The organism is Aliirhizobium wenxiniae (assembly GCF_014201355.1).
In the GTDB taxonomy this organism is placed as follows: domain Bacteria; phylum Pseudomonadota; class Alphaproteobacteria; order Rhizobiales; family Rhizobiaceae; genus Neorhizobium; species Neorhizobium wenxiniae.
Window position 1 is genome coordinate 960,726 of record NZ_JACHEG010000001.1, and the last position, 56,617, is coordinate 1,017,342.

Here is a 56,617-nt window from a genome sequence, read left to right on the forward strand (position 1 = left end):
CGCGCGCACTTCCATCCATTTCCAAATCCAGACCATCGCCAGCATCGTGAAAAGCCAGGCGAAGACGACATCTGAAAGGAAATGTGCACCGAAAAGAACGCGATTAAACGCTATAAACAAAAGACACGGCGTCAAAGCGATCGCCGCGATCCGGCGCAGCTTTGCAGGAACGAGCACCAGAAGGGAAAGCGCCGCCGCAGCAGCAGACGCCTCTCCGGATGGGAAGGAGCAGTTACGAACACATGCGGCGGAAAACTGTAATACTGGTGTAAAGTCCGCGTACCCACCGAATTCGACCAAATCGCGAGGACGCGCTCGACCGATTAAGACTTTCAGGACTTCAACAACGATGATCGGGCCAACGAAAAAGCTCAGGAGAACGAAGAGTGGTTTGTGGGGTTGGCAGAACCGGCATCGTCTTGGCAGGAAGATGTGCAAGCCGATAAGTAGCAGCATTGCACCGATAATGCAGATTAGGCTCTGGCGGCTGAAATCCCTCAGCCCTTTCAAAAGCGGTTGCTCCGTCAGAACGAAGACCGCGCCATTGGCAAACCAACGCGACACAACCAGATCGATCGTCGGAAACATCATGAAAACAAAGCTGATGCAGATTATCGACCTGGCGATGACGGTCAACGCTCGGTTGACGCCTGTTCGGGTGTCGTACCGCCACAGGTCATCGGACGCTACGGGCAAGTAGCTGTTTTCTGTTCTTCGCATGCCGGTCTCTCCTGACTGTGGGACAGCGGCTAGTTGGAACCCGAGTGTCAAGAAACGGCGAAGATCGGATCAAGGACTTGTCCGGAATCGGTTACCCGTCTGTCTGAGGATTGTCCGCAATTGCGGAAGCCCATATTGTCCGACGTATTGGCGGCGCGATGGAAGATAGATGAATGGCCGCAAGGCATTTTAAATGGATAACAATCTTGTTCTCATCGTCGAGGATGAGCCGGCAATAGCTAAGATAATTGAAGGATATCTGCTGCGTGATGGCTTCAGAACCGTGCAGGCCGCAGACGGTGAAACCGCCCTGCAGCATCACGCAGTTCTGAAGCCGGACATTGTACTGCTAGACGCACGCATTCCCAGAATAGACGGGTTTGGTGTGCTGGCCCGCCTTCGACAGACGAGTTCGACGCCGGTCATCATGGTGACAGCTCTTGCAGACGACATTGATCGCTTGAGCGGACTACATTTGGGTGCCGACGATTACATTGTGAAACCGTTCAACCCGCAGGAAGTCGTTGCGCGGGTCAAGGCTGTTCTGCGACGAGTTTTGGGAGAGCGGCAGGACGCCATTCGCCGTTTCCGCACGATAGAGGTAGATTTCGGCAGCTACGCAGTCTTCATCGACCGGGGCGGGCAGCGTGTTCCGTTATCCCTGACGCTCAGCGAATTCCGGATTCTCGCACACATGATCCGTCACCCGACCCAGGTATTCGGACGCGCCGATATCCTTGACGCATGCTTGCCTGAAAGCGACGCGCTTGTGCGGACTGTAGACACCCATATTTCCAATCTTCGACGCAAGCTGGAAGAGATCGGAGAAACTGGTTTCTTCCCTGCCGTGCGCGGCGTCGGCTATCGTTTATGCGATCCCCAATGAATATAAGAGAATGCCGCGCCCTGCCGCTCGCCACCCTCACCGCAATTGTGATTGCAACAATGCTCATGCTGAGCGTCGGCATCGCCTATCTCGGTGTCACGTCGTATTCCAAATACCTGGACGAGAGCATTAACGACGGCCTTCCGCCGGAAGCTGCGGCCGCATACAGAATATTGAATGAGGGTCAGGTTCCGGATGAGGCCTCCCTCAAGACCCTTGTTGAATATTTTGACGCGCAGGCAGCTCCGACGGATTTCAAAATTCAGATTGCAGCTCTGATATGCGGTCTGCTTTCGGCCCTGATCTGCGCCATCATCGGTATCTTTCTGGCTAAACGGATCGCACGCCCGCTGGAAGATCTGACGATTGCGGCCGAAGCCCTCAAGTCTGGCGATTTTTCAGCTCGTGTCCCTGCGTCATCGAGCGGGACTTCCGAAGTCTCAAGCCTTGTCGAGACATTTAACGCGCTGGCGACAAGCCTCGAAAGGATGGAAGAAAGGCTGCATTTCAACAACATGGCGGTTGCGCACGAGCTGCGCACACCGCTTACCATCCTGCAAGGCGCGTTGCAGGGCATGCTCGACGGCGTTTTTCCGTTGGATCGAAAAATCTTGTCCGATCTTTTGCTTCAGGTGGAAGGTCTGGGGAAGATTGTGGAAGACTTGCGCACCCTGTCGCTGGCTATCGGTCAGCAACTCGTGATGCAGCGCCAGATTCTCGACGTGGCGGAGATCGTGGAGAGCGTTCTCTCGGCGGCCAAACCCATGCTTGATGCCAGCAGGTTGGAGGTCGAAACAGGCCTGCACCCCGCCCGCATATCCGCAGACCCCTCACGGCTTCGTCAGGCCGTTCTGGCACTGATGGAAAACGCAAGCCGCTATGCTGAAACCGGCGGCTGGCTGCGTTGTGAGACAGAGCGACTGCCGGACGAAAGCGTAGTCATCCGCGTGCTTGATCGCGGCCCCGGTTTTCCCGAGGATATGGAAGCGGTTGCCTTCAATCCATTTTGGAGAGGTGATCCGTCCCGGTCACGCGAAACGGGCGGCACGGGGCTAGGCCTTTCAGTTGTAAAAGCCATTGCAGTCGCTCACGGCGGGCATCTGGAACTCGAAAATCGGCAAGGCGGAGGAGCTATGGTTACCATCCACCTGCGTCCTGAATAGAGAGCGGATGGTGGGCCTGTACCGTTCAACGATCGAGCGCAGGTTTCAACGAAACTAATTTCGTCAGCTCTGTGTGACGGTAAAAATCTCGGCTAGACGGACCGGGCCGCCGGCATGTTCAACCTGTCCAGCTGCTGGCGGATATGGGCGCATTCGGCTGGCGAATTGGCGAGCGTGATGGCGCGATCAAAGGCAATTCGGGCCTCCCCGCTCCTGCCGGCCTGCATCAGAAGTGCACCGCGCACGCCGTGAAAGTAGAAATAGCCGTCGAGCTTCTCCGCAAGCGGGTCGATCAGTTCCAGCGCCGCATCCGGCCCCTTGAGCTTCGACAGCGCAACGGCCCGGTTGAGCGTCACGACAGGTGATGGCGCGAGCTTTTCGAGCAGCTCGTAAAGCAGCGTGATCTCGCCCCAGTCGGTCTCATCCGGGTGGCTTGCACGCGCATGCAGCGCCGAGATCGCCGCCTGCACCTGATAGGGTCCCGGCTTGCAGTGGCGGATCGCCTTGTCGAGCATGGCGAGCGCTTCCGTGATCAATCGCCTGTCCCAGCGGCTGCGGTCCTGATCTTCAAGCAACACGATCTGGCCCTCGCCGTCGAACCGGGCACCGGCACGTGAATGCTGCAGCAGCATCAGTGCCGTCAGCCCCATGATCTCCGGCTCGGCCGGAAAAATGCGTAGCAGCAGCCGGACAAGCCTTAGCGCTTCATCACAGAAGGTAGCGCTTTCAGGATTGGTGATGCCCGACGAATACCCCTCGTTGAACACGAGGTAGATCATCGACGTGACGGTCTTCAACCGCTCGGCGCGCTCATGCACATCCGGCGTCTCGAACGCAACGCCGGCTTTCGCCACACGCCCCTTGGCACGCGTGATCCGCTGCTCCATGGCGCTTTCCGAAACGAGAAAGGCGCGGGCGATCTGCGGCACCGTCAGCCCCGAGACGATCCGAAGCGCCAGCGCGATCTGCTGTGTATTCGGCAGGTCCGGATGGCAGCAGATGAACATCAGCCGCAGGATATCGTCGCGGTAATGCGCATTGTCGAGCCGGTCGGCGATATCCTCCTCCGCATCGGAGAGATCGGAAAACGCCGCCTCTTCCGGCAACGGCTCGTTCTTGGCCCGTTTGCGGATCTGGTCAACGCCGCTATTGCGCCCGACAAAGATCAGCCATGCAGCGGGATCGCGCGGCGCCCCCTTGTCGGGCCATGTGCGGATCGCGCGAAGGCAGGCCTCCTGAAACGCTTCCTCCGCCATGTCTAGATCACGGAAATAGCGCAGAAGAGCACCAAGCGCCTGCGGCCGCGCCGCCGTCAACGCCAGTTCGATATAGGCCAGATCCGTCATGACGATCCGCCTTCCGCCGCTTTGATCTCATTGGGATGGAATACATAGAAGGGTCGAATCTCATAGGAACTAGAGCCGGGATTGACTGCCGACAGGTCTTTCGAGAACGCAACGGCCTCATCGAGGCTGTCGAACTCGGCGGTATAAAAGCCGAGCAACACTTCCTTCGTTTCGGCAAACGGCCCGTCGAGCACCAGCGCCTCGTCCTTGCCCTTCCGGACCGTCGTCGCAGCCGTGGTCGGCATCAACCGCCCGACTGGGCCAAGCTTGCCGGCCTTGGCCAGCGGCTCCTGAACCGCATGAAGCCTCTCCATGACGGAGGCCTCCTCTTCCTTCGACCAGGCAAAGACGGTTTCCTCATGGGCGTAACACAGGATGGCGTACAGCATCTTTCTCTCCTTCTCCCTTGGAAGACGAGAAGGTAACCGCCGATCCGACACAGTGCATCAGAAAATCGTCTCTTCTCCAGAAGCCTATGACATCCTAGCTATAGGGCGCAGCATTCAATTCGAGGAATCCCCATGACCGATCTTTCCGCCTTCCCCATCACCTCCAAATGGCCGCCAAAGGAACCGGGCGTCCTGCAGCTCTATTCGACCCCGACGCCGAACGGCGTGAAAGTGTCGATCATGCTGGAGGAAACGGGGCTGGCCTATGAGCCGCATTTCATCAATATCGGTGCCGACGAGACTTGGGAGCCGGAATATCTGTCGCTAAACCCCAACGGCAAGATCCCGGCCATCCTCGACCCGAACGGACCGGGCGATAAACCACTCGCCCTTTTTGAATCCGGCGCGATCCTGATCTATCTGGCGGAAAAGACCGGCAAGCTTCTGCCCGCAGATCCGGCGAAACGCTATGAGACCATCCAGTGGGTGATGTTCCAGATGGGCGGCATCGGCCCGATGTTCGGCCAGCTCGGCTTCTTCCACAAATTCGCCGGCAAGGACATCGAGGACAAGCGCCCACGCGACCGCTACGCCAAGGAAAGCGCCCGGCTGATCCGTGTGCTGGAAACAAGGCTGGAAGGTCGCGACTGGATCATGGGTGACGAATACACGATTGCCGATATTTCCATGCTCGGCTGGGTGCGCAACCTGATCGGTTTCTACGGCGCCGGCGAGCTTATCGCCTATGACGAGCTGAAGAACGTGCCGAAATGGCTGGAACGCGGGCTTTCTCGTCCGGCAGTACAGCGTGGCCTGGAAATCCCGAAACGGCCCGCCTGATATCCTCTGAGAACGGCTGACTTCACAACCGCTCTGCGCTATCTCCTTCACCCAAGATGGAGGAGATAGCCATGCCACAGATGAAACTGCCCGCCGAAGGCTCCTGCCGCTGCGGCGAGGTGCGCGTGAAGATCACTGCCCCGCCAATGATCACCATGGCCTGCCATTGCAGGGGCTGCCAGAAGATGAGCGCCAGTGCCTTCTCGTGCTCGGCAGCCATCCCCACCGCTGGTTTCGAAGTGACCGCCGGCGAACCTGTGATCGGCGGCGTCCATGGCGATGACATCCACCACTACCACTGCCCGCGATGCAAGAGCTGGATCTTCACCCGCATGGTCGGCATGGACTTTTTCGTCAACCTGCGCCCAACCATGCTCGACGATGCCTCATGGTTCGCCCCCTTCGTCGAAACCTACACATCGACGAAACTCCCCTGGGCACACACCGGCGCGGTGCATGGCTATCCGGAATTCCCCCCGCTCGAGGCATTCGAAGGGCTGATGAAGGAATTCGCACAATGGGACAGTGCGGATGGCAACAACACAAAAATATGACAGTGCTTATGGATATATATTAAGGCTAATATTCAGTAACTCGTCAGAAACCAAACTCTAATGTTTGCCTGTCTGGCAGGCACGCTATTCACGAGATCGTAAATTATCGGACGCGAATATCCCCTTCGATTTGATGGGGGCATTCATGATCTGGCGTCGGTTACAGGCTTTCCATGCGGATGCGCGTGGAAACGTGGGCATGGTGTTCGGCTTGCTGATGGTGCCGCTGATCGCGCTCGGTGGCGCGGGCGTCGATATCGCACGTTATGAGACGATCCGCGTCGAACTCCAAGACGGGCTCGACCGCGGCGTACTTGCGGCCGCCTCGCTGACCCAGACCCGGGAGGCTAAGGCCGTGCTTCAGGATTACCTGAAGAACCTGAGCTATGCCAATGAAGTTGAGATCGATTTCGAGCGGCAGAACAGCCTCAACCAGCGCATCGTCAAGGCCTCCGCCAGCTATACGATCGACACGTCCTTCATCAAGCTCGTCGGCGTCGACAAGCTGACGGTGAGTGCCGTCTCGACCGCCCAGGAAGCCAAGCAGAATATCGAGATGTCCCTGATGCTCGATATGTCCGGCTCGATGATCAACAACAACCGGATCAAGAACCTGAGAACGGCGGCCAAGGCCTTCATCGACCAGATGCTGACCGATGATACCAAGGACTATACCACGATCAGCATCGTGCCTTACGCCGGCCATGTGAATGTCGGTGCAGCGGTGTTCGACAAGCTGGGCGGCAAGCGCGACCACTCCAACTCCTCCTGCTTCGAGCTCGGCGAGACGAATGCCGCCTATGGCGCCGACCCGATGGTCTTCAAGGGTGCCGCCCAGGTGCCACATTTTACCCACTGGAATTTCGGCAGAACCGACATGCGGCCCTGGTGGTGCCCGATGGAAAGCACCTCGATCACCTATCTCTCCAATGATGCTACCGCTTTGAAGGCCAAGATCGATGCACTCGAAATGCATGACGGCACCGGCACTCAGAATGCCATGCAATGGGGCTATACGCTGCTCAACCCCTCAGCCAAGACCGTCTTCGCAGCGGTGCTGGCGGCCGGAAAAATGGACAGCAAATTTGCCAACCGTCCCGCGGCCTTCAACGATGGCGATACGATGAAAGTCATCGTTCTGATGACCGATGGAGCGATTACCGAACAGTTTCGGCCGAAGGATTACAGCCGCCCGGTAACCCAGAAGCCGGACAACAAGGAAATATCCTCCTCCTCCACCAACGCGACGCGCCTTGCCAATGTCTGCACCACGGCCAAGTCGAAAGGTGTCACCATCTTCACCATCGGTTTCGAAGTGTCAGGCAATGCGACAACGCAGATGACCAACTGCGCCACCAGCCCCGCGCACTACTACCCGACATCCGGCTCAAACATCACCGATGCCTTCAAATCGATCTCCATTTCGATCAAGAAGCTGAGACTGACCCAGTGACCCGCCGGCTTCGTCTTCACCTTGCCGACCAGAGCGGCAGTGCCGCCGTCGAATTTGCGCTGCTGGTACCGCTCGTTCTCGCTCTCCTGTTTTCCGTGCTTGAGGCCGGCTGGATCATGACGCAGTCGATCATGCTCGACCGTGGTCTCAGCCGCGCATCACGCGCCGTGCAGATCGGCACGACCTCGATGAGCTACACCCAGTACAAGCAAAAGGTCTGTGCCGAAGCCTTCATCCTGGCCAATTGCGAGAAAGCGCTGCGGCTGGAACTGACACCGATCGATACAGCCGCGGACTTCCCCACCTCGGACACGCCTTGCGTCGACCGAAGCGTGGCGATCGATCCGGTCACCACCTATCATGCGGGGCAGACCTCGCAGCTTGTCTTCGCCCGCGCCTGTTTTGTCGTCGATCCGATGATTCCAGGTATCGGCTACGGGCTTTCCGTGCCGAAAGACAATACCGGCGCCATGCGCCTCACCTCCAGCTTCGCCTTCGTCAACGAGCCGATATGACCAGACAGTTTTACGCAAAGCGCCTCCTGTCGAACGAGGCCGGCACGTCCGGTATCGAATTCGCCCTGACCGCTCCGGTCATTATCCTGCTGTTTCTCGGCGCAACGACACTCTATGACCTGCTGCGCTCCTATAACCGGATCGTCGAGGCGAATGGCATCGTGGCGGATATTGTTGCGCGACAGATGACGATGGACGATGCCTTCTTCACCAAGACCTATGGCGCCTTTGCTGCGTTACAGGCGGACAAGTCCATGCCGAACGCGCTGCGCATCACCAGCGTCATCTGGAAGGATGGAAAATACACCGCTGACTGGACGAAAAAGGCAGGAACGACAGCTCTGCTGCCCACGCAGACGCTGGACACGACCACGTTGCCGACTATTCCTTCCGGTGACTCGGTCATTCTCGTCGAGGGTGTGACGCAATATACCGCGCTCTCCGCCCTGTTCGGCTTCGGAACCGTCACCTATTCGGAAAACGCCTTCACCCGGCCTCGCTTCACTGCAGTCGTCAAAGGCTCCTGATCGGCATCACAATCGCTGGCAGCGACTGCGCGAAAACGTTTGCCGCAATTGCGAATGCGCATATTTTACATTTAAAAACAATAAATTACCATATTCCACACAAACTGCGGTCACCCCTTTGTGACCGTGTGCATCATCGAATTGACACACAAATTAACCTCTCGCTAACCGTGGAGGCCTTGTATGGCCTCTCAATTTGCTAGGCCCATCTCCCGGGTCTGTTCGTGTTTTTTGTGGAGATATCATGCGCACCAAAACTGCAGCTCTTGCACTCGCCCTCACCCTCGTTTCGGCAGCCGCCGCCAGTGCGGCACAGCCCACCCGGATCAAGCAGTTCGAAGCCTGGGGCGTATATTCGTATAGCAACAATGGCCGCACCAGCTGTTATGCCCTGTCGGTTCCAACCAGTTCCGCACCCTCCAGCGTCAATCACGGCGACAATTTCTTCCTGATCTCGCCGCAGGGTCAATCCTACATGCCGCAGGCGATCATGGGCTATGCGCTGAGACAGGGTTCGGATGTCACGGTTGCAGTGGACAGCGAGCGGTTCGATCTTGCTCCTCGCGAAAATACGGCCTGGGTGCGCGACCAGAGCCGTGAGCCGGCATTGGTCAATGCGATGCGGGGCGGAAGCCGGATGACGGTACAGGCAACCTCCGGCCGAGGCACCGCCACCAACTACACCTATTCGCTCAGCGGCGTGACCGCTGCGCTGCAGGAAGTGAGCAAGTGCCGCTGATGACATCGGTTTGAGCATCGGCAGAACGGAGCTGCACGCCAGTATGACACGGACAGGAATTCGCCGCGGCCTTGTCGCCGTCACGCTGGCGGCTGCGCTCTGCCTGCCTCTCGCAGCCAGGATAGAAGCCAGCGAAGTACAGTCTGCAAGTGCGGCTGGCAGTCTTGGTGCAGGGTTCAGAACCGGCAGGGTGACGGGTTACCCCGTCCCCCGCTTTGCATCGATCAAATCCGCAAATGCCCATATGCGCGTTGGCCCGTCGACGGATTATGCGACCAACTGGGTCTATTCGGCCCGTGGATTGCCGCTCGAGATCATCGAGGAATATGGCAACTGGCGGCAGGTCAGGGATCAGGACGGAACCAGCGGCTGGATGTTTGCGCCTCTCCTCTCAGGCCGACGCACAGCCGTGGTCGGCCCGTGGATGGCAAAATCCGTCAAACTGCATGACGCACCTCGCCCGTCGGCTTCGGTGATCGCCGAACTCGCCCCATCCGTGCGATTGAACATCAAGAACTGCGACGGTTCATGGTGCGATGTCTCGCTGCAGACACGTCGCCTATCAGGTTACGTCGCCCAGGCGGATCTCTGGGGCGTCTATCCGCACGAGCGGGTGGAGTAACCTGTTACCGCACGACGAAGCAGTCGATCGACCGGGTCTGTAGAACCGAGCAGGCCCGCGCGGCAGCGTCTCGATCGACAAATCCGGTCAGGCGGGCGCGAAAAACCTCACGGCCACCCGAACTCGATCCCTGGACGCTTGGTGCGATCTGGCCGAAATCGGCAAGCAGCGGCAATGCCGAATTGAGCGCCCCCGTAGCTGCGGCCTGGCTTCCGGCCGCCGCGATCTGAATATCCCAGAGCGGCCCGCCCTGCTGGATGACGTTTTGTACCGGCGCAGCCTGAGGAGCCGTGGCGTAAGGCGTAACGCTTGCAGCGTTCGCCGTTGTCCCACCAAGAATGATTTCGGTACGCGGTCGAGGTGTCGGCGCATTGGACGTGAAGGCGGCAACACCCTCGGCCGAACGTTTCTGCTGGCCCGAAGTTGCGACAGCGATACCCGGCAGACCGCCGCCCGGCAAAGCCTGATCGAGCAGTTCCGCCATGCGGTTGTCGCGCTGGCGAGCCGTCCTGCCACCAAGCACGACGCCTATATAACGCCGCCCGTTGACCACCACGGCACTGGCGAGATTGTAGCCCGATGCGTTGACGAAGCCGGTCTTGATGCCATCCATGCCCGGATAGCGATACATCAGGTTGTTATGGCCCTTGATCGTGCGCCCGCGAAAGCTGAAGGAGCGCTGCGAGAAGATCTTGTATTCCCGCGGGTAATCACGGATGAGCGAAAGCGCCAGCACCGCCATGTCGCGCGCCGTCGTCACCTGCGCGTTGTCCGGCAGTCCCGATGCATTTCGAAAAACCGTATTGCGCATGCCGAGCTGACGCGCCTTTTTCGTCATCAGCACCCCGAAACGCTCTTCCGAACCGCCCAGATGATCGCCCATGGCAGCCGCCGCGTCATTGGCGGAGCGGATCGCCATGCCATAGACCGCCTCGCGCACGGTAATCGTCTGGCCGGCCGGCACGCCGAGCTTGAAGGGAATTTTCGACGCCGCATTCCTCGTCATGACGATCCTGTCGTCCCAGCGGATGCGGCCGGTGCGCAGTGCCTCGAAGGTGAGGTAGAGCGTCATCATCTTGGTCAGCGAGGCCGGATGATTGATGGTTTCGGCATTCTGCGAGGCGAGAACTTTGCCGCTCTGCACATCATAGATGTAATGCGCGTAACCGGCCTCGGCCGTCCGGCTGATTGAAAGAAAGGCGCCGGCCACAAACACGACCGCCATGATCTTCCGGATTAGAAGCATCGGCTCCCCCTCGTTACTGCGGCCGATGAATACTGACCCAACATGGTGCGAAAATGACCTGATCCGAAATTAAATCAAGTTCTTGACCTATGGTTAATCCGCTCGCCCACAACTCGTTTCAGCCGCAAAATAGTGATCCCGTATCATAATACGACAAGGGCTGTGAATGTTTGCATTTTAGTAATTTGGTTAACCTGACCTTTAAAGCCGACTTTCTAGCTTGCACCCGAATCCAATCTCCAGAGGAGGAAAGCTCGGAATGATTCCGATGTCTTCGAGGCTGACCCGCATGGTGCAAACGTCCCTCACCATCAAGGTCTTCGCGATTTGCTTCCTGTCCGTGCACGTGCCGCTACTGGTGTTCATCATCTATCTTGCGGGGGGCAACGGGGCAGAGCCCGAACCGGTCCTGCTTCTGCTTCTCGCCGCCACCGTGGCGGGAACGACCATATGCCTCCTGAGCCTCTGGTGGATGATCCGCCCGCTCAGCCAACTGGCGCAGGCAATCAAGATCTACCGCGCCAACGGCACCCCTGTGCGTATGCAGATAGATCGCAAGGACGAGATCGGCCTTCTGGCATCGACGGTAACGGCCATGGTGGCGGAAACCGAGACGCTTATGAACAAGCTGCGCCACCAGGCCATGACCGACCTCCAGACAGGCCTCGGCAACCGCCGCTGGCTGAATGAACGCGCTGCCGAAGAGCTGGCACGCGCCGAACGGCAGGGAGAACCGTTGTCGATCATCGTGCTCGACCTCGACCGCTTCAAGGGCATCAACGACGGCCACGGCCACGAGACCGGCGACCGGGTACTGGTGGCAACCGGCGAAATCGTCAGAACCTGCCTTCGCCCCTATGATCTTGCAGCGCGTATCGGCGGCGAGGAATTCTGTATTCTCCTGCCTCGCACCTCGCTCGACGATGCGGAAGCAATCAGCGAACGGCTGCGCACAGCACTGGCGGCGACCACCGTACCGCCATTGCGCCAAGGCAGGATGACGGCAAGCTTCGGCATCTGCGCCGCGGGTCCCGGCGATCGGCTGCCGGACATGCTATTGCGAGCCGATTTCGCCCTCTATGAAGCCAAGCGTGATGGCCGTAACTGCATCAGACGTGCACACGACACCAACACCGGAGAAGCAATCGCATCCGCAAAACTGGCACCAGCAAAGGCCGTTTCACCGGTCAACAGCACACACATCCTCTGACGCTCTGCACGCCGTTGGCAACTGACCGTTGCCAGATTAGCGACTTTGCGCATAACGTTCCGGCGCGGTGAGGGAGACACCGCGCTCTAGGCGTTCTTGGGAGGAACAGCATGAACAGATCCGTGGTTATCACCGGCTCCACCAGCGGCATAGGCCTCGGCATCGCAAAGGCATTTGCGGCCGCGGGCGACAATGTCGTCATCAACGGGTTCGGTGACAAGGACGAGATCGAGGCGATCCGGTCATCGCTCGATGCAGCAGGCTCCGGCACGGTTCTCTATCATCCCGCCGACATGACGAAACCGGTCGATATCGAAGACCTGATCCTGACGGCACGCGACAGCTTCGGCACGCTAGATGTTCTGGTCAACAATGCAGGGATCCAGCATGTCGCAAGGATCGAGGAGTTTCCGCCGGAAAAATGGGATCAGCTGATCGCCATTCTCCTGTCATCGGCCTTCCACACGATGCGCCATGCAATCCCGCTGATGAAAACCGCAGGCAAGGGCCGGATCATCAACGTCGCCTCCGCCCACGGCCTCGTCGCCTCCCCGTTCAAGTCGGCTTATGTGGCAGCCAAGCATGGCATCATGGGTCTGACCAAGACGGCGGCACTGGAGCTTGCGCAGGAAAACATCACCGTCAACGCGATCTGCCCCGGTTTCGTACTGACGCCGCTGGTTGAAAGGCAGATTCCCGATCAGGCACGCGAAAAGGGCATCAGCGAGGAAAAGGTCAAGGACGAGGTGATGCTGCGGCTGCAGGCCACCAAGGAATTCGTCGGCATAGATGAAGTGGCGGCCGCCGCGATCTATCTCGCCAGCGATGCGGCAAGGAGCATCACGGGCACACACATCTCCATCGACGGCGGCTGGACGGCGCAGTAGATTAATACGCCTCATTTCGTGACAAGCCCGCGAATGAGGGTAGGATATGCGGCCCGCGAACAGCCAAAATGGCGGCCGGGTGATTCTTGACTGGGAGCCGGCAACGGCGGACGAAGGAGACCGATGAATTCAGCCATCCGCTTCATCCTCAACGGGGAAGACGTGACCCTTGGAGATTTTTCACCCACGGACACGCTTCTGGATCATCTCCGCCTGACGCGGCGGTTGACGGGGACGAAGGAAGGATGCGCCGAAGGCGATTGCGGTGCCTGCACCGTGCTTGTCGGCCGACTGACGGAAACCGGCCTGCGCTACGAAGGCGTCAACGCCTGCATCAGGCTCGTCGGCTCCATGCACGGCACCCATGTCGTGACGATCGAGCATCTGGCGGCATCAGACGGAACCCTGCACCCGGTACAGCAGGCGATGGTCGACTGTCATGGCTCGCAATGCGGCTTCTGCACGCCGGGCTTCGTCATGTCGCTTTACGGCCTTTGGCTTTCCAATGAAAACCCGAGCCGCGCCGAAATCGAAAGCGCGCTGCAGGGCAATCTCTGTCGCTGCACGGGATATGAGCCGATCGTCAAGGCTGCCGAACAGGTGGCGAAGGCGCGACCGAGTTCGCTTTTCGACCCCTTGGAACGGGACCGCACCGAGATCATGGCAAAGCTCTGGTCGATCCGTTCGGCCATGGAAACGATTGTCATCGAAAAGGATGGAGCGCGCTCCATTATCCCGGCATCTCTCGAGGCTTTTGCCGAGACGCTCTCAAATGAACCGCAAGCCACGATCGTCGCGGGAGCGACCGATGTCGGCCTATGGGTGACCAAGCAGATGCGCAAGCTTGACCCGGTCATCTTCATCAATCATCTCCCCGAGTTGCAGACAATCACCGTAGAGCCAAACAGCATCACAATTGGCGCAGGCGTGAGCTACTCCGAGGCGCATGGTTTCCTCGAAGCCGTCATCCCGGCTTTCGGCGTGCTGATCGATCGTATTGGTGGCCAGCAGGTAAGGAACGCCGGCACGATCGGCGGCAATATCGCCAACGGCTCGCCGATCGGCGACACGCCGCCGCCGCTGATTGCACTCGGCAGCCAACTGACGCTGCGCTCCCATTCCGGCCGCCGCACCATGCCGCTCGAAAGCTATTTTCTGGACTATGGCAAACAGGACCGCATGGCCGGCGAATTCGTCGAGAAGATCAGCGTGCCGCGACCGCCGGAAAACGCCCATTTCGCTGTCTACAAGATTTCCAAACGCCGCGACGAGGATATTTCCGCGCTTTGCGGCGCCTTCAACCTAATGATCGACCTCGACGGCCATGTGGAAAATATCCGCATCGCCTTCGGCGGCATGGCGGCGACCCCGAAACGGGCAACCCATGTCGAACAGGCGCTGATCGGCAAACCCTGGCGGTGGGACATGATTGCCGCCGCACGCGAGGCTTTCGATCAGGACTACCAGCCGCTGACCGACTGGCGGGCAAGCGCCGAATATCGCAGCCTGACAGCGAAAAACCTGCTCACCCGCTTCTTCCTTGAAACGGCAGGCGCCCCGGCGCAATTGCAGCGTTTCGAGATGGAGGAGGCGTAAGATGGACAAGACCACCTTCGAGATGAAACCCGCCATCGATGGCCCGATGCATGTGTCGCGCAAACATGATTCAGCGCATAAGCATGTGACCGGAACCGCCGAATATATCGACGATATTCCCGAACCTGTCGGCACGCTGCATGGCGGGCTTGGCCTTGCCGACCGGGCGCATGCGAAAATCCTTTCGATCGATCTCGATGCCGTCCGCGCCGCTCCCGGTGTCGTCTGGGTGATGACTGCGGATGACATTCCTGGCGCAAACGACGTCGCCTCCACCGGCAAGCATGACGAACCGCTGCTCGCGACCGATCTCGTACAGTTCCATGGCCAGCCGATCTTTGCCGTTTTTGCCGAAACCCGAGACCTGGCCCGTCGTGCGGCAAAGCTTGCAAAGATCCAGTACAGCGACCTCCCCCATTGGACGGATATCGACGGTGCGCGGGAAAACGGCGCGCCGCTCGTCACCGAACCGATGACGCTCAGGCGCGGCGAGCCTGAAACTGAAATCGAGAAACCACCCCTTCGAATTCAGGCATCGATGAATATCGGCGGCCAGGAGCATTTTTATCTCGAAAGCCACATCGCCTTTGCCATTCCCGGAGAGGACGAGGACGTAACTGTCTGGTCATCCACCCAGCATCCGAGCGAGGTGCAGCACATGGTGGCGCATGTGCTCGGCATTTCCAATCACGCGGTCGAAGTCAAAACCCGGCGCATGGGCGGCGGTTTCGGCGGCAAGGAAACCCAGAGCAACCAGTTTGCAGCGCTCGCCGCCGTCGCAGCGAAAAAGCTGAAACGGGCTGTGAAATTCCGCCCCGACCGCGACGAGGATATGGTCGTTACCGGCAAACGGCACGATTTCCGCGTCGATTACGACGTCGCCTTCGACGAGAAGGGCAAGATCCACGCGGTCGACGCGACCTATGCCGCGCGTTGCGGTTATTCCGCCGATCTCTCCGGCCCGGTCACCGACCGCGCTCTCTTTCATGCCGACAGTAGTTATTTCTACCCGCATGTGCGCCTTACCTCGCAGCCGCTGAAGACCCATACCGTCTCCAACACCGCTTTCCGCGGTTTCGGTGGGCCACAGGGCTTGCTCGGCGGCGAACGGATCATCGAGGAGATCGCCTATGCGGTCGGCAAGGATCCGCTCGAAATCCGCAAGCTGAACTTTTATGGACAACGCGGATCGGGCCGCACCGTCACGCCCTATCATCAGGATATCCATGACAATGTGATCGCCCGCATCGTCGACGAGCTTGTGGCCTCATCCGACTACAAGAAACGCCGCAAGGCGATCCTGAAATTCAACGAGACAAGCCCTGTCATCCGCAAGGGCATCGCGCTGACGCCAGTGAAATTCGGCATCTCATTTACGCTGACCGCCTACAATCAGGCAGGCGCGTTGGTGCATGTCTATTCGGACGGTTCCATTCACCTGAACCATGGCGGCACCGAAATGGGCCAGGGCCTCTACACCAAGGTGGCGCAGGTCGTGGCCGATTGTTTCCAGGTCGATATCGACAGGGTAAAAATCACCGCGACGACAACCGGCAAGGTGCCGAACACTTCTGCGACCGCCGCCTCTTCCGGCTCGGACCTGAACGGCATGGCGGCCTATGACGCCTGCCGCCAAATCAAGGAAAGGCTGATCGAGTTTGCCGCGCGGCAATGGCAGGTCAATCGCGACCGGATCGAGTTCCTGCCCAACCGGGTGAAGATCGGCAACGAGATTGTCCCCTTCGACACCTTCATCAAGGCCGCCTATTTCGACCGGGTGCAGCTGTCTGCCGCCGGGTTCTACAAAACGCCGAAGATCCACTGGGATCGCGCCGCTGGCCGTGGCCATCCCTTCTATTATTTCGCCTATGGCGCAGCCGTTTCGGAAGTCTCGATCGACACGCTGACCGGCGAGTATATCGTCGAACGCACGGACATTCTTCACGACGTCGGAAAGTCGCTCAACCCTGCACTCGACATCGGCCAGATCGAAGGCGCTTTTGTACAGGGCATGGGCTGGCTGACAACCGAGGAATTGTGGTGGGACACCAAGGGCAGGCTGCGCACCCATGCGCCCTCCACCTACAAGATCCCGCTCGCCTCCGACCGGCCGAAAATCTTCAATGTAAAGCTCGCTGAATGGTCGGAAAACGCCGAACCGACGATCGGCCGTTCCAAGGCGGTGGGAGAGCCGCCCTTCATGCTGGCGATCTCGGTTCTCGAAGCGATCTCCATGGCGGTCGCAAGCGTTGCCGATTACGCCGTCTGCCCACGCCTCGACGCGCCTGCGACACCGGAGCGGGTACTTATGGCGGTAGAACGGCTGAAAGCCCTCTAAAAACGCTTCGATATTTCGCAACCGGGGCCTATTTTATGGGTGAGGAGCGAGATATCGAGGAGGCAGATATGACCATCACCATTCGTGCCGAACGCGCGGGCGACGAAGACGTGATCCACGAACTGACGCAGGCCGCATTCGCGCCCATGTCCTACAGTTCAGGCACCGAAGGGGCGATCATCCGAGCGCTTCGCGCCCGCGGTGACCTGACGCTTTCACTGGTGGCGGAAGATGATGATGAGATCATCGGCCATGTCGCCTTTTCGCCTGTCACGATCGACGGCCATTACGACGACTGGTTCGGGCTTGGGCCGATTTCTGTGAGAGCTGACCGGCAGAAACAGGGTATCGGCCATGCGCTGATCCGCGAAGGGATCCATAAGTTGAAGGCGCTAGGCGCCAAAGGCTGTGCCCTGGTCGGAGATCAGGCTGTCTATCAGGGCGTCGGCTTTGTCAGTGACGGACGGCTTACCTATGAAGGCGTGCCGAATATCTATGTGCAGCACCTCACGCTTTCGGGCCACGCACCCCATGGAGTGCTGACCTTTTCACCGGCTTTCGCAACGACGAACTAAGACGACCGCTTCCGGTTAAACAACAACCTTGTTCAAGGGAACAGATTACGAAGATGCCGGATCCAGTCCGCTGGCATTCGTCTTTACGAATGCTGCGACGGATACTGTTCAAGACACTAGCGCTTCGTGCTGCATCTCCGTGGAAACCAGCTGGTCACGGCCTCCACGTTTTGCATCATAGAGCGCCTTGTCGGCCGACGCGATCATATCGGAAAAATCCACATAACCGGATGTACCAATCGCGAGACCTGCGCTGACAGTGAAATTCGCCGTTGGATGCCCTGCCCAATTAAAATCAAAGCGAGTAAAATTGGCCCTGATCCGCTCAACGACAGCTACAGCATCCTTGCTCTTCAGGTTCGGCAGGAACAGGACAAATTCTTCACCGCCCCATCGTCCGGCGATATCCGATCCGCGAATGGAATTGCGCAAAATTTCGGAAAAACAGATGATGACCTCATCTCCCGCATCATGTCCGAACCGGTCATTGACAGCCTTGAAACCATCGAGATCGAAAATCACCATGGATGAGGCAGCAGCAGCGTTTGCGTTAACGCTCTGCAGCACATTGGCGCGAAACGCACGGCGATTTAAAAGACCACTCAGACTATCGGTTTCCGCAAGACGCTTGAGGTCGTTCTGATACCGAACATGGTCGGAAATATCCCGGATCACCGCAACCATCATCGGCGATCCGGCCGCCGACGTTCTCAGGATTGTAATACCAAGATTGATCTCCGTACCATCGAGACGTCGGCCGACGATGGTAGTGCTTCTCTGCCCCATGTAACGCGCTTCGGTATTACCCGCTTGAAAACCTGCAACGAGCTTCTGATGAAACCCGTGAACACGCTCAGGCAACAAGACTTCCAGAGGCTTGTCCAGTAATTCTCCGGTCTGCCAGCCGAAGATGCTTTCGGTCGCCGGGTTACAGAGCCGGATGATGCCATGATCATCGATGCCGATAATGCCATCAGCAATTTCGAAGACGATCTTCCGGTAGATATCCTGGGAAGCTGGTATCAGCGAGGCAATCGATGCTCTCTTGGTCATAGTATCCCGTCGTCTACTGGAAGGCAGTGGAAGAGTTGTCAAAAATCAATTTGATGCAATGCAACAACTAGAGGAGAAGTGCTGAATATATTTTTAATAAAGTTGCGCCCTTCCACAGGCAGCCCCTCAAAACACATGCAAAACGGTGGATCAAAAGAGTGATGCACCCAATTGTGAAGATGATATTGTCCCGAATATGAGCGAACCGTCCCTTTCCGCCTTTCTTGCCCGCAGCAGATCCGTCCTCGTCGATGTGACCGAGGCCAAAGGCTCGACACCGCGCGAGGCCGGTACCTACATGCTTGTGGCAGACAAGGCGATCTGGGGTACGATCGGCGGCGGTCAGTTCGAATACATGGCGATAGACAACGCGCGCGCAGTCCTGAAAGGCGGCGGCGAAGCCGCGATGAACATCCCGCTCGGCCCCGAAATCGGCCAATGCTGTGGAGGCCGCACAAGCCTGCGCTTCACTCTGGTGACGCCGCAGATTGCCGAGGCGCTGGAGTATCGGCTGGAGCGCGAACGCGACGAGCGCCCCGCCGTCTTTCTGTTCGGCGCGGGCCATGTCGGACTTGCGCTTGCAAAGGCGCTCCTGCCCCTGCCCTATGCCGTAACCGTCGTCGAGACGCGCAGGGAGGCGCTGGAGGACCTGCCCGTCGGCGTGACACCGCGCCTGGCGGCGATGCCCGAAGCCTCGGTGGATGATGTTCCACCCGGCGGCGCAGCGATCATACTCACCCACGATCACGCATTGGATTTCCTCATCGCCGAACGCGCGCTGGCAAGAGATGATCTCGGTTATGTCGGGATGATCGGCTCTGCGACCAAACGGGCGACCTTTTCTCACTGGCTAGACCGGCAGAACGGCGAAAACACCGCGCAGCGGGAGAGCGCTGCCATCATGATGTCCCGCCTCATCCTGCCGATTGGCGGCTCGACGGTCAGGGACAAGCGCCCGGAAGTGATTGCAGCCCTCGTCGCCGCAGAACTTCTGCATCACCTGCCGTTTCCCGCACCGAAGGCGGTACTAGAGCGGCAGATCGCGGCCGACTGAGCGCGGCCTGTCGCGCCAGAAAGCCTCGCTTCGTTCCGGCCGCGCCGCGTCCAATCCGACATCGGCACGCAGATCGTCCGGCAGGCCTGCCACGAGACCCCGTTTCGCGCCGAACAGACGACGGAAGAAGCGCGCGACATGCCTGTGCAAACGCTGTCGGAAAGAGCCGCGCAACAGTAGTGGCAAGGCCTGGGTAGCAGGCATGGAACTGGTGTTTGCGGATAGCATGATTTGCTCCACATCGATCGTTGAATTTGTCTTGATGCTCCAAGGAATGCCGCCGATTGCCGGGGATTTCCAATTCGATTACAGTCAACCACGATCAAGAGAACTTATGGTTAGAGGCATCCCTGATGAAACTGTCGCGCCAGCTTCCTTTGAATGCGCTGAGGGTCTTCGAGGCGGTCGCACGCCTTCAGAATTTCACCAGGGCAGCAGAAGAACTCGGCATGACGCAGACCGCCGTCAGCTACCAGATCAAGCTTCTCGAAGACCATCTCGGTGACACAGTCTTCATCCGCAAACCACGGGCCCTGCAACTGACCGAGACCGGCACACAGCTGCTGCCGAAAGTGTCAGAGGCTTTCGAACTGCTTGCAGAGGCGATGCAGGCGGCACGGCACACCATCGATGCCACGCTCGACATCCACTCTCCGCCAACATTTGCGTCTCACTGGCTATCACCTCGCCTCGCCGGCTTTCGCGCACTCCACCCCAATATCGGCGTGCGGCTTCTGCGCATGATGGACGCTTCGGAAAGGCAGGGCACGGTACCGGACATCACCATCAGGATTTCGGCCAAGCAGCCCGAAAACCTCGTCTGCCACCCGATCATGCGCCTTCGCTATTCTCCCATGCTGTCTCCAGAACTTGCTGCCAGCATCGGCGGAATCCATGAACCGGCGGACCTCCTGAAATTGCCCTGGATCTCCGAAATCGACGGCGCGTGGTTGGACTGGTTTGAAAGTGCCAAGATCAGCGCAGCCTCGATCCGGCCGACAAGCCTTGATGCGCTCGGCGCACAGGATATCGAAGCCAGGGCGGCGATCTCCGGCCATGGCGTGGCGATGCTCAGTCCCTTTTTCTTCCGTGACGATCTGTCGTCAGGTCGCCTGATCCAGCCCTTCGGCCTGTCCGCCGGGGACGGCAAGACCTATTGGCTCGCCTATCCGGCCGCGAGGCGCAACATGCGAAAGATCCAGGCATTCAGGCAATGGATCGAAGAGACCATGGCAACCGATCTCGCCGACCACGCTCTGCAAACCTTGCCTCCAGAAGCGCGCCCCGCAACCGCCTGAGCCGTTGTTCGCCTCACAGCGAATGCGGCACGCGCTCGATGATGTCCCAGGCGCTCGACCGGCCGGATCGATCGACCGTGCTTGGCGACACCCGTCCGTCAAGCATGCCCAGATCCCTTAGGTCATGCTCGCTCAAAGCCTCGTCATCGGCATGATTGGTCGCACCGACGCGGATACCGAAAAGCGCAGCCGCCAGACTTTCACTTCTGTCTTTAAGGCGCAGAAAACCAGTCAGCAAACCATTGGTCATGGTCGCATCTCCTTGTCTCACCATCATTGAACTGATGTCTATGATTGGAAGATGCGCCGGATTATGATGTATTTCCAACGAAACATCCGTCTGCATGCATAAAGAGATTTGATCCATGAAGATGTCGAAGCAATTTCCGCTGAACAGCCTACGCGTCTTCGAAGCGGCGGCGCGGCACATGAGCTTCACTCGTGCCGGGGAAGAACTGGGGCTGACGCAGACGGCCGTCAGCTATCAGATCAAGCTTCTGGAAGACACGATCGGGGAACAGTTCTTCCTGCGCCGGCCGCGGCAGGTCATGCTGACCGATGCAGGTGCAAGGCTGGCGCCGAAACTGACCGAGGCTTTCGAGATGATCGACGAGGCGCTTGCCGGCACGAAGAACCAGTCCGACAGCACCTTGATCATCCACACGACCGCCACCTTTGCCTCACGTTGGCTGGCCTATCATCTCGGCACCTTCCAGCTGGAAAATCCCGGCATCGCGGTAAGGCTTGAGACATCGCAAGAGATCGTCGATTTCACCCGAACGGAAGCGGACGTTGCAATCCGCAGTGGCAGCGGCCAATGGCCGGGCCTGAAGGTGCATTTCCTGATGAAGAGCGATTTCACCCCGATGCTGAGCCCGGCACTGGCGGAAACGATCGGCGGTGTTCACGAGCCGGAAGATATCCTCAAGCTCAGGATTATCGATCCCGGCGACATCTGGTGGCCTCACTGGTTTGCAGCAGCAGGACTGGACGAAGCCGAACTTGAAGGTCGCCCGATAAGCCGCTACGGCGCGCAATCTTTCGCGGCCGCAGCAGCAATAGCCGGTCAGGGTGTGGCGATCCTCAAACCGGAATTTTATGCCGACGACGTGGCACTGGGTCGCCTGATCCAGCCTTTCGACCTGAGTGCAACGGACGGAAGCGACTACTGGTTTGCCTATCCCGAAGCACGCAGGCACTCGAAGAAGATTACCGCCTTCCGCGAATTCATGCGCAAGATGATGCCGACCTTTCGCGACTGATCCCGGCCGCGATCCGGATCGCAAGCCAAATCACGCAAAAGACAACGGACAAGATCAATAGCTCATGTCGGGCGCATAGAAGCAGCGTAGCGTATCCTCGGTCGGATAGAGGCACAGGTGATATTCCTCATCCTTGGAACGACGGGCCTCGCTCTGCGGCATGGTGAAATGATGCGGCCGCGTGATCAGCCGGTGATCGCCAGGGCCGAGCGATATTTCGTACCCCTGATTGGTGATCTTGACGTTTCGCGTCGAGATCATCTGGCAGTCGCCGCTCTTACTGTCGCCGTTGCAGCAGTAACCGTCATATTTCCATTTTACGCCCATGGGACTGTGGGCTTCGTGAGCAGCGGCGGGAAACATCCCGACGCCAGAGAAGAACGCAATCATCGCACCTGTAGGAATGCATCGCCTGTGTTTGGGCATCAGCCTATTCTCCGTTGATGGATGCCATCCCCGGCGGTGTGACGGACGCAATACCCGGCACCGCCGGTTGAATTCGCAACTGCTACAATACCCGAGTCGCCTTAGCCGGCTAAGCCCCAAATTGGTGCAATGCACAATTATCTTGTTTAGCGACCTCGAAAGCACGCCGGGGGCCGCCGATCAACGCCCTGTCACATCGCCCGGTTCCAACGCGGGAACAAAATGCAATCTGGCGGGAAGCATCGCTTCCATCAGGCGGTGGCGAAGCTCTTGTTCAATTCGACGGCGAACTGAGCAGAAGTTGAGTTCCGGTGATTGGCGACATCGCCTATCCTTGGCAAAACATCCGGAAGGGAGGATTTGCCATGTCAATCCGCAGCCGCGCGATCCTTGGCCTTGTTCTGCTGGCAATCGTTGCCGGCCCAGCACATGGCCAGGATGCAGGAAGCCCTGCCGCCGGGCGATCAATCTTCGACCTCATCCCGGCAGATTCCACCACGGAGCACCTGCTGAAGACGCCGAGCGGCGATCTCCGCTACAGGGCGACCGCCGGAACCATGGACCTGTTCGGCCAGACCGGCGCAAGAAATGCCAGGATCTTCTACACGGCCTATACCGTTCCGGATGCGAAAACGCCCCGCCCCGTCACCTTTGCCTTCAATGGCGGCCCGGGCGCGGCATCGGCCTATCTGCATCTCGGCATGATGGGACCCAAGGTCGTCAATCTCGGCAGCGCCAAGGAGGACGGCACCAAGCCGGCGCTTCAAGACAATCCGGAAAGCTGGCTCCGTTTCACCGACCTTGTCTTCATCGACCCGGTCGGCACCGGCTGGAGCCGGGCCGCCCCCGACGCACAGAACGCCTTTTACGGTGTCAGACAGGACGCCGAGAGCCTGGCAAAATTCATCGCCCTCTACACGCAGAAAAACAACCGCCTCTCCTCTCCAAAATATCTTGCCGGGGAAAGCTACGGCGGCTTCCGCGCCGCAAAGGTGGCGAAGGCCCTGAAAGACAGCCAGGGCATTCTGGTCTCCGGTATCGTCATGGTCTCGCCGATGATCGATGGCCGCTTCCTGATGGCCGCGGATACCGATCCTGTCACCGCAGCCCTGCAACTGCCATCGCTGGCGGCAGCCGAGCTTGAACGGAAGGGAGAGTTTTCCGCAGAAAAGGTTCAGACAGCCGAAACCTTTGCAATGAGTGCCTATCTCGTCTCGCTTGCCGGCCCCACTCCTTCAGGAACGGAAGCCGAGGCACTTTACGCACGCGTTTCGAGCCTGACGGGACTGCCGGTCGATGTCGTAGCCCGCAGCCGAGGTTTCGTCAGTTCGGCATATCGGACGGAGGCGGCCGGGGACGGCCGGATCGTCAGTCTTTATGATGCATCGGATATGGTGGCGGACGCCTATCCGGAACGCTCGAATGTTACCAATGACGACAACATCCTGGACGGATATACGCGTGCCTACGGCGCACTCTTCGCCGCTTACGCGAGGAACGAACTGCACTTCGAAACCGACATGACCTATACGCTGCTGAACGGCGAGGTTAACCGCCAATGGGACTGGGACGGCCGCCGGTCGAATGCCTCTGCATCCGACGATATCCGTGACCTGCTCTCGGTCATCCCGTCCTTCCGGCTTTCTGTCCTGCACGGTTACAGCGATATCCTGACACCTTATGGCGTCTCGAAATTCATTCTGGACCACCTGCCCGTACAGCTCGCCAGAGGCCGCACCGAGCTGAAACTCTATCGCGGCGGCCACATGTTCTACAGCGATCCCAATTCGCGGCGGCAGGCAAACGAGGATATGCGCTCGTTTTATGAGGTGGCGACGCCGGGGTGAGCCAAGCCTCCGCCCTACGGATGGAAGCTCGGCTTCCGGCATGACCTTCTTTCACCCTGCGTCCTCCTGCCCCTTCCCTCCTCTCGATTTTTTCCTCACACTCACGAGTCGGGAACAAAAAGAACGGGAACAACCCAATGTATGAATATGCCATAGCCTGGGAATGGCTGAGTTTTGCCGTGCGCTGGCTGCACGTCGTCACCGCGGTCGCCTGGATCGGCTCATCCTTCTATTTCATCGCCCTCGATCTCGGGCTGGTAAAACGACCGCATCTGCCGCCGGGCGCCTATGGCGAGGAATGGCAGGTCCATGGCGGCGGCTTCTACCATATCCAGAAATATCTGGTCGCACCGGCCCAGATGCCGGAACATCTGACCTGGTTCAAATACGAGAGTTATTTCACTTGGCTCTCCGGCTTCCTGCTGCTCTGCATCGTCTATTATGGCGGCGCCGACCTCTTCCTCGTCGACCGATCGGTGATGGAACTGGAAAACTGGCAGGCAATCTGTCTGTCGCTGGCTTCGCTCTCCATCGGCTGGCTGTTCTACGACCAGCTCTGCAAGTCGAAGCTCGGCAACAATACCTGGGGTCTGATGATCCTGCTCTATATCCTGCTGGTGCTGATGGCTTGGGGTTATACGCAGGTATTCACCGGCCGCGCCGCCTTCCTGCATCTGGGCGCGTTTACCGCCACGATCATGTCGGCCAACGTGTTTTTCATCATCATTCCGAACCAGAAGATCGTCGTCGCCGACCTGATCGCAGGACGCACGCCGGATGCCAAATACGGGCGCATTGCCAAACAGCGATCACTGCACAACAACTACCTTGTTCTGCCGGTGATCTTCTTCATGCTGTCGAACCATTATCCGCTGGCCTTCGCCACCCATTTCAACTGGGTGATCGCCTCGCTGGTCTTCCTGATGGGCGTCACGATACGGCACTGGTTCAACACCACCCACGCAAGAAAGGGCAAGCCGACATGGACATGGCTTGTGACGGTGATCCTCTTTATCCTCATCATCTGGCTGTCGACGGTACCGAAATTGCTGACCGGCGAGACCGAAACGGCCTTGTCCCCCGTGAGCCAGAAATTCGCCTCCAACGCCCATTTCGAGGCCGCCCGTGATGTCGTCATGGCGCGCTGCTCCATGTGCCATGCGGCCGAACCAGTATGGGATGGCGTTCCCTTCACGCCCAAATCGGTGAAACTCGAAACCGACGCGGAGATTGCCAGTCATGCCCGGGAAATCTATATCCAGGCAGGACGAAGCCACGCCATGCCGCCCGGCAATATAACCGATCTCACGCCGGACGAGCGCAAGCTGCTGGTCGCATGGTATGAAAGCGCCATCGCCTCGCAATAGAATTCACTGACCCAAGGTTCACATGACAGACACCCTCATCCGCGGACGCCTCCTGTCCTTCAAGCGCGCGCCTCAGTCTCTGAGCGATAGCGACAGCTATCTTTACGAGCATGACGGCGGCCTGCTGATCGATGCAGACGGCAAGATCACTGCGGCGGGGGACTATGCCAGCGTCAAGACTGCCGCACCGGAGGATGTGGTCGAGATCGACCATCGGCCGCATCTGATCCTGCCCGGCTTCATCGACACCCATGTGCATTTTCCGCAAATGCAGGTCATCGCCTCCTACGCTGCGAACCTCTTGGAGTGGCTGAATACCTATACCTTCCCGGAGGAATGCCGCTTCGTCGAAAGCGAGCATGCGACGCGGATCGCAACGCATTTCTATGACGAGTTCCTCCGCCACGGCACGACGACCGCCGTCGCCTATTGCTCCGTCCACAAGACCTCGGCCGACGCCTTCTTCGCCGAAGCCCTGAAGCGCAACATGTGCATGGTCGGCGGCAAGGTGATGATGGACCGCAACGCCCCGCAGGGCCTGCTCGACACGCCGGAAATGGGCTATGACGAGACCCGCGCGGTGATCGAACAATGGCACGGCAAGGGCCGCAACCACGTCGCCATCACTCCGCGCTTCGCCATCACGTCGACACCGGAACAGATGTCGGCGACGCAAGCATTGGCGCAGGAATTCCCCGACCTTTTCATCCAGACGCATCTGTCGGAAAACCGGGAGGAAATTCGCTATACCTGCGAACTATATCCGGAAGCGAAGGACTATACGGATATCTATGCCCGTTACGGTCTGCTCGGGAAAAAGACCCTTCTCGGCCACGCAATCCATTTGTCAGAGCGGGAAATGGATGTCCTGTCAGAAACCGGCAGCATCGCCGTGCATTGCCCGACCTCAAACCTCTTCATCGGCTCTGGACTGTTTCCACTGCGACCGATGACACGCCGCGAAAAGCCGGTGCGCATCGCAGTCGCCACCGATATCGGCGGCGGCTCCAGCTATTCGATGCTGAGGACGATGGATGAGGCCTACAAGATCCAGCAGATATTGGGCGAACGCTTAAACCCGCTCGAAAGCTTTTACATGATGACCAGAGGCAACGCTAAGGCGCTTTCCATGGAGGCCGATATCGGCACTCTGGACATGGGCTCAGTGGCGGACCTAGTCATCCTCGATGCCGCGGCCACGCCTGCAATGAAGCTGCGCATGGAAACCGTCAACACGCTGCCGGAAGAACTCTTCCTGCTGCAGACTATGGGCGACGACCGCGCCGTGGTGGAGACCTATGTGGCCGGCAAGGCGATGAAGAGCGGGCTTTGAATAATTACCGCTTCCGGGCGCGGCTATAGACATCGGAGTGCTCGCGGCGGCGACAAGCGTGATCCTTGCGTCCACGACACGCTGCATCCTCAACACCTATTTCGCCCTAAATTCGGCAAGACGGTCGAGTGCCTACAAAAAATGCCAAAGGCATAGATTTTCGGTTTCCTCTCTGCATCGATATGCTACCTCTCGAAGCACAATTTTCGGGAGGAACCGTTTATCATGTCCAAGCCGCTTACTATCGCCGATCTGAAGACAATGGCCCGTCGTCGGGTGCCGAAAATGTTCTTCGATTATGCCGATAGCGGCGCCTGGACCGAAGGTACCTACCGCGCCAACGAGGACGATTTTTCCAAAATCAAACTGCGCCAGCGCGTACTGGTCGACATGACAAACCGCTCGCTGGCTACCACCATGGTCGGCCAGGATGTGTCGATGCCCGTGGCGCTCGCGCCGACCGGCCTCACCGGCATGCAGCATGCCGATGGCGAGATGCTGGCGGCAAAGGCTGCAGAAGACTTCGGCGTGCCCTTCACGCTCTCGACCATGAGCATATGCTCGATCGAGGATGTGAAATCGGTCACCAGCAAACCGTTCTGGTTCCAGCTTTATGTGATGAAGGATCGAGGCTTCATCGAACGCCTGATCGGCCGTGCCAAGGCCGCCGGATGCGGCGCGCTTGTCGTCACCGCCGACCTGCAGATCCTCGGCCAGCGCCACAAGGACCTGCGCAACGGTCTTTCAGCCCCGCCGAAATGGACACTGAACAGCGCCTTCCAGCTGGCGACCAAGCCATTCTGGTGCCTGGACATGCTGCAGACCAAGCGCCGAGGCTTTGGAAATATCGTCGGCCATGCCAGCAACGTCTCCGACCTCTCGTCGCTTTCGGCCTGGACGGCGGAACAGTTCGATCCGCGTCTTTCCTGGGACGATATCCGCTGGATCAAGGATCTGTGGGGCGGCAAGCTCATCATCAAGGGTATCCTTGACGAGGAAGACGCCCGCGCCGCCGCCGATACCGGTGCAGATGCCTTGATCGTCTCCAACCACGGCGGACGCCAGCTCGACGGCGCCCCCTCCTCCATCTCGATGCTGCCGAAGATCGTCGATGCCGTTGGCGACCGGATGGAAGTGCATTTCGACGGCGGCATCCGCTCCGGACAGGATGTGCTGAAGGCAGTGGCGCTCGGCGCCAAGGGCACCTATATCGGCCGCCCCTTCCTCTACGGCCTCGGCGCCATGGGCAAGCCGGGCGTGACGACAGCGCTCGAGATCATCCGCAAAGAGATGGACATCACCATGGCTTTGTGCGGAAAGCGCGACATCAAGGATTGCGGAACTAACATCATCGCTTCGTCCCCCTTCTGATTTGGGATAATGTCCAAAGCCGGTTAGGATAGCCCCCGCACGCAGCGGGGGCTAAATGAGCGGCTTTTTGCAGTCATTTGCGGTGGCAACGACAATCCTTGCCATGCTCGGCACAGAGAGCGTTCTGGCGTCCGAAAAAGCCGAGACCACCAAGCGCGAAGAGCCGACCTGCCTCTACGAGCGATCTGTCGGCGACAAGCCGGTCTGCATCCGCAAGGATTTCTTCAATGCCGATCTCTGCAGCGCAATCGAAAGATCGGCCAATAGCCACTCCATCCCACCCGACTTTTTCGCTCGTCTGATCTGGCGGGAAAGCCTGTTCCGCCCGGAGGCTGTCAGCCATAAGGGCGCGGAAGGCATCGCCCAGTTCATGCCATCGACGGCAAGGATGCGCGGCCTCGGCAACAGCTTTCATGTCCTTGACGCGCTGGACGCATCAGCCGCCTACCTGAAGGAAATGAGCATCCATTTCGGCAACCTTGGGTTTGCGGCGGCTGCCTACAACGCCGGGCAGAACGGCTTTTCCCGTTTTCTCGCCTCCGAAAGACTGCCGATCGAGACACGCGACTATGTCTTCGCCATCACCGGCACGCTGATTGAGACCTGGCGTGACAATCCGCCCGAAATCGCCGCCCCGCCTCTGGACAGGGACAAGTCCTTTCAGGATGCCTGTACGACGCTGGCTTCCACCCGCCGCATGACCGAACCCGTGCTGACAGGTTCCGCCGACTGGGCACCCTGGGGCGTACAACTGGCGGCACATTATCGCCCCGCCGTCGTCGATCGCCTGTTTACCAGCGCGATCCTTGCCCTGCCGGCGCCGCTGAATGAGGAACGGGCGCTGATCGTCAGGCAGCGCGGCGGCAATTTCGGTTATCGCCCGCGTTATGCGGCAAGGATCGGACGCGAGACGCGGCAGGAAGCAGCGAAACTCTGCAGCGCAATCAAGGCTGCCGGGGTCCCTTGCACCGTTTTCCGCAATCGCTGAATTACGTGCTGAGTTTCGTCAGCCGCACCAGCCGCCTTTGCCCGCTCCCGGTCGCTTGGCGAGACCTTCATTGACCAGCACGTCGGCGAGCGACCGGCCGTTGCGGGTCACGTCGCGCAGCTGATGCCCGTCGACCGTGGAATTGTTGCCCTGCCAGGTAACGAGTTCGAACGGGCCAGAATCGAGAAAGGCCCGCACCCGTAGTTTCGCATCACTGGCCTTGATCCGCTCAGCCTCGCAACGGGGCTTTTTGATATCCGGCACCTCAATGCCGACAAGACGGATTTTCTGGCCGTGGAAAACGAAGCGGTCAGCGGTCACCACGCAATCGTCCTGCTTGGCCGTGCCACAGAGAAAGAATTTTCCTTGATAGCCGCCGGCAAGGCCTTCACCGGATTTCGGAGCAGCAGCAGACAGGGAGGCAACCTCCAGACCCGGCTTGCCGACCGGCGCCGGTGGAATGATTGCGGCTGTCTGGGTCTGATCGGGCGGTCCGACCGGACGTGGTGGAACGGGAGTGACACCGCGATGTGATGGTGCGGGCTGCGGCTTGGCCACAGCCACCTTTTCCCGCGTCTCTTCCCGTGTGGTCGGGTGAGCTGGTTTATCTGTCGTCAGGCTGGCGACGAACTTCCGCGCCGGCGCAAAATTGTCGTAAAGCGCAATGCTGCCGCCGATCGCGACGAGCGCTGCCATCCACGGCCAGAACGAGGATCCCGACCGCGCCGGCGCACGTCTGCTGCTCTTGCGTTTCGAGCCTGATTTTGCGCGCGATGGGGCCATGGAATCATCTCCTGTCGAATCGGATAGGAGTATCGGCAGGAAGCCTTGCCGAATGGTTTCCAGAAACATCCGTGCCCGGATCATCCAGATGTTTTACACACGCCCCGTCGCCAAAGCGCTTGCCCATTCGGCCCGGCCATTGGCGGCGGCGAGCCTCGACATCGCCATGTGGTCATAGGGTACATTGCGGAAGATCGACGTCCAGCCGTGCTCCGTTTTCTCGATGACCGCATAGGAAGCCATGGTATGGCCGGTTTCCACCTTGTGGTAGAAAGGTGCGTCATCGTCATAGGCAGGTTGGCCGACGCTGCCGGGATTGACGATAAGTCGCCCGTCGGACAGCGACACCATGCGCGCAATATGGCTGTGACCGCAAAGAATAAGCGGCTGCTCGATGCCTTCGGCCAAGGTCTCGATCTCATCCGAAGGCCGCAACGTGACATGCCCTTGCGGCGAGACCGTCTCCAGCCAATAGAGATTATCGTCCTTCGGCGTAGCGTGGCAGAGGAAGACCTCATCTCGCCAGATCATGCTGGACGGCAGTTTGCGCAGCCAGTCGAAATGCCGGGGCGACATCTGGCGATGCGCATGCGCGTCCGACGCCTCCAGTTGATCGGCAGTCTTCTCGACAAGGTAGCGATCGTGATTGCCCCGCACTGTTCGCTCAGCCTTCGGGTCGAGCAACAAGAGAAGGTCGCCTGTCTGATCCGCCTCAAGCGGCCCGCTGAAACAATCGCCGAGATTGACAATGTCGCGGATGCCGAGTGCCGCGATATCGTCGAGCACGGCCTTCAGCGCTGTATGGTTCCCGTGAATATCGGCAATCGCGGCGAAACCCATCAGCTGCCTCGATAGGTGGAATAACCGTAGGGCGAGATGAGCAGCGGCACATGATAATGCGCCGTAATATCGGAAATGCCGAACCGGATCGGAATGACGTCGAGGAAGGCCGGCTCAGTGAGGGTGATACCTTGAGCACGCAGGTAATCGCCCGCATGAAAGACCAGCTCGTAAGTTCCGGCGACAAAAGTCTCGCCGATCAGGATCGGCCCGCCATCGACCCGCCCATCTGCATTGGTCCTCACCGACTTGACCGTCGTCCGCGTGGCTCCCTCGATCCGGTAGAGCTCGATCACAAGCCCTTCCGCCGGTTTGCCGGTTGCCGTATCGAGTACATGGGTGGTGAGACCGGTCATAGGCTTGGCTCCGAAATCCGGTAGGGCGTCTCGAAGAAGAACTCTTCGAGATTGGCAGTGGTATTGTCACGGTCGACAACGAGGAAATCACTGATCCCGCCGAGCGCCATCAGTGGATGATGCCAGGTATTGGGGAAATAGTTCACCCCTTGATGCGCCGCAGCCAGGAATATTTTCGGCTTCCCAGGTTTGCCATCCACGTCATCAGATACACCGACGAGAAACGGTCGGCCGGAAAGTGGTACGAAACTCTGGCTGCCATACGGATGCCGTTCCATCATTTCGACAGCATAGGGAAATTGCCGCGGCTGGCCACGGAAGATATTGAAGATCAGCCGCTCGGGCGCACCCACCACGATCGGCTCGGCCACCCCATGATAACGCTCCGTCGTACCATTATTGATCAGCCGCATCTTCGACGGATCGGCCTCGATGACGTCGCCATAGGGTGCAAAGACGGATTTCGAGAGGGGAAGGATTTCGAGAATTTCGGTCAATTCATTCGCCTTGCGCATGCCGGTTGCGGAGGTTTTCCAGATTAAAGAGAAGATCGGGATATCGCACCATGATCCGTGCCGCGCCTTCACCCTTCGGGTAAAAGCGCCAGCAATCGCAGATGAGCGATCCGCTCCACCTGCGCACAGGCGGTCGCAAATTCTTCCTCGGCGCTGTTGGATATGCGCGTCTCGAAAGCTGCAAGAATATCGCCCTTGTTCAGCCCTTTCACCGCAATGATGAAGGGAAATCCGAATTTCGTCGTATAGGCGGCATTCAGAGTCGTGAAGCGGGCGTGCTCTTCGGCGCTCAATCGGTCGAGGCCGGCGCCGGCCTGTTCCTGTTTGCTGTCTTCGGTCAGCTCGCCGACGATCGCAAGCCTGCCTGCCAGATCGGGATGCGAGCGCAGCACGGCAAGCCGTTCCCCTGCGTCTGCTTTGCGAAACTCCGAGACCATCGCCGCATGCACGCCCTTGGCGGTCAAAGGCACGAAGATCAGGCCGGCATCATAGGCGCGTTCCGCTATGAAAGGCGAATGTTCGAACACGCCGCCGAAGGTCGCGATGAAATCCCCTCTTGCCGTCATACGACACCTGCAGACCGGTGAGCCGGCTTGTGGTGTTCATGCCAGTGTTTTGCGATCTCGATACGCTGCGGAACCCAGACCTTGTCGTGCGAAGCGACATATTCCATGAACCGGCGCAGCGCCGCGATACGGCCCGGACGCCCCACGAGGCGACAATGCAGGCCGACCGACATCATCTTCGGACTGCCTTCCTCGCCCTCGCGGTAAAGCGTGTCGAATGCGTCCTTCAGATAGGTGAAGAACTGATCACCGGAATTGAACCCCTGCGGCGTGGCAAACCGCATGTCGTTGGTCTCAAGCGTATAAGGGATGATCAGGAACGGCTTGCCATCGATGCCCGGCACCCAATAGGGCAGATCGTCCGCATAGCTGTCGGATGAATAAAGAAACCCGCCCTCTTCCATGACGAGCTTCAGTGTATTGTCGGACGGCTTGCCCTGGTACATGCCGTATGGCCGCTCGCCGACAAGCTCGGTGTGCAGGCGCACAGCTTCGAAGATGTGCTCACGCTCCTTTTCGATCGGAAAATCCTTGTATTCCAGCCAGCGGTAACCGTGGCTGGCAATCTCCCAGCCTGCTTCCTTCATCGCCGCGACCGCTTCTGGGTTGCGCGCCATGGCAAGTGTCACGCCATAGACTGTGCATTGCATTTTCAGTTCGTTAAACAGCCGGAACAACCGCCAGAAACCCGCGCGTGAACCGTATTCGTAGATCGATTCCATATTGAGATTGCGCTGACCGGGCCAAGGAGCGGCGCCGACGATCTCGGACAACAGGTTCTCGGAGGCAGCATCGCCGTCGAGGATCGAGCTTTCACCGCCCTCTTCATAGTTGATGACGAACTGCACGGCGACATTCGCGCCGCCGGGCCATTTGGGGTCGGGACTGTTTCGACCATAGCCTACGAGATCGCGCGGGTAGTCTTTTATGGTTATTGGCATGTTCCACCTCGATTATTTGCGGCAACGGTAGCGCACCGCTTCCGCAGATGTCGAGATGCAAACTTGTCCCCGTGATCAGCTGAGCTGATCAGTTGAGGCGATCATCCTGCCACTCGTGATAGCCCCCGTCGCCGAGACCTATATCGCGCAGCATATACTCGTCGAATTCCAGCTTAGACGCGAATGGCGGCCGCCCGACGGTCGGGTCGGCGGATATGTCGAGCTCGTGATGCTCACGCCAGTGAATATGCGTCAGGGCAGAGAATGCCGTGGATAGTGCCGGAGGGAATGCAAATATAGACATGGAACCTTCTCCTTCATTCGGCCGCCGCTCGTGGCATGCAGGCCTCGCAGATAGCTGCCACGTGCCGGTGATCGGTGCCGCAGCAGCCACCCAATACACACATCGACGGATAACGTGCTCTCAGGCTGCGGTAATGTCGACCGAGCTCCTGAGGATCGCCGATATCGAGTTCAGTCGCCTCGTCCAGCTCTGCATGGCTCTTGGATGAGGCATTGGCGCGCACACCGCCGATCCTGTGCAGCCAGGTATCACCGTCGACGAAAGCCTGTTCGAAGTGGACGGGGTGGGCGCAGTTGACCATGTAATAGGCGGGACCATTTGCGGTCATGTCATCCGTCATCTCGATCGCTTCCCGCAAGGACATGCCGTTTGCGAGCCTCCCATTCGTCTCGACCGTGAAAGAGATCACGACGGGCAGCCCAGCCTCCCTGGCAGCCCGCACGATACCGATCGCCTCTTCGGTCGTGTTGATCGTCATGGCGCTCAGCATATCAACCACCGTTTCGGCAAAGGCATCGATCTGATGGGCGTGATAATCCTCCGCCTCGGCCACGGACATCCGGCCCTGTTTGTAGGCGTCTCCCCGCGGCCCGATCACGCCGTTGAGCAGAATGGGCATACCCGGCCCCTGCCATTTCTCCCGCAAGCCAGCGACATAGTCGACCGAGCGAATATTGAGCGCCCAGAGTGCGGCAAGATCATATCCGAGCTTTGCCGCCCAGTCGGGGTTGGCCCGCCAGGTCGGCGTATCGAGCAGGAAACCCCGCCCATACTTCCGCGCGAGCGATAGATAAGCTTCATAATAGGCATCCAGCTCGGCGCGCCCGCCGGCATCATCGATGAGCGGAAAGGACGCGAAAAAAGGCAGTTCCAGACCACGGTGGAAGATCAGCGTCGTCTCCAGCCCGCCATCGGTCAGATATATCTCTTGCCCCAGATGCGGCAGGCGTAGGCGATCGTTTTTCATCGTCATCTCCTGTGATATGATTGCCCCGGCGCAAAACAGGCATGTCCCGAAGCTGCAGCTTGCCCGTTTGTTTTGCGCCCGGTGGACGCTTTGATCTACGCGGCTTGCGGTACAGCACGGCAACATATCGAAAACGTGAGCTCGCTCAGGGGGATACCATGTCCCGAAAGACCGAGGATTTGGCCGGGCAAGGCCTGGATGGCGCAAAAACCGTACCGCCGGTACAGTTTCCCTACGCCCGCGTACCGAAAAAGGGTGAAGCAACTCGCGAGCGGATCCTCGAGGTCGCGCAGATATCCGTGCTTTCCAAGGGCTTTGCCGCGACCTCGATCGAGGAAGTCATCGCTGAAGCCGGTATCACCAAGAGCGGTTTTTTCTACCACTTCCACGACAAGAACGAACTCGCCCGCGAGATGCTACGCCGCTACGTGACCGAGAACGACCGCCTTTTCGACGACATTTTCGACCGCGGGCGAGAACTCGCGGACGATCCGCTGCAGGCTTTCCTGATTGGCCTCAAACTGCTGTCGGAACTGGTGCGCGACCTGCCAGGCGTCCATCCTGGCTGCATCATCGCTTCGATCTGTTATCAGGAGCGATTGTTTGATCGCGAGATCCACATGCTGAACGCCAGCTCTGTTGCCTCATGGAACAGGCGCTTCCTTGGCTATCTGGAAGAGATCGCCGCGGTGCACCCGCCGCAGGAGCCGATCGAACTGAAGGATCTCGCCAACATGTTGTCATGCACCTTCGACGGCGCCATCATCATGTCCAAGGTCCTGAACGATCCGACCCATCTGGAACGGCAGATCCTGAGCTACCGCACCTTCATCAAATTGCTGTTCAGCCAGCCACAGCCGGATCGACCGGTCTGAATCGGTGCTCAGGCGATCTTGCGGGCTGCCACGCGCCCCATCGGGTGCAGCGAATGAACCTGAAGCGGCGCACCCGGCTCTTCTTCGACGAACAGCGCCAGGTTGGAGACCTCGACCGGCTTCGTCAGATAGGGCGCGAAATAATCCCTCAGGGCCGGTTCGATGAAAATGCCGTCCTTCGGCAGCAGCGGTCCGGTGAGCGCCATGTGGAACCGGAACTCGTCCATCACGTAAGGATGTCCCCAGCGATAGAGATTGGCGAATTGCGGAGCCGAGAGATCGCCCGGGTCGCTGCGCTCGAATTCCGCATCCGACAACGGTGCGCGAAATACGTCGAACTCCTGCACGACGGCGCAGGCAAACAGTCGCATCCGTTCACAAGGAATTTCCGGCACGAGGCCGAAGAAATTGCCGAGCCTTGCCACTTCCAGTGGTGGCAACTGGAACGGCTCGTGAGAGCCGGCAAACCGCATCAGGTGCCGCAGCAGCATGGATTCGCTGATCTCGGGCGCAAGCCGGAAGGGTGCCTTCAATGCGGCGTGAAACCCGCTTCGGCGCGGGATGGCGGTGTGGAAGGAGATCTCGTGAAGACCGACGCCGCGAATGGCAGGCGGCTCGGTAGCGTCTCCGGAAAAGGCGTTACGGCCGAGCCATTGCGACGCGGCGAGCGTCAGCGGATCATGTGCCGGTGGCGTGAAATATATGGCATAGCGCATGCGTCACCTTCTCGTGCATCCCTGTCAAACGCCCTGTTTAATTACGCATTTGCTTATTCAGTCCCTTATCAGGGACCTATGCGATTTGCGTGACAGATTAACGACGAAGATGAAGAAGATTCGCGTTTAGCGCGAAGCTACCGAAAGGTGGTTCTCCAGCAAAAACGACGCAGGCACCGGCATTATCCTGCCGGAAACGGCATCAAGCGCAGCCTCGGCCAGAAGATGCGCCACCCCGAAACTGACCTTGAAGCCCCCCGTCAGCGCGATCACGTTCGCGTTGTCCGGATGCGGCCCGACCATCGGATCGCGATCGATCGCCTTTGGGCGCAGACCGGCCCATCGTTCCACAACCGGAGCATTGCTGAGCGACGGAACAAGCGCCCTCGCCCTTGCAACGAGATCCTCAAGCTGATGATCGGTGGAGTACGGTTGGTCAAAAGCCTCCTCGCTGGTGCTGCCGAGCGCGATATCGCCATTGTCATGCGGCACGAGATAGAGACCATTGAGATAAAGAAGCGGCAGGTCCGGATCGGCCCCGGCTCTCAGCAGTGCCGCCTGCCCCTTGACCGGCTGGCCGATCGGTTGCGGCAGCGGATCGGACAAGCCCTCGATCAGCGGAAAGGCCTGATGGCCGGCAGCCACGATGCAGGCGCCGAAGGCGATACTCGTCCCATCGGCAAATTCCACCCGGCTCGATACGCCGTCAATGCGCGATGCGGTAAGCCCCTCCACCACGGTGACGTGACGGCCGGCATTGAGGCTTGCACCGAGCGCCTCGGTCAGCTTGCGTGGCGAGACCCTGGCGGCAAAAGTGTCATGCACGATGCCGGCCTCGCAGAACGAGGCATCCGGCCAGCCGGGATGCGGTGTCTGGTCGGCGACATGCCAGTGAAAGCGACGACCGGCCTGATCCCAGTGCGTGGCGGCGTCTTCGGAATGGCGGAACGCGATCGCCCGCAGGTGCGATTTCGGCAATGGGATCAGGCGACCGGTGCGGCGATAACCGCAGGAAAGCCCCGTATCTGCCTCGATCTGCCCCACCTCGTCCTCGAGCGAAAGCAGCGCATCGAACTGGAACTGCTTCTTGTCGTTCCACTTGTCCGGCATATGCGGCATCAGCGCACCGAGCAGTCCGCCGCTCGTGCCGCGGCCGAGCTTTCCGGAATCGACAAGTACGGTACGGATGCCAAGCCGCTCGGCCTTTACCGCCGCCCACAGACCCATGATGCCGCCGCCGAGAATGACCAGATCGGCCGAAGCCGGCAGGGTCGCCGCGCCACGCGCAGAATCGATAGTCCGCTCTCCAGATTGACCGCCGGCGCCAGCCGGATTATCCGCATTGCTCATGAGCGACAATGATCCCGAATTGAAGACAGTTGAAGGCGAAAGCCCGGCATTCCAGACACTCGACTGGCACGAAGGCGATATGCCGTATTCCCAGGAATTTGGCGATCACTTTTATTGCCGCACCGACGGGCGGCTGGAATGCGGCCACGTCTTCCTTTCCGGCAACGGCCTGCCGGATCGCTGGCACGAGATGTCATCGGACGGCAGGTTTCGCATCGGCGAACTCGGCTTCGGCACCGGCCTGAATTTTTGCGAGACCTGGCGGCAGTGGAAACTTGCGCGCAAGCCGGGCATGCATCTGCACTTCACCTCGTTCGAACTCTATCCGATGAAGCGCGACGAGATCGACCGCGCCCTGTCCCGCTGGCCGGAAATCGATGCGGAACGGCGAGCGCTTGTCGCGGCATGGCCGGACGAACCGACCGGGCATGTCACGCTTGCACTCGATGAACAGACCCGCCTGACCGTCGTCTGCGGCGCGGCGCTCGATGGCGTCACGGCGTCGGAGCCGGATTTCGATGCGTGGTTCCTCGATGGCTTCGCACCGTCTCGCAATCCCGCCATGTGGTCACCCGAACTGATGCAGACGCTGTTCGACAAAACCAGGCCGGGCGGCAGTTTTGCTACCTATGCCGCAGCAGGTTTCGTCCGTCGCAACCTCGGTGCCGCCGGCTTTATCGTCGAACGCCGTCCCGGTTTTGCCGGCAAGCGCGAAATGCTCTGCGGCCCGCGGCCTAATCTCTCGTCCGCGGTCGACTGATCACGGAAACTCGAAATTCCGCAACCGATCCTCTATCCGAAGAGCGCATATCGGTTTGACTGAAAAAGGAACACAGATGTCGATCACAGTACAGAAAACAATCCCCGCTGAACGTATGCGTCAGTTCCACCCGATGGTCGATCGCTGGCTTCAAGAAGGCCCGATCAAGCTTGCGACCAATGCCACACTGACTGCAATGGACAATGCGGGCATCCCGCAGGGTGAACAGGTGGCGATCCTTGAGGACAGGGATATCATCATGAAGCACAACATGCGCCTCGGTCTGATCAGTGAAGTATTCGCACCAGCCATCGAAAAGGCAGTGAAATCGTCCCGGTCGGGAAGCGAAGCGCAGGATGAGGTCGCTCGACTGATCGTCACCGCGGTTGGTATCCGTCAGGATGACGAGAGCGAACTCGTCACATTCAACTTCGCCACGCAAAGCGAGGCAGATACATTCGATGGGTCAATCTGACGGCATAGCGGCCAGTGCCTCTCAATTCTGTCGAGAACCAGGATGAATGTTGAGACCGAAGGCAAGTGCGCGTCGCGAGCTACAGGTTGGTGGTCTTGACCACCACCGCATCGGTTGAGACCTTTTTTACCTTCGCATCGCAAGACATTGTGAAAATGATGCGAGGGAGATTAAGTTTGAAAAACGCAATTTTGGTTTTCGCTGGATTGCTGGTCAGTTACTCGACGGCAGCGGCCCGGGAAATACCGTCTCATCCAGTGCTGAGCAAGGAGCAGTTTCTGTCCTACGCCGCAAGCGCAGTCGTTGCAGGCATGTACTGCGGAAAACTCGAATTAAACGGCGATTTCTTCTTGGGATACGAATACGCTACCGGAGTTTATCCGCCCTTAGATCCTACTTTCAGGGCTGAGATGGCAAAGATCGAGAAGGATGCCAGAAGCGATCTCGATAATTACTGCAAGACAGCACGGCTGATGTTCTACAAGGGCAACGAACCAAAGCCTCTGGCAGGCCCTTTTCTGGTAGATAAGCAGTGACAGCACCTTCTGATGAGCGCAATTGTGCGTTGCCTCCGAAGGTTCCCCGATTTGACTGGCGACCGCCGGCCTTGCTGCCACTCGCTCCTGATATCGCCTGAAGTCAGCAAAGCCCCATCACCCGCACATAGCAGCTATTCGCAATGAGCACCTGCATCCTTGTGCCGCAGGGGCCAAACAGATGCCTGTGTTCAACATAGGAATTTCAGCATGTCATTGAAGCTTAACGTGATCATCGGCAGCACCCGTCCCGGCCGCGCAGGCCCGGCCATTGGCAAATGGGCCGCCGAACACGCAACGAAACACGGCAAGTTCGAAGTCGAACTGGTCGACCTTGCCGACTTCAACCTGCCGCTTCTCGACGAGCCGAACCATCCGCGCATGCAGAAATACGAGCATGAGCACACCAGGCGCTGGGCTGCCAGCGTCGCATCCGCCGATGCCTATCTCTTCCTGACGCCGGAATATGACTATTACCCCAATGCAGCGCTGATCAACGCGCTGCAGGTTCTGTCGCTCGAATGGTCATTCAAGCCTGCCGGCGTTCTGAGCTACGCCCACGTCTCCGGCGGCCTTCGCGCCGCCCAGGAACTGCGCATGCTGATTTCCAACCTCAACATGATGCCGATCCCGCAGACGGTTCCGATCCCCTTCTTCACCAACTTCATCGACGAGCAGAAGGTATTCAACCCGACCGCCCCGATGAACGAGGGCCTGAATGCGGCGCTCGACCAGCTGGTAAGCTGGGCAACGGCGCTCAAGGCCGGCCGCCAGGGCTGAGCCGTTCAAAAGCTGCAAAGCATTCGAAGGGGAGCCGTCACATCCGGCTCCCCTTTTTGATTGTTTTGTTCGGTTCTTCAGACCGGAGCCATATTGAGGCCACATCCCTTTCCTTTTTGTCGCACTGCAACATTTTCAGGCTATGAGGCTGGGGTAGCCGACGCAACGGGAGACGATCTGATGGCGAAAGCCGAGCAGGGATATCGCATCGCATGCCTTGATGGCCTGCGCGGCCTGGCAGCATTGTGGGTGCTTGTCGGACACGCTCACATTCTGACGGGTTTCCGCATACCCATCATTGGCGATCCCGACCTCGGCGTCGACCTGTTCGTCATGCTCTCCGGCTTCCTGATGGTGTTTCACTATCAGCTTCGGAAGAAGAAGGAGCCTTGGGAGGCGCCGGGCACATGGTCCGCCTTCTGGATCAGGCGCTTCTTCCGCATCGCCCCGCTCTATTACGTCATGCTTTTCGCCGCGTTGGCGCTCGGCCCGATGATCTATGACGCTCGCTCGACCATCGACGCCTTCAATGCCGTTCCGCCGCAGCCGGCAGCCCGCTATATCGACGACAGCCTCAAGAACTACCTGCTGCACCTGAGCTTCCTTTTCGGCCTCAGCCCGACATACGGCTACCGGACGGCGCTGCCGGACTGGAGCATTGGGCTGGAAATGCAGTTCTATGCGGCCCTGCCCTTCATCATGATAATCGTTGGACGGCTCGGCTGGGTCAGAAGCATGGTCGGCATCGTCGCGGCCGGCATTGCCACTGTCTATGTCGTCACCGCGATCGGCTATCATTTCCCGATGCCGACCTTCCTGCCGCTCAAGATGCATGTCTTTGCCGCCGGCATGTTGCTCGCGGCTGCGCTCGACTTGAGCAATCGGCGCGCCTTTGCCTATGCGGCGCTCGCCTGCCTGTTCGTGCTCATTCCGGTCGGCGGGGTGATGAACCCGATGCACGAAATCGTCCGTCTGGCACTGGTCGCCGTCTTTTTCGCGCTTGTCCATGCACACCGCCTGCCAAAGGCAATCTCCGGCGTGGCGGAGACGATCTCAAATCAGCTCGGCAACCGGCTCTTCCACACGCTCGGCGAACTCTCCTTCGGAGCCTATCTCGCCCACCTGCTGATCATGCAGCCGGTCGTGGCCTTGCTGATCCGCAATTTCGAGATGAGCGACCCGGCAAGATGGCTGGTGACACTGGTCATCACTCTCCCCCTCACCTATGCAGTGGCGGCGATCGGCTACAGCCTTATCGAAATGCAGGGGCTGAAGATCGGCCGAAGCCTGACCCGGCCGCGGACCGCCGCGGCCTGATCATCTTTCTCAGCGCGATTGCGTTGAAAGCCGCGCACCGCCGATCCAGGTGCGGATCTTGTCCTCCAGCGCTTCCGGGCTGATCGGCTTCGACAGATAGTCGTCCATGCCTGCCTGGAAGCAGAGCTCGCGGTCGCTTTCCAGCGCATGGGCGGTCACACCGATGATCGGCGTGTGGGTGCCGGTGCGCTCCTCCAGCTCACGGATCTTCTGCGTCGCCTGATGGCCGTTCATCACCGGCATGGAGACATCCATGAGGATGATCGCCGGATCATGCGCCTGCCAGGCGTCGACCGCCTCCGCGCCATTCTTGACGATCTGGAACAACCAGCCGGTGGTCTGCAGGATCTGGGTGAAGACGATCTGGTTGACCTCATTGTCTTCGGCCACCAACACGTCGAGCGACGGCATGGCCTGAACCGGAGGCGTCGATTTCGCACCAGTCACCAGCTGGGGACTTGCAATAGGAGCGATAACCTCGGGAACGACAGTTGTCTCCATCTGCCGCCGACTTCTGACCGAGCGCACCACGTCGATGACCGTGCTGCGCAGAAGGTTGGCCCGCGCCGGCTTCATCAGATGCGCATGGATCTGCAGGCTGGCAAACATGCTTTCGTCATTTGCCATGTCCATTGAGGTCAGGAAGATGATGCCTGTGCGGTCGAAGCGATTGTCTCCACGCAGAGACTTGGCGAAATCAAGCCCGTTCATTTCCGGCATGTGATAGTCGAGCACGATCGCATCGACGGTGATCCCGAGACGCGATGCCTCGGCAAGCACGGCCAATCCCTCGGCACCGCTTTCCGCCGCAACCGTATCGAAACCCCACATGGAAAGTTGTTCGGAAAGGATGCGGCGATTGACGGCATTGTCGTCGACAATCAAAACGCGCGCGCCGCTGGTATTGACCGGCAGCACGGTTTCCGTCTTGCGCTCCGCGACGACCGGGAACGGCAGCTTGACGGTGAAGACCGAGCCGCGTCCGAGTTCGCTCTCGACATTGACCGAGCCGCCGAACAGTTCGACGAGACCCGACGTGATCGCCAGCCCCAGACCCGTACCCTCGTGCCGCCGCGTCGAGGACGTATCGACCTGCGAAAATTTTTCGAACACCGAGGCGAGTTTCTCGTCCGGAATGCCAAGCCCCGTGTCCTCGATCCGGATCGTCAGCATCAGGTCAGAAGCTCCAACGGGTTCCGACTTCAAGTCGATGAAGACATGGCCCTTTTCGGTAAACTTCACGGCATTGCCGACCAGATTGGTGACGATCTGGCGGAAACGCCCGGCGTCACCGAGCACGGTCTCCCGCACGGAAGCATCACCGCGCACGATGAGTTCGATATCCTTGTCGGCGGCAGCGGACGAAAGCAGGGTGGCAACGTCTTCGATCGCCTCCACTGGATCGAAGGGCGCCTTCCTCAGCTTCATCTGCCCGGCATCGATCTTCGAGAAGTCGAGGATGTCGTTGATGATCGTCAAAAGCGCATTGCCGGATTTGACGATGATGTCGATGAAGGTCTTCTGCCGCGTGTCGAGATTGGATTTGGCCAGCAGTTCGGCCATGCCGAGCACGCCATTCATCGGCGTGCGGATTTCATGGCTCATATTGGCGAGGAATTCCGACTTGGCACGGTCAGCGGCTTCGGCGCGCTGTAGAAGTCGGGTCAGGTCCTCTTCGCGCGCCTTGACGTCGGTCACGTCGGTAAAGACGGCGAGCCAATGGTCGCTGTCGGTCTGCCGTGCCTCGACCTGAACCCATTTGCGGTTCTCGATCTTGAACGAGGCATAGAACGGCCGGCCCGCAGCCATGTTCTCTTCCAGCGACCGAAAAGTTCCAAGCGCTTCACCACTCGCACCGAGATCGCCGCGACGGACACAATAACGGAACAGATCGCGCCACTGTGCGCCGGGAGAAACCATCTCGGCGGGCATTTCCAGCATGGCGGCAAGCGCGTCGTTGGAGAGTTCCACCTCTCCGTCATGCAGGATCAGCAGCCCTTGCGACATCGCGCTGGTCGCATCGCGCATCAGTGCGCCGTGACGCTCAAGCGCTGCCCGCGCCTCCTGGATTTCCGCATCACGCTTACGCATGACGGTGATGTCGGTATAACTGAGTAGGAGCTTGCCGTCGGAAAGTCGCGAAGGCGAAATCAGCACCTGCCTGCCGGTAAGAGAGCGGATCTCCAGCGGAGGATGCCCGTCCTCCGTCAGCGCCGCAATCCGCTGCTCATAGATCGCTTCGAAATCGGAACCGAAATCGGCAAACACGCCGCTCTCGAAAAGAAACAGAAGGAAATCGCGATAGGAACGGCCGGAGAGATTGAAGCTCCGCTTCGTATCCCAGAACTCGCCGAAAGCAGGATTGGCATATTCGAAATCGAACTGGTCCGTCAGGATGGCGACGCCAACAGGAAGGGCGTCGAGAATGGTCTGCAGGTCTCGGCTGACCTTCTCCGCCTTCGCCTGTGCCTCGCTGATCTGCGAGACATCCGTGCGCGAGCAGAGAAGATAGTTACTGCCATCCTCGGTCTGGATAGAGCGTAGACGGGTCAGGACCGGTATGACCGATCCGTCCGGAAAGGTCATGTCCTCGGACTTGTCGATATTCTCGCCATCCAGAACCCGGGCATTTTCGTCCCAGAAACGTTCGGCGGCCCAGGGAAACATCTGCGCTTCCGTCTGGCCTATATAGCGATCGCGGCTGTCGCCGAGCATCCGTTCGTAGGCATGGTTGGCATAGGTCAGTTCATGCCTGGCATTGCGCACGAAGACCGGCGTCGGCAGGTCCTCGAGAATGGCGCGGAACAGCTCCGTTTCCGCCACCTGATTGCGGAGCAGCATTTCCTGCTCCTTGAAATCGGTGACATCCTGGCGGATCGCGATCAGAACACCATTTTCCAGCCGTTTGTTGACCGATCGAAGCCAGCGGCCATCGGCGAGATGATCGATGCTTTCATGATAGGGCTGCCGGAAAGGCTTGATCTGCTCAGCGAGCCATCCGTCCCGGCCCAGTGCAAGAACCTGATCGTCCGACTGATAGATCTTTCGGCGGCGGTCGTAGGCCTGCCCAAGGATCTGAGGCAGGTTCATCCCGACCTGCAGATCGATATCCAGCGTGCGGCCATATTCGGTAAGCTGCGAATTGCAATAGAGCAACACGTCGTTGCGGTCGTAGATGCCGATGCCCATTTCCAGCATGTCGAGGGCATCGTCGAGAAGCTTGTTGTCGAACATGGTCGGGGAGCCGCCAGCAACACGTAGCGGTACGATCTTGGCCATGCTGGAGGCAACCTCCACCCTCTGGGCAATCGCCTCGATAGTGCCGAACAGATAGGTATGGTCGTTTTCAGTCAGAAAGCGCTCTATATGAACTTCATAGGCAAGCGCACCGGCGGGATCGAACAACCGCGCGACCTCGTCGCTGCCGAAAACAATGGCCCGGCTTTCCTTTTCCTTGCGCTCGCCGGCATCCACCGTGCCCGTCAGAGTGTCGCTGGCGCCGTCCACGAAGTCGTCCGGACTAGCACCGAAAAGTTCCGCATAGGCGAGATTGACCGCCACATAGCGCAGCGCGCTATCCTTGATATAGGCCGGCTGCGTCAGATCCTGTATCCGCGCACAGGCTTTATCGAGCAAGTCGCTGTGCATATCCAAGCGCTGCCGTCCCTTTTATTGTGTTCCCGGGCGATTTTTTGGACCGATTCCCTTCGGTCATGATGGCGACGATAACACCATGGCGAGTGTTAACAACGCGTTTTTACCACAAGTCGATACCTGGATTTTCTTGTAGCGATTGCACAATTTTCACTGGAGCGGCGTGATGTTCTGGAAGAGGCGGCACATCGTCGCAAATGGCGAGGGCAACCGTGAAGGGAATTTGACACAGTCTGCGAAAGGACCGCCGCAGATGGGATAGTCATGAGCGAGATTACGACGCCTTCTCCTGCTGAAACAGACGTTGGCTCAACGAGCGGTGAAAGACGCCGCCGCAGCGGCGGTAGAGGTGGCGAACGCGTCCGCTCAGGCCTGACCGGGACAAAATACCGCAACCTGGTCAACACAATAGACAAGACCAGCATCCTCTCACCCGAAGCGATCGAAGACATTCACAGCGCCTCGCTGATCGTGCTCGAGGAAATCGGCATGGACATCATCCTGCCGGAAGCGCGTGAGCGGATGAAGACGGCGGGAGCAGATGTTACGCCCGGCTCCAACCGGGTGCGTTTCGACCGTGGCCTGATCGAGGAACTGATCGCATCCGCGCCGTCAAGCTTCACCATGCATGCCCGAAATCCGCAGCGGAATGTCAGCATCGGCGGCAATAACCTGGTCTTCGCGCAGGTCGCGTCCGCCCCCTTCGTTGCCGATCGTGAAGGTGGTCGCCGCGCCGGCAATCAGGACGACTTTCGCAAGCTGATCAAACTGGCGCAGCATTACGACATCATCCACACGACCGGCGGTTATCCGGTAGAGCCGATCGACATCCACGCTTCGGTTCGTCACCTCGACTGCCTGTCCGATCTGGTAAAACTGACAGACAAGGTCTTTCATTGTTATTCGCTTGGCGCACAGCGCAATCTCGATGCACTTGAAATTGCCCGTATCGGGAGAGGCATATCGATGGAGCAGATGACGACGGAGCCATCGCTTTTCACCGTCATCAACTCCTCCTCCCCGCTCCGTCTCGACGGGCCGATGCTTCAAGGGATCATCGAAATGTCGTCGCGCGGCCAGGTCGTCATCATGACGCCGTTCACGCTTGCGGGCGCCATGGCGCCGGTAACGATCGCCGGCGCTCTGGTACAGCAGAATGCCGAGGCGCTTTGCGGCATCGCCTTCACCCAGATGGTGCGAAGAGGCGCACCCGTGATGTATGGCGGCTTCACGTCCAATGTCGACATGAAGACCGGTGCACCCGCTTTCGGCACACCGGAATATATGAAGGCGGTTATTGCCGGTGGGCAACTGGCCCGCCGCTACGGCATCCCCTACCGGACCTCCAACACCAACGCGGCAAATACGCTGGATGCGCAGGCAGCCTATGAGAGCGCCATGTCGCTTTGGGCGCTGACTCAGGGCGGCGGCAATTTCATCCTCCATTCGGCCGGCTGGACGGAAGGCGGACTGACGGCATCTTTCGAGAAGTTCATTCTCGACGTCGACATGTTGCAGATGGTGGCGGAGTTCCTGACGCCGCTCGACGTGAGCGCCGACGCCCTGGCGCTCGATGCTGTGCGCGATGTCGGCCCGGGCGGCCATTACTTTGGCACCCCGCATACTCTCGCACGTTACGAAACCGCCTTCTATTCGCCTATCCTGTCAGATTGGCGCAATTTCGAAACGTGGACCGAGGCAGGCAGACCGACCACCTATGACCATGCCAACCGGATCTACAAGGAAGCATTGGCCAATTACCAGCAACCGGCACTTGATCCCGCAATAGAAGAAGAACTCGATTCTTTCGTGGCCAAGCGAAAAACTGAAGGCGGTGTGGCAACCGATTTCTGAACGCCTTCAAACCGGCGCAGCGTTGCCGCAATCTCGCCACAAAGCGAGACAGGGGTTGCGCGTCAGCGGTAAAAATCAACCTCTGGATGATCGAGTGTGAACAGGCGTTCAGACTAAGTTCTGTTTCCTTCCATCAATCTGCCGAGATTGAGCACCATCTTGTGAACGTGCCCTTGGAACGAACCAAAGGGAAAGGACCACGATCATGACGTTCATGAAGAAGACAGTTTCCGCAGGCCTCGTCGCCCTGTCCGTCGCAGGCGTACTTGCCGCGACCGCACCAGCCGCAGAAGCGCGTGACCACCATCATCACGGCGACGACGTCCTGATCGGCGCCGCCGCAGGTCTTGCCGGCGGCCTTATCGGAGGCGCAATCGTTTCCGGTTCGCAGCGCCCGGTATATGTCGAACCGCAATACGAATACGCACCGCCACCGCCGCCGCGGGTCGTCTACCGCCCTGCGTACTACGAGCCGGCCCCGCCGCCGCCGCGTTGCCACTTCGAATGGGTGGAAAACGAATATGGCGAAGCTTATCGCGCCCGCGTCTGCTATTAAGATCTGAAGTCAGAGATGCCGAAGGCGGCGGTGAAAGCACCGCCGCCTTTCTCGTTTTTCTCTTATACGCGATCAATCGTCGTCGCCGTCGATCCACATCTGTTCGCCATCTTGCGGCCATCCCCTTCTGAACTGCGACAGGATTTCCGCCGTCGCAGGCATCAGCGCTGTGGGAAACCTCTTACGCGCCGATGACAGCCGCCACCGATAGGACTATCGAGGCTTTTTGCGAGCCGGCACGATCTATCGAAGCATCAGCGGCGATCCCGTGCCCGCGCGACAGGCAAAAATCATTCCCGCCTTATGAGACTATAAATCGAAAAAGCACGACACCGGAAACGTGTCGGGTCGCTTGGCGGGGAACAACAAGGACAGGGCGAGACATGAGCGAGACGGGTGGGTATTTTCCGCGTTGGCGGCTGAAGACGGAAGGGCGCATCCTGCCCGACGAACGTCTGCCGGCAGGCCCGACGGTAGTGCTGGGCTTCCAGCATGTGGTGGCGATGTTCGGCTCGACCGTTCTTGCCCCGATGATCATGGGGTTCGACCCCAACGTATCGATCCTGTTTTCCGGCATCTCGACGCTGATCTTTTTCATCGCTGTCGGTGGTCGCGTCCCGAGCTATCTCGGATCCTCCTTCGCCTTCATCGGCCCGGTTCTGGTGGCGACTGCCGCTGCAGCCGGCGCGCCTAACCCGAATATCGCGCTGGCGCTGGGCGGCATCATCGCCGCCGGTGCGCTTTATGCGCTGATCGGCGTCATCGTCATGATGGCCGGCCATCGCTGGATCGAACGGCTGATGCCGCCGGTCCTGACCGGCGCGATCGTCGCCGCCATCGGCCTCGTGCTGGCACCGATCGCAATCGCCAGCGCCTCCGGCACCGGCGCGGCGACGCCTGACGGCAGCCAGCTGTCGCGCTGGGTGGCAATCGCCACCGTCGCAGCCGTCGGCCTCGTCGCAGTCTATGCCCCCGGCATGACTCGCCGCCTGCCTATCCTTCTTGGCGGCGCTTTCGCCTATATCCTTTATCTCGTGCTGGCGAACGGCATGGGTTATGGCACGCCGATTGATTTCTCCGGCGTTTCCGCTGCCGCATGGTTCGGCCTGCCGACCTTCACCGCTCCAGTTTTCTCCGCATCCGCAATCACTCTGATCGCCCCGGTCGTCGTCATTCTGGTTGCCGAAAACCTCGGGCATATCAAGGCGATCGGCGCCATGACCGGCCGTAATCTCGACCCCTATCTCGGCCGCGCCTTCATCGGTGACGGTATCTCGACGATGTTCTCCGGTTTCTTCGGCGGCACCGGCATGACCACTTACGCCGAAAACATGGGCGTCATGGCCGTCACCCGCATCTTCTCGACGCTGGTCTTCCTCGTCGCGGCCTTCGTTGCCGTCCTGCTCGGCTTCTCGCCGAAATTCGGCGCGCTGATCCAAACCATCCCCGGCCCGGTTCTCGGCGGCCTGTCGATCGTCGTCTTCGGCCTGATCGCAGCCACTGCCGGCCGTATCTGGGTGGAAAACAAGGTCGATTTCGCCGAACCGCGCAACCTGATCACCGTTGGTGTCGCGCTGGTGCTGGGCGCCGGCAATTTCAAGCTGGACGTCGCTGGCTTCACTCTCGACGGCATCGGCACCGCTACGATCGGCGCGATCGTGCTTTATCACGCTCTTGGCCTGACCAAGGCTGCAAACAAGCCGGATCAGCAGGCCTGACCTGCCATTGAGACGACCGAAGCGCAGGCCGCATGGCTGGCCTGCGCTTCGCATCCGCGAAACTTCCTTGACTTTTCGCGTAAAATCCACCACATGCGGCTCATGCTTTCACCTTCCGGCCGCCGCGTGAGTTGGCCCTGCGACAAATTTCGATCGCGAAGAAGGAACAAGGCGCACTGATAGATCGCCCTGGCATTCAGGGTTTAAGCGCTGGGAAGCAATTTCCAACACACAAGTTCCCAAATCACGCGGGGTTCTTGACGCCAGAAACAGCTTACACGGCATGGTGCCGTGCGGGCACATATGTTTTTGGCGCCCCGAAAGGTATTCGCTTTGACGAATTTTGCATCTCTTGGTGTTTCCAAGGAGATCGTCGCCACGCTGACTTCGCTTGGCATTGAAACCCCGACGCCGATCCAGGCGCAGGCAATTCCCCTAGTCCTCGAAGGCCGCGACCTGATCGGCCTCGCCCAGACCGGCACCGGCAAGACCGCCGCTTTCGGCCTGCCGCTGATCGAGCGTCTGCTCGCCGACGGCACCCGTCCTGACAACCGCACCACCCGTTCGCTGATCCTTGCGCCGACGCGCGAACTGGTGAACCAGATCGCCGCCAACCTGAAGACCTTCGTCAAGGGCCGGCCGCTCAAGATCAATCTTGTCGTTGGCGGCGTCTCGATCAACAAGCAGCAGCTGCAGCTGGAAAAGGGCACCGACATTCTCGTCGCCACGCCCGGCCGCCTGCTTGACCTCGTTGCCCGTCGCGCCATCGGCCTGACCACGGTTCGTTTCCTCGTTCTCGACGAAGCCGACCAGATGCTCGACCTCGGCTTCGTGCATGACCTGCGCAAGATCGCCAAGATGGTGCCGAAGAAGCGCCAGACCATGCTCTTCTCGGCCACCATGCCGAAGGCGATCGCCGATCTGGCTGCCGACTTCCTGACCGATCCCACCAAGGTCGAAGTCACGCCTCCGGGCAAGGCTGCCGACAAGGTCGAGCAGTATGTCCACTTCGTCGCCGGCAAGGGCGACAAGACGGAAATCCTGCGCAAGTCGCTGCTCGAAAACCCGGATGGCCGCTCGATCGTCTTCATGCGCACCAAGCACACCGCCGAGAAGCTGATGAAGCATCTCGACAATATCGGCTTCTCGGTCGCCTCGATCCACGGCAACAAGAGCCAGGGCCAGCGCGAGCGGGCGCTCAAGGGTTTCCGTGACGGCGAGATCAAGACGCTGATCGCCACCGACGTCGCCGCCCGCGGCATCGACATCCCGGCCGTCAGCCACGTCTATAACTACGACCTTCCGGAAGTACCGGACGCCTACGTTCACCGTATCGGCCGTACCGCCCGTGCAGGCCGTGACGGCATCGCGATTGCCTTCTGCGCCCCGGATGAGACGCTGCTGCTCCGCGACATCGAAAAGCTGATGGGCATCGAGATCAAGTCCGCATCCGGCGAACGTCCTGAAGCGCTGAACCGTCCGGTTCGCGGCAACGGCAACAACAATCGCGGCGGCAACAAGGCCAGGGGAAGCAACGGCGGCGGCAATGCCGGCGGCCGTGGCAATGGCGGCGGTAACGGCGAAGGCCGTGGTCCGCGTCGCGAACGCCCGGCCCGTAAGCCGTTCTTCACTGCTGAAGGTGCCGAAGGTGCTTCTGAAGAACGCGGTGAACGTCAGGAGCGTCGTGGCGGATCAAACAATCGCCCGCAGCGTGACAACCGTCGCAACGAAGAGTTCCGCGGCCAGCGCCGCAACGAGGAAGCTCCGCGTTCCGAAGGCGATAACGATCTGGCTGCAACGTCGGACTTCCGCCCCAACCGCAGCCAGGAAGGGTCGCGTAACGGCGGCCAGAACCGTGGCAATCAGGGCCAGCGTCCGGCAAAGCCGAACAATGGCGGCAATCGCGATCGCGCCGCTCACGGCGCCCACGAAGCCGGCAAGCAGCGCCAGCAGCATCAGGCTGGTGCGACCGACGGTTCGCAGGCTCCGGCAAAGACCGGCGGCCAGAACCGCCACGCCCCGCAGAAGACCGCCCAGGGCGAAGGCCGCGGCCCCGTCCGTTTCGGCAATCCGGGCCCCGCTCGCGGCGACGAACAGCGCGGCGGCGGCTTCCAGGGCCGCAAGCGCCGTCCGGCGTAAGCGCTGAGACCACATGAAATGCGAACGGCCGGGCTCACACCCGGCCGTTTTGCTTTTCGGCGAAGTGTATGGCGAAGTTCAGGAAAGGCTGGAAATCCAAACATGGCCCGGGTACAGGACTTCAAGCCGTGACCTCAGCCAGGCCCGATCCTCTTGCGGCAATTTCGGCAAGGCATGCCCGAAATCCGCCTCGTCCTTGGGGCGCAGATACTTCGCCTTGAATAACAGGACTGCTGTCGGCTTTAGATAAGGAATGCCATTGGCCGTGCGGGAGACCATCTCCTTGCGCGAAGCGCTGATGGAAGGCTCCCTTTTATAGACCCATTGATCCGGCGTACCCGGCTCGATCATCATATCGGCCCGCCACGTTCGACTTGCCATCTCCTCGCACCAGATCTGGAAAACATCCGGATCCGGTTCCTCGTCCGGCGCAAGGTAGTCGATCCGGCCGTCCCGAACGGAATAGAAGCGGGTCCCCGAAAGCGAGGCGCGAAATGCAGGAAGATCATCCCTCAGGATCGTAAACTCGATATCCTCGTGATCCCGTAGCTGACGCCCATGCCACAGATCGAGCGCCCATCCACCCACGACACACCACGGCAGCGACAGACTTTCCAAGCGAGCAGCCAGTTCGCACGGGCTCCAGGCCAACCATGCGGCCTCATCGGGCGGCGCCAATTCATTACTTTCGTTCCTCACCGACAACGCCTCTTTACGAACTTGCCTTGGGCGTTTTCCTGTTCACTAGATAAACGCCAGCCACCACGATCACCGTGCCAACCACCACCGGCAGGGTCAGCGGTTCGCCGAACAGGATCGCCGCCTCGATCGCCACCATGGGCGGCATCAGATAGATCAGCGATGCGGCGCGCGAAACCTGTCCGTGGCGAATGAGCCGCAAGAGCAGGAACACCGCCCCCATCGAAATGCCGATCACCGACCATGCCATCGACGCGATCGCCTGCCAGGTCCCGTCGAAACGCATCTCCTCGGTCATGAGAGCGATCGGCAGGGTGACGATCAACGCGCCGACGAACTGCAGGGTCGCCGTCGCCATCAGGTCTGCCTGCTGCAGATGCTGCTTCTGATAGATGGTCCCGTAGGTCACCGATGTCATGGCGACGAGATTGATGATCAGCGGAATGCCGAGCCCCGTCAGCCCGGCGGCAAGGCTGGCCAGAAGCTGCGGTGAAATTGCAATCAGAATGCCGGCAAAGCCGAGCCCAAGACCGATGCGCTGGCGAACCGAAAGCCGCTCGCCAAGCAGGAAGGTCGCCGCCAGTGCCGTCAGCAGCGGCTGCAGCCCGGCGATGATGCCGGAAAGACCCGATGGCACCCCCTGCCCGATCGCATACCAGACACCGGCAAGATAAAGCCCGTGTAGAAACACGCCCGAAAGAATGGCCCTGCCGAACGCCGTAGCGCTCGTCGGCCATTTTGCCCCGATCAGCAGACAGATACCGCCAAAGGCACACGCCGCAAGAGCATGGCGCACCGCGAGAAAGGTGATCGGGTCGGCATGCATGGCCGCATATTTCGCAACGATCCAGCCGGTGGACCATAGAAAGGCAAATATCGCCGGCGCGAGGCGGTCAAGCATGATTGGCTTCCGTCAATGAGGTCAGTTCCCATAGGCGGACAATATTTCCCGGTCAAAGCAGAAAATCTGACGGCAAGCGTCAATGACGTTGATCATCCTGTGAGCACTTGGCGCTTTAACGGGCAACACATTGATTTGACGAATGTTAGCAAATCCTGAGCAATAGCTTGCAGCTCTGGGCGGCGGCCTGAAATACCCTATTTCTTCGGCACCAAGTGGAGTTTTGATTTTATCTTCGGCAACTGCGCATGGTTCTTGCATTGCCTTCTGCGTTGTATTCTTATGGCCAAAAAAAGGGGAACGCTTCTTTGGCATTTGATGAAATGTTAACTGCGGAGAACCTTCCGCGCCCACCATATAAAGACTACCACGAGTGGTATGCGGCACAGGACACCGCCCACCTGATCCGCAAGACCCAGGACGCGGAAAACATCTTTCGCAAGACCGGCATTACATTCGCGGTCTACGGCCACGCGGACAGTTCCGAAAAGCTCATCCCCTTCGACATCATCCCCCGCATCATCTCTGCCCGCGAATGGCGCAAGCTCGCGCAGGGCATCGAGCAGCGGGTCTTGGCGCTCAACGCCTTTCTCGATGACATCTACCACAAGCAGGAAATCATCAAGGCCGGCCGCATCCCACGCGAACTGATCGAAAGAAACGTTGCCTTCCTGCCCGAGATGATCGGCTTCAAGCCGCCCGGCGGCGTCTACACCCATATCGTCGGCACCGATATCGTGCGCACCGGCGAGGATCAGTTCTACGTTCTGGAAGACAATGCCCGCACGCCCTCCGGTGTCTCCTACATGCTGGAGAACCGCGAGACGATGATGCAGATGTTCCCCGAACTCTTCACCCTCAACAAGGTGCAGCGGGTGGAAGACTATCCGCGCCTTCTGCGCCAGTCGCTTGCCGCCGTTGCCCCTCCGGGCTGCAAGGGCAAGCCGCGCGTGGCGGTACTCACCCCCGGCATCTACAATTCCGCCTATTACGAACACTCCTTCCTTGCCGACCAGATGGGCGTGGAACTGGTGGAAGGCTCGGACCTGCGCGTACTCGACGGCAAGGTGCAGATGCGCACCACCCGCGGCTACGAGGCAATCGACGTTCTCTATCGCCGTGTCGACGACGACTTTCTCGACCCGCTGACTTTCCGGTCGGACTCGGCGCTCGGCGTACCGGGCATCATGGATGTCTATCGCGCCGGCAACATCACCATTGCCAACGCCCCCGGCACCGGCATTTCCGACGACAAGGCGATCTATTCCTACATGCCGGAAATCGTCGAATTTTATACCGGGCGCAAGGCGCTGCTGGAAAATGTGCCGACCTGGCGCTGTTCCGAACCGGACAGCCTGCAATATGTGCTCGATAACATCGCCGACCTCGTCATCAAGGAAGTCCATGGCTCCGGCGGTTACGGCATGCTGGTCGGCCCGACGGCGACGAAGAAGGAGCGCGCCGACTTTGCCGACAAGCTGCGGGCCAAGCCGGGTAATTACATCGCCCAGCCGACGCTGGCTCTCTCCACCGTACCGATCTTCGTCAACAAGGGCGTCGCTCCACGTCACGTCGACCTGCGGCCTTATGTGCTCGTCTCCGACAAGGTGAAGATCATCCCCGGAGGGCTCACCCGCGTGGCGCTGAAACAGGGCTCGCTGGTGGTCAATTCCAGCCAGGGCGGCGGCACCAAGGACACCTGGGTTCTGGAAGATTGAGGGCGTAGAAGAATGCTGGGAAGAACTGCAAACGGCCTCTACTGGATGTTCCGTTACATCGAGCGCGCCGAAAACATCGCCCGTCTCGTCGATGCCGGCCTGCGCGTCTCGCTGACCAGTGCCGGCTCCTCCGACGAGGACTGGCACGGCGTGCTCGAAAGTGCGGGCGTGCGCGAAGCCTATTCCGAGGTGCATGACAAGATGACCGCCGCCGACGCGGTCGATTATCTGCTGCGCGACCGTACCAACCTGTCGAGCGTCATGTCCTGCATCGAGGCGGGCCGCAATAATGCCCGCATGGTGCGCACGGCACTTACCCGCGAGACCTGGGAAGCCACCAACGAGGCCTGGATCGACTTGAAGGCCCGCATGTCGCGCAAGCTGAAGGCCGCCGACCTGCCCGAGCTGATCGGCGTCATAAAGCACCGCTGCGGTCTCATCCGCGGTGCCTTCCACGGCTCGATGCTCCGGAACGAGATATACAATTTCGCCCGCATCGGCACTTTCATCGAACGCGCAGACAACACCGCCCGTATTCTCGACGTCAAATATTACGTGCTCCTGCCCTCGGTCAGCCAGGTCGGTTCGGCGCTCGATAACTTCCAGTGGGAATCGATCCTGCGCTCGGTCTCGGCCCATCGCTCCTATGGCTGGGTCTATGACGGCGAATACCAGGCCGCAAACATTGCCGACATGCTGATCCTGCAGGTGCAGATGCCGCGCTCGCTCGCCTATTGTTACGAGAAGATCGTCAGCAACCTGCGTTATCTGTCGGAAGATTACGGCGGGGAGCGGCTGACAGCGCATGACACGGCCGATGCGATCCGGACCATGCTCAAGCGTGGCTCGGTCACCGAGATCATGGATCAGGGTCTGCACGAATTCCTTGAAGACTTCGTCTACCGCAACAATCAGCTCAGTGCCGAGATTTCCGACGGCTACCGCTTTTATCAGTAATCAGCCCAACCGCTCGACCCGAAGGACGCCCCCATGCGGCTGAAGATTTCGCATACGACAGAATATCTCTATGACGAACCCGTACCCTATCTGCTGCAGCGCCTGCGGCTGACCCCAATCAGCGGACCGACGCAAAAGGTTCTGAACTGGAGCGTGAAGGTTGACGGCGCCAAGATCGAGACGGGTTATTTCGACCAATACGGCAATCACGTCGAACTCGTGTCGGTCGAGGGTGCCGAACACACGATCCGCATCACCGCCACAGGCGAGGTCGAAACCCTCGACAAGGCTGGCGTCTTCGGCGCCCATCTCGGCTGCACCCCGCTCTGGCTTTACCTGCGCGACACTGGCCGCACCAAGCCCGGCAAGCTGGTCAGGGAACTGGCGAAAAGCGTGAAAGGTGACAGCGAGCTCGCCCAGATGCACGCTCTGATGGATGCGATCCACGAGACGGTGGCTTACACGCCCGGAACCACGACGACCGAGACCACCGCGGAAGAGGCGCTGGCGGCAAAGACCGGCGTTTGCCAGGACCACGCCCATATTTTCATCGCTGCGGCCAGGCTTTCCGGTGTTCCGGCCCGTTATGTCTCCGGTTACCTTTTGATGGAAGACACGCCGGAACAAGTCGCCACCCACGCCTGGGCGGAAGCGCATATTCCGGGCCTCGGATGGGTCGGTTTTGATGCCGCCAACAATCTCTGCCCGGATGATCGCTACGTCCGTATCGCCTCC

Annotated in this window: 56 protein-coding genes (2 of these 56 only partly in view); 35 read left to right on the plus strand and 21 right to left on the minus strand. The window is 59.5% G+C overall.

All coding sequences use genetic code 11. The features are described 5' to 3' along the window. Positions 1 to 720, minus strand: the 5' portion of a protein-coding gene (locus HNQ72_RS04660; RefSeq protein ID WP_210319491.1) for a phosphatase PAP2 family protein. It extends 39 nt beyond the left edge of the window; only the first 720 of its 759 coding nucleotides appear in the window; it begins with the start codon at positions 718 to 720; the stop codon falls past the left edge of the window. A gap of 193 nt (positions 721 to 913) precedes the next feature. On the opposite strand from HNQ72_RS04660, the gene HNQ72_RS04665 reads away from it, so the two are divergent. Continuing rightward, positions 914 to 1,606 (plus strand): response regulator, encoded by a 693-nt coding sequence (locus tag HNQ72_RS04665; protein WP_183989956.1) that lies wholly within the window; start codon positions 914 to 916, stop codon positions 1,604 to 1,606. After that, a complete protein-coding gene (locus tag HNQ72_RS04670) occupies positions 1,603 to 2,769 on the plus strand; it encodes an ATP-binding protein (RefSeq protein WP_183989958.1) in 1,167 nt (388 codons plus the stop codon). Before HNQ72_RS04665 ends, HNQ72_RS04670 begins: the two co-directional genes overlap by 4 nt. A 92-nt stretch (positions 2,770 to 2,861) precedes the next feature. Here HNQ72_RS04670 and HNQ72_RS04675 read toward each other — a convergent pair whose 3' ends face one another. Together HNQ72_RS04675 and HNQ72_RS04680 are read right to left on the minus strand one after the other, a co-directional pair. Continuing rightward, positions 2,862 to 4,115, minus strand: a complete 1,254-nt coding sequence (locus tag HNQ72_RS04675) for an RNA polymerase sigma factor (protein WP_183989960.1) — start codon at positions 4,113 to 4,115, stop codon at positions 2,862 to 2,864. Then, positions 4,112 to 4,504 carry a YciI family protein gene (locus tag HNQ72_RS04680; RefSeq protein WP_183989962.1) on the minus strand — a complete coding sequence of 131 codons (393 nt, stop codon included), beginning with the start codon at positions 4,502 to 4,504 and terminating at the stop codon, positions 4,112 to 4,114. Before HNQ72_RS04680 ends, HNQ72_RS04675 begins: the two co-directional genes overlap by 4 nt. A gap of 132 nt (positions 4,505 to 4,636) precedes the next feature. On the opposite strand from HNQ72_RS04680, the gene HNQ72_RS04685 reads away from it, so the two are divergent. The 7 genes from HNQ72_RS04685 (at position 4,637) to HNQ72_RS04715 (ending at position 9,754) form a co-directional block, all read left to right on the plus strand. Continuing rightward, complete coding sequence (locus tag HNQ72_RS04685; RefSeq protein WP_183989964.1) at positions 4,637 to 5,344, plus strand: glutathione S-transferase N-terminal domain-containing protein; 708 nt, start codon at positions 4,637 to 4,639, stop codon at positions 5,342 to 5,344. A 71-nt stretch (positions 5,345 to 5,415) separates the two neighbouring features. Continuing rightward, entirely contained in the window at positions 5,416 to 5,898 is a 483-nt protein-coding gene (locus HNQ72_RS04690; RefSeq protein ID WP_183989966.1) for a GFA family protein, read from the plus strand. A gap of 145 nt (positions 5,899 to 6,043) precedes the next feature. Continuing rightward, positions 6,044 to 7,351 (plus strand): TadE/TadG family type IV pilus assembly protein, encoded by a 1,308-nt coding sequence (locus HNQ72_RS04695; RefSeq protein WP_183989968.1) that lies wholly within the window; start codon positions 6,044 to 6,046, stop codon positions 7,349 to 7,351. Continuing rightward, positions 7,348 to 7,866 carry a TadE/TadG family type IV pilus assembly protein gene (locus HNQ72_RS04700; RefSeq protein ID WP_183989970.1) on the plus strand — a complete coding sequence of 173 codons (519 nt, stop codon included), beginning with the start codon at positions 7,348 to 7,350 and terminating at the stop codon, positions 7,864 to 7,866. Before HNQ72_RS04695 ends, HNQ72_RS04700 begins: the two co-directional genes overlap by 4 nt. Further along, complete coding sequence (locus HNQ72_RS04705; RefSeq protein ID WP_183989972.1) at positions 7,863 to 8,393, plus strand: TadE/TadG family type IV pilus assembly protein; 531 nt, start codon at positions 7,863 to 7,865, stop codon at positions 8,391 to 8,393. Before HNQ72_RS04700 ends, HNQ72_RS04705 begins: the two co-directional genes overlap by 4 nt. Before the next feature lie 244 nt (positions 8,394 to 8,637). Continuing rightward, positions 8,638 to 9,132 carry an invasion associated locus B family protein gene (locus HNQ72_RS04710; RefSeq protein WP_183989974.1) on the plus strand — a complete coding sequence of 165 codons (495 nt, stop codon included), beginning with the start codon at positions 8,638 to 8,640 and terminating at the stop codon, positions 9,130 to 9,132. Between the two features lie 43 nt (positions 9,133 to 9,175). Continuing rightward, the gene (locus HNQ72_RS04715) at positions 9,176 to 9,754 is read left to right on the plus strand and encodes an SH3 domain-containing protein (RefSeq protein WP_183989976.1); all 579 of its coding nucleotides are present in this window, start codon (positions 9,176 to 9,178) and stop codon (positions 9,752 to 9,754) included. 4 nt (positions 9,755 to 9,758) lie between these two features. Here HNQ72_RS04715 and HNQ72_RS04720 read toward each other — a convergent pair whose 3' ends face one another. Beyond that, positions 9,759 to 11,000: a D-alanyl-D-alanine carboxypeptidase family protein gene (locus HNQ72_RS04720; protein WP_183989978.1), complete on the minus strand. Its 1,242-nt coding sequence runs from the start codon at positions 10,998 to 11,000 to the stop codon at positions 9,759 to 9,761. Positions 11,001 to 11,268: 268 nt separating this feature from the next. On the opposite strand from HNQ72_RS04720, the gene HNQ72_RS04725 reads away from it, so the two are divergent. The 5 genes from HNQ72_RS04725 to HNQ72_RS04745 all read left to right on the plus strand — a co-directional run bounded on the left by HNQ72_RS04725 (position 11,269) and on the right by HNQ72_RS04745 (position 17,606). Next, positions 11,269 to 12,210, plus strand: coding sequence for a GGDEF domain-containing protein (locus HNQ72_RS04725; protein WP_183989980.1), 942 nt, complete (start codon positions 11,269 to 11,271; stop codon positions 12,208 to 12,210). Between the two features lie 110 nt (positions 12,211 to 12,320). Then, the gene (locus HNQ72_RS04730; RefSeq protein ID WP_183821308.1) at positions 12,321 to 13,097 is read left to right on the plus strand and encodes a 3-hydroxybutyrate dehydrogenase; all 777 of its coding nucleotides are present in this window, start codon (positions 12,321 to 12,323) and stop codon (positions 13,095 to 13,097) included. Between the two features lie 123 nt (positions 13,098 to 13,220). Further along, complete coding sequence (gene xdhA, locus HNQ72_RS04735) at positions 13,221 to 14,693, plus strand: xanthine dehydrogenase small subunit (protein WP_183989982.1); 1,473 nt, start codon at positions 13,221 to 13,223, stop codon at positions 14,691 to 14,693. 1 nt (position 14,694) lies between these two features. After that, complete coding sequence (xdhB, locus tag HNQ72_RS04740) at positions 14,695 to 17,031, plus strand: xanthine dehydrogenase molybdopterin binding subunit (RefSeq protein ID WP_183989984.1); 2,337 nt, start codon at positions 14,695 to 14,697, stop codon at positions 17,029 to 17,031. 74 nt (positions 17,032 to 17,105) lie between these two features. Further along, positions 17,106 to 17,606, plus strand: coding sequence for a GNAT family N-acetyltransferase (locus HNQ72_RS04745; protein ID WP_373289407.1), 501 nt, complete (start codon positions 17,106 to 17,108; stop codon positions 17,604 to 17,606). A 108-nt stretch (positions 17,607 to 17,714) separates the two neighbouring features. Here HNQ72_RS04745 and HNQ72_RS04750 read toward each other — a convergent pair whose 3' ends face one another. Then, a complete protein-coding gene (locus HNQ72_RS04750) occupies positions 17,715 to 18,659 on the minus strand; it encodes a GGDEF domain-containing protein (RefSeq protein WP_183989988.1) in 945 nt (314 codons plus the stop codon). 196 nt (positions 18,660 to 18,855) lie between these two features. Here HNQ72_RS04750 and xdhC point away from each other — a divergent pair, with 196 nt between their 5' ends. Beyond that, positions 18,856 to 19,713, plus strand: coding sequence for a xanthine dehydrogenase accessory protein XdhC (gene xdhC, locus HNQ72_RS04755; protein WP_183989990.1), 858 nt, complete (start codon positions 18,856 to 18,858; stop codon positions 19,711 to 19,713). On the opposite strand, the gene HNQ72_RS04760 is transcribed toward xdhC, so the two are convergent. Further along, positions 19,687 to 19,941: a hypothetical protein gene (locus HNQ72_RS04760; protein WP_183989992.1), complete on the minus strand. Its 255-nt coding sequence runs from the start codon at positions 19,939 to 19,941 to the stop codon at positions 19,687 to 19,689. The two genes, xdhC and HNQ72_RS04760, sit on opposite strands and share 27 nt — an antisense overlap. Positions 19,942 to 20,066: 125 nt before the next feature. Between HNQ72_RS04760 and HNQ72_RS04765 the strand changes: the two genes are divergently transcribed. After that, on the plus strand, positions 20,067 to 21,011 hold the full coding sequence (locus tag HNQ72_RS04765) for a LysR substrate-binding domain-containing protein (RefSeq protein WP_183989994.1): 945 nt from the start codon (positions 20,067 to 20,069) through the stop codon (positions 21,009 to 21,011). Positions 21,012 to 21,024: 13 nt separating this feature from the next. Here the strand turns inward: HNQ72_RS04765 and HNQ72_RS04770 are convergent, their stop codons facing one another. Next, positions 21,025 to 21,261 (minus strand): hypothetical protein, encoded by a 237-nt coding sequence (locus tag HNQ72_RS04770; protein ID WP_183989996.1) that lies wholly within the window; start codon positions 21,259 to 21,261, stop codon positions 21,025 to 21,027. A gap of 115 nt (positions 21,262 to 21,376) precedes the next feature. Between HNQ72_RS04770 and HNQ72_RS04775 the strand changes: the two genes are divergently transcribed. Beyond that, positions 21,377 to 22,273 (plus strand): LysR substrate-binding domain-containing protein, encoded by an 897-nt coding sequence (locus HNQ72_RS04775; RefSeq protein ID WP_183989998.1) that lies wholly within the window; start codon positions 21,377 to 21,379, stop codon positions 22,271 to 22,273. A 54-nt stretch (positions 22,274 to 22,327) separates the two neighbouring features. Here the strand turns inward: HNQ72_RS04775 and HNQ72_RS04780 are convergent, their stop codons facing one another. Continuing rightward, positions 22,328 to 22,663 (minus strand): hypothetical protein, encoded by a 336-nt coding sequence (locus tag HNQ72_RS04780; protein ID WP_183991310.1) that lies wholly within the window; start codon positions 22,661 to 22,663, stop codon positions 22,328 to 22,330. Positions 22,664 to 23,064: 401 nt separating this feature from the next. On the opposite strand from HNQ72_RS04780, the gene HNQ72_RS04785 reads away from it, so the two are divergent. From HNQ72_RS04785 to HNQ72_RS04805, 5 genes are all read left to right on the plus strand, one after another. Beyond that, positions 23,065 to 24,546: a S10 family peptidase gene (locus HNQ72_RS04785; RefSeq protein WP_183990000.1), complete on the plus strand. Its 1,482-nt coding sequence runs from the start codon at positions 23,065 to 23,067 to the stop codon at positions 24,544 to 24,546. A gap of 137 nt (positions 24,547 to 24,683) precedes the next feature. After that, positions 24,684 to 25,913 (plus strand): urate hydroxylase PuuD, encoded by a 1,230-nt coding sequence (gene puuD, locus HNQ72_RS04790; RefSeq protein ID WP_183990008.1) that lies wholly within the window; start codon positions 24,684 to 24,686, stop codon positions 25,911 to 25,913. 22 nt (positions 25,914 to 25,935) lie between these two features. Then, entirely contained in the window at positions 25,936 to 27,246 is a 1,311-nt protein-coding gene (gene guaD, locus HNQ72_RS04795; protein WP_183990010.1) for a guanine deaminase, read from the plus strand. A 225-nt stretch (positions 27,247 to 27,471) separates the two neighbouring features. Then, positions 27,472 to 28,617, plus strand: a complete 1,146-nt coding sequence (locus HNQ72_RS04800; RefSeq protein WP_183990012.1) for an alpha-hydroxy acid oxidase — start codon at positions 27,472 to 27,474, stop codon at positions 28,615 to 28,617. A 55-nt stretch (positions 28,618 to 28,672) separates the two neighbouring features. Further along, the gene (locus tag HNQ72_RS04805; protein ID WP_244654292.1) at positions 28,673 to 29,605 is read left to right on the plus strand and encodes a lytic transglycosylase domain-containing protein; all 933 of its coding nucleotides are present in this window, start codon (positions 28,673 to 28,675) and stop codon (positions 29,603 to 29,605) included. Positions 29,606 to 29,623: 18 nt separating this feature from the next. Here the strand turns inward: HNQ72_RS04805 and HNQ72_RS04810 are convergent, their stop codons facing one another. From HNQ72_RS04810 to HNQ72_RS04845, 8 genes are all read right to left on the minus strand, one after another. Further along, positions 29,624 to 30,388 carry a hypothetical protein gene (locus HNQ72_RS04810; protein ID WP_183990014.1) on the minus strand — a complete coding sequence of 255 codons (765 nt, stop codon included), beginning with the start codon at positions 30,386 to 30,388 and terminating at the stop codon, positions 29,624 to 29,626. 93 nt (positions 30,389 to 30,481) lie between these two features. Beyond that, positions 30,482 to 31,228, minus strand: coding sequence for a metallophosphoesterase family protein (locus HNQ72_RS04815; protein ID WP_183990016.1), 747 nt, complete (start codon positions 31,226 to 31,228; stop codon positions 30,482 to 30,484). Further along, positions 31,228 to 31,584, minus strand: coding sequence for a hydroxyisourate hydrolase (uraH, locus tag HNQ72_RS04820; protein WP_183990024.1), 357 nt, complete (start codon positions 31,582 to 31,584; stop codon positions 31,228 to 31,230). Before uraH ends, HNQ72_RS04815 begins: the two co-directional genes overlap by 1 nt. Continuing rightward, positions 31,581 to 32,081 (minus strand): ureidoglycolate lyase, encoded by a 501-nt coding sequence (locus HNQ72_RS04825; protein WP_183990026.1) that lies wholly within the window; start codon positions 32,079 to 32,081, stop codon positions 31,581 to 31,583. The genes uraH and HNQ72_RS04825 overlap by 4 nt, the downstream gene beginning before the upstream one ends. A gap of 86 nt (positions 32,082 to 32,167) precedes the next feature. Further along, on the minus strand, positions 32,168 to 32,665 hold the full coding sequence (uraD, locus tag HNQ72_RS04830; RefSeq protein ID WP_183990028.1) for a 2-oxo-4-hydroxy-4-carboxy-5-ureidoimidazoline decarboxylase: 498 nt from the start codon (positions 32,663 to 32,665) through the stop codon (positions 32,168 to 32,170). After that, on the minus strand, positions 32,662 to 33,606 hold the full coding sequence (gene puuE, locus HNQ72_RS04835; RefSeq protein ID WP_210319492.1) for an allantoinase PuuE: 945 nt from the start codon (positions 33,604 to 33,606) through the stop codon (positions 32,662 to 32,664). The genes uraD and puuE overlap by 4 nt, the downstream gene beginning before the upstream one ends. Before the next feature lie 88 nt (positions 33,607 to 33,694). After that, on the minus strand, positions 33,695 to 33,910 hold the full coding sequence (locus tag HNQ72_RS04840) for a hypothetical protein (protein ID WP_183990031.1): 216 nt from the start codon (positions 33,908 to 33,910) through the stop codon (positions 33,695 to 33,697). A gap of 13 nt (positions 33,911 to 33,923) precedes the next feature. Continuing rightward, positions 33,924 to 34,877 (minus strand): homocysteine S-methyltransferase family protein, encoded by a 954-nt coding sequence (locus HNQ72_RS04845; protein WP_183990033.1) that lies wholly within the window; start codon positions 34,875 to 34,877, stop codon positions 33,924 to 33,926. A gap of 158 nt (positions 34,878 to 35,035) precedes the next feature. Between HNQ72_RS04845 and HNQ72_RS04850 the strand changes: the two genes are divergently transcribed. Next, on the plus strand, positions 35,036 to 35,752 hold the full coding sequence (locus HNQ72_RS04850; RefSeq protein WP_183990035.1) for a TetR/AcrR family transcriptional regulator: 717 nt from the start codon (positions 35,036 to 35,038) through the stop codon (positions 35,750 to 35,752). A gap of 8 nt (positions 35,753 to 35,760) precedes the next feature. Here the strand turns inward: HNQ72_RS04850 and HNQ72_RS04855 are convergent, their stop codons facing one another. Then, the gene (locus tag HNQ72_RS04855; RefSeq protein ID WP_183990036.1) at positions 35,761 to 36,468 is read right to left on the minus strand and encodes a DUF1045 domain-containing protein; all 708 of its coding nucleotides are present in this window, start codon (positions 36,466 to 36,468) and stop codon (positions 35,761 to 35,763) included. A gap of 126 nt (positions 36,469 to 36,594) precedes the next feature. Next, positions 36,595 to 37,818, minus strand: a complete 1,224-nt coding sequence (locus HNQ72_RS04860) for an NAD(P)/FAD-dependent oxidoreductase (protein WP_183990038.1) — start codon at positions 37,816 to 37,818, stop codon at positions 36,595 to 36,597. On the opposite strand from HNQ72_RS04860, the gene mnmC2 reads away from it, so the two are divergent. The 5 genes from mnmC2 (at position 37,817) to HNQ72_RS04885 (ending at position 41,686) form a co-directional block, all read left to right on the plus strand. After that, positions 37,817 to 38,578 (plus strand): tRNA (5-methylaminomethyl-2-thiouridine)(34)-methyltransferase MnmC2, encoded by a 762-nt coding sequence (gene mnmC2, locus HNQ72_RS04865; protein ID WP_183990040.1) that lies wholly within the window; start codon positions 37,817 to 37,819, stop codon positions 38,576 to 38,578. The two genes, HNQ72_RS04860 and mnmC2, sit on opposite strands and share 2 nt — an antisense overlap. A 76-nt stretch (positions 38,579 to 38,654) precedes the next feature. Further along, positions 38,655 to 39,053: a hypothetical protein gene (locus tag HNQ72_RS04870; RefSeq protein WP_183990042.1), complete on the plus strand. Its 399-nt coding sequence runs from the start codon at positions 38,655 to 38,657 to the stop codon at positions 39,051 to 39,053. A 95-nt stretch (positions 39,054 to 39,148) separates the two neighbouring features. Next, positions 39,149 to 39,589, plus strand: a complete 441-nt coding sequence (locus HNQ72_RS04875; RefSeq protein ID WP_244654293.1) for a hypothetical protein — start codon at positions 39,149 to 39,151, stop codon at positions 39,587 to 39,589. Between the two features lie 210 nt (positions 39,590 to 39,799). Beyond that, on the plus strand, positions 39,800 to 40,369 hold the full coding sequence (locus HNQ72_RS04880) for an NADPH-dependent FMN reductase (RefSeq protein WP_183990044.1): 570 nt from the start codon (positions 39,800 to 39,802) through the stop codon (positions 40,367 to 40,369). A 180-nt stretch (positions 40,370 to 40,549) separates the two neighbouring features. Continuing rightward, complete coding sequence (locus HNQ72_RS04885; RefSeq protein ID WP_183990046.1) at positions 40,550 to 41,686, plus strand: acyltransferase family protein; 1,137 nt, start codon at positions 40,550 to 40,552, stop codon at positions 41,684 to 41,686. A 9-nt stretch (positions 41,687 to 41,695) separates the two neighbouring features. Here HNQ72_RS04885 and HNQ72_RS04890 read toward each other — a convergent pair whose 3' ends face one another. Next, positions 41,696 to 45,334, minus strand: coding sequence for a response regulator (locus HNQ72_RS04890; protein WP_183991318.1), 3,639 nt, complete (start codon positions 45,332 to 45,334; stop codon positions 41,696 to 41,698). Between the two features lie 270 nt (positions 45,335 to 45,604). On the opposite strand from HNQ72_RS04890, the gene HNQ72_RS04895 reads away from it, so the two are divergent. From HNQ72_RS04895 to HNQ72_RS04910, 4 genes are all read left to right on the plus strand, one after another. Beyond that, the gene (locus HNQ72_RS04895) at positions 45,605 to 47,194 is read left to right on the plus strand and encodes a trimethylamine methyltransferase family protein (protein ID WP_183990048.1); all 1,590 of its coding nucleotides are present in this window, start codon (positions 45,605 to 45,607) and stop codon (positions 47,192 to 47,194) included. A 205-nt stretch (positions 47,195 to 47,399) separates the two neighbouring features. Further along, positions 47,400 to 47,750, plus strand: coding sequence for a hypothetical protein (locus tag HNQ72_RS04900; RefSeq protein WP_183990050.1), 351 nt, complete (start codon positions 47,400 to 47,402; stop codon positions 47,748 to 47,750). A gap of 383 nt (positions 47,751 to 48,133) precedes the next feature. Then, a complete protein-coding gene (locus HNQ72_RS04905; RefSeq protein WP_183990052.1) occupies positions 48,134 to 49,468 on the plus strand; it encodes a solute carrier family 23 protein in 1,335 nt (444 codons plus the stop codon). Between the two features lie 333 nt (positions 49,469 to 49,801). Next, entirely contained in the window at positions 49,802 to 51,607 is a 1,806-nt protein-coding gene (locus HNQ72_RS04910; RefSeq protein WP_183990054.1) for a DEAD/DEAH box helicase, read from the plus strand. Positions 51,608 to 51,685: 78 nt separating this feature from the next. Here HNQ72_RS04910 and HNQ72_RS04915 read toward each other — a convergent pair whose 3' ends face one another. Together HNQ72_RS04915 and HNQ72_RS04920 are read right to left on the minus strand one after the other, a co-directional pair. Then, complete coding sequence (locus tag HNQ72_RS04915; protein ID WP_210334161.1) at positions 51,686 to 52,306, minus strand: nucleotidyltransferase domain-containing protein; 621 nt, start codon at positions 52,304 to 52,306, stop codon at positions 51,686 to 51,688. A 13-nt stretch (positions 52,307 to 52,319) separates the two neighbouring features. Then, positions 52,320 to 53,210 carry a DMT family transporter gene (locus HNQ72_RS04920; protein WP_183991322.1) on the minus strand — a complete coding sequence of 297 codons (891 nt, stop codon included), beginning with the start codon at positions 53,208 to 53,210 and terminating at the stop codon, positions 52,320 to 52,322. Between the two features lie 305 nt (positions 53,211 to 53,515). Between HNQ72_RS04920 and HNQ72_RS04925 the strand changes: the two genes are divergently transcribed. The 3 genes in view from HNQ72_RS04925 to HNQ72_RS04935 are tightly spaced (at most 33 nt apart) and all read left to right on the plus strand, a layout consistent with a single transcriptional unit that may run on beyond the window. Further along, positions 53,516 to 54,925 carry a circularly permuted type 2 ATP-grasp protein gene (locus HNQ72_RS04925; protein ID WP_183990056.1) on the plus strand — a complete coding sequence of 470 codons (1,410 nt, stop codon included), beginning with the start codon at positions 53,516 to 53,518 and terminating at the stop codon, positions 54,923 to 54,925. A 12-nt stretch (positions 54,926 to 54,937) separates the two neighbouring features. After that, on the plus strand, positions 54,938 to 55,882 hold the full coding sequence (locus tag HNQ72_RS04930) for an alpha-E domain-containing protein (protein WP_183990058.1): 945 nt from the start codon (positions 54,938 to 54,940) through the stop codon (positions 55,880 to 55,882). Between the two features lie 33 nt (positions 55,883 to 55,915). Beyond that, positions 55,916 to 56,617: the 5' portion of a transglutaminase family protein gene (locus tag HNQ72_RS04935; protein ID WP_183990060.1), read on the plus strand. It continues 126 nt past the right edge of the window; only the first 702 of its 828 coding nucleotides appear in the window; it begins with the start codon at positions 55,916 to 55,918; the stop codon falls past the right edge of the window.

Bases quoted from the DNA above. Each gene is read 5' to 3' on its own strand.
- HNQ72_RS04900 (WP_183990050.1), top strand. From the start codon at position 47,400: ATGACGTTCATGAAGAAGACAGTTTCCGCAGGCCTCGTCGCCCTGTCC.
- HNQ72_RS04715 (WP_183989976.1), top strand. From the start codon at position 9,176: ATGACACGGACAGGAATTCGCCGCGGCCTTGTCGCCGTCACGCTGGCG.
- uraD (WP_183990028.1), bottom strand. From the start codon at position 32,665: ATGACGGCAAGAGGGGATTTCATCGCGACCTTCGGCGGCGTGTTCGAA.
- HNQ72_RS04705 (WP_183989972.1), top strand. From the start codon at position 7,863: ATGACCAGACAGTTTTACGCAAAGCGCCTCCTGTCGAACGAGGCCGGC.
- HNQ72_RS04670 (WP_183989958.1), top strand. From the start codon at position 1,603: ATGAATATAAGAGAATGCCGCGCCCTGCCGCTCGCCACCCTCACCGCA.
- HNQ72_RS04885 (WP_183990046.1), top strand. From the start codon at position 40,550: ATGGCGAAAGCCGAGCAGGGATATCGCATCGCATGCCTTGATGGCCTG.
- HNQ72_RS04685 (WP_183989964.1), top strand. From the start codon at position 4,637: ATGACCGATCTTTCCGCCTTCCCCATCACCTCCAAATGGCCGCCAAAG.
- HNQ72_RS04770 (WP_183989996.1), bottom strand. From the start codon at position 21,261: ATGACCAATGGTTTGCTGACTGGTTTTCTGCGCCTTAAAGACAGAAGT.
- HNQ72_RS04840 (WP_183990031.1), bottom strand. From the start codon at position 33,910: ATGTCTATATTTGCATTCCCTCCGGCACTATCCACGGCATTCTCTGCC.
- puuD (WP_183990008.1), top strand. From the start codon at position 24,684: ATGTATGAATATGCCATAGCCTGGGAATGGCTGAGTTTTGCCGTGCGC.
- HNQ72_RS04765 (WP_183989994.1), top strand. From the start codon at position 20,067: ATGAAACTGTCGCGCCAGCTTCCTTTGAATGCGCTGAGGGTCTTCGAG.
- xdhA (WP_183989982.1), top strand. From the start codon at position 13,221: ATGAATTCAGCCATCCGCTTCATCCTCAACGGGGAAGACGTGACCCTT.
- HNQ72_RS04695 (WP_183989968.1), top strand. From the start codon at position 6,044: ATGATCTGGCGTCGGTTACAGGCTTTCCATGCGGATGCGCGTGGAAAC.
- HNQ72_RS04680 (WP_183989962.1), bottom strand. From the start codon at position 4,504: ATGCTGTACGCCATCCTGTGTTACGCCCATGAGGAAACCGTCTTTGCC.
- HNQ72_RS04855 (WP_183990036.1), bottom strand. From the start codon at position 36,468: ATGCGCTATGCCATATATTTCACGCCACCGGCACATGATCCGCTGACG.
- HNQ72_RS04930 (WP_183990058.1), top strand. From the start codon at position 54,938: ATGCTGGGAAGAACTGCAAACGGCCTCTACTGGATGTTCCGTTACATC.
- HNQ72_RS04675 (WP_183989960.1), bottom strand. From the start codon at position 4,115: ATGACGGATCTGGCCTATATCGAACTGGCGTTGACGGCGGCGCGGCCG.
- HNQ72_RS04860 (WP_183990038.1), bottom strand. From the start codon at position 37,818: ATGAGCAATGCGGATAATCCGGCTGGCGCCGGCGGTCAATCTGGAGAG.
- xdhB (WP_183989984.1), top strand. From the start codon at position 14,695: ATGGACAAGACCACCTTCGAGATGAAACCCGCCATCGATGGCCCGATG.
- mnmC2 (WP_183990040.1), top strand. From the start codon at position 37,817: ATGAGCGACAATGATCCCGAATTGAAGACAGTTGAAGGCGAAAGCCCG.
- HNQ72_RS04730 (WP_183821308.1), top strand. From the start codon at position 12,321: ATGAACAGATCCGTGGTTATCACCGGCTCCACCAGCGGCATAGGCCTC.
- HNQ72_RS04850 (WP_183990035.1), top strand. From the start codon at position 35,036: ATGTCCCGAAAGACCGAGGATTTGGCCGGGCAAGGCCTGGATGGCGCA.
- HNQ72_RS04750 (WP_183989988.1), bottom strand. From the start codon at position 18,659: ATGACCAAGAGAGCATCGATTGCCTCGCTGATACCAGCTTCCCAGGAT.
- HNQ72_RS04785 (WP_183990000.1), top strand. From the start codon at position 23,065: ATGTCAATCCGCAGCCGCGCGATCCTTGGCCTTGTTCTGCTGGCAATC.
- HNQ72_RS04880 (WP_183990044.1), top strand. From the start codon at position 39,800: ATGTCATTGAAGCTTAACGTGATCATCGGCAGCACCCGTCCCGGCCGC.
- HNQ72_RS04810 (WP_183990014.1), bottom strand. From the start codon at position 30,388: ATGGCCCCATCGCGCGCAAAATCAGGCTCGAAACGCAAGAGCAGCAGA.
- HNQ72_RS04720 (WP_183989978.1), bottom strand. From the start codon at position 11,000: ATGCTTCTAATCCGGAAGATCATGGCGGTCGTGTTTGTGGCCGGCGCC.
- HNQ72_RS04760 (WP_183989992.1), bottom strand. From the start codon at position 19,941: ATGCTATCCGCAAACACCAGTTCCATGCCTGCTACCCAGGCCTTGCCA.
- HNQ72_RS04780 (WP_183991310.1), bottom strand. From the start codon at position 22,663: ATGATTGCGTTCTTCTCTGGCGTCGGGATGTTTCCCGCCGCTGCTCAC.
- HNQ72_RS04815 (WP_183990016.1), bottom strand. From the start codon at position 31,228: ATGGGTTTCGCCGCGATTGCCGATATTCACGGGAACCATACAGCGCTG.
- HNQ72_RS04895 (WP_183990048.1), top strand. From the start codon at position 45,605: ATGAGCGAGATTACGACGCCTTCTCCTGCTGAAACAGACGTTGGCTCA.
- guaD (WP_183990010.1), top strand. From the start codon at position 25,936: ATGACAGACACCCTCATCCGCGGACGCCTCCTGTCCTTCAAGCGCGCG.
- HNQ72_RS04690 (WP_183989966.1), top strand. From the start codon at position 5,416: ATGCCACAGATGAAACTGCCCGCCGAAGGCTCCTGCCGCTGCGGCGAG.
- HNQ72_RS04845 (WP_183990033.1), bottom strand. From the start codon at position 34,877: ATGAAAAACGATCGCCTACGCCTGCCGCATCTGGGGCAAGAGATATAT.
- HNQ72_RS04665 (WP_183989956.1), top strand. From the start codon at position 914: ATGGATAACAATCTTGTTCTCATCGTCGAGGATGAGCCGGCAATAGCT.
- HNQ72_RS04710 (WP_183989974.1), top strand. From the start codon at position 8,638: ATGCGCACCAAAACTGCAGCTCTTGCACTCGCCCTCACCCTCGTTTCG.
- xdhC (WP_183989990.1), top strand. From the start codon at position 18,856: ATGAGCGAACCGTCCCTTTCCGCCTTTCTTGCCCGCAGCAGATCCGTC.
- HNQ72_RS04800 (WP_183990012.1), top strand. From the start codon at position 27,472: ATGTCCAAGCCGCTTACTATCGCCGATCTGAAGACAATGGCCCGTCGT.
- HNQ72_RS04725 (WP_183989980.1), top strand. From the start codon at position 11,269: ATGTCTTCGAGGCTGACCCGCATGGTGCAAACGTCCCTCACCATCAAG.
- HNQ72_RS04870 (WP_183990042.1), top strand. From the start codon at position 38,655: ATGTCGATCACAGTACAGAAAACAATCCCCGCTGAACGTATGCGTCAG.
- HNQ72_RS04775 (WP_183989998.1), top strand. From the start codon at position 21,377: ATGAAGATGTCGAAGCAATTTCCGCTGAACAGCCTACGCGTCTTCGAA.
- HNQ72_RS04890 (WP_183991318.1), bottom strand. From the start codon at position 45,334: ATGCACAGCGACTTGCTCGATAAAGCCTGTGCGCGGATACAGGATCTG.
- HNQ72_RS04905 (WP_183990052.1), top strand. From the start codon at position 48,134: ATGAGCGAGACGGGTGGGTATTTTCCGCGTTGGCGGCTGAAGACGGAA.
- HNQ72_RS04805 (WP_244654292.1), top strand. From the start codon at position 28,673: ATGAGCGGCTTTTTGCAGTCATTTGCGGTGGCAACGACAATCCTTGCC.
- puuE (WP_210319492.1), bottom strand. From the start codon at position 33,606: ATGCCAATAACCATAAAAGACTACCCGCGCGATCTCGTAGGCTATGGT.
- uraH (WP_183990024.1), bottom strand. From the start codon at position 31,584: ATGACCGGTCTCACCACCCATGTACTCGATACGGCAACCGGCAAACCG.